Below are 54648 nucleotides of genomic sequence, written 5' to 3'. Positions count from 1 at the left end.
TATTGGATAGAATTCTTTACGTCCGTCCAAGCGAGCGCGAAGTAAGCTATCGCGAGACCCCGCAGCCGTACAACTTCATTGCGCAAATTGCATTCAAGGAAATGACGGCAGCCGGCGCGAAGGATATGGAGCTGCCGGACAGCGGTGCGCTGTACCTGTTCTATGATGACTTATCGCAATGCTGGGGCTTTGATCCAAGAGACTCCGTCGGGTTCAAAGTGATCTACGCACCGGATATTGACGGTGCCGCGACGGCTCAAAAGCCTGATTTCTTTGACGAGGTGCCGTCCTACAAGGAGGTCTTTGTTGAACCGGCGCTTCGTTTTGAACAAAGCCCTGCAGAGGGTGTGCACTTTGAAAAAATGCCAATTTCCGAGGCAGACAAGGAAGCGTACCTACAGTTTGACGAATTGGTTGAAGACCAAACACAACTTGGCTGGCCGTCGTTGCCTGCGCATAAGGTTCGAGGCTGGTCAAATATCGTCCAAAACCCAATGGAAGAAGAATGCGCACTTGTAACCTCCGGCATCTACTGCGGCGATTCTGAAGGCTACGACTCTCCGGAAGCGAAACGGATCATGGCCGAACCAAATGACTGGGTGCAACTGCTTCAAATCGACAGCGATGACAACACCGGCATGATGTGGGGTGATGCGGGAATGTTGTATCTGTGGATCAGGATGTCCGACTTGAAACAACGGAATTTCAGCAACACCTGGCTTATCCTTCAGTGCGGATAGCCGGCATTCAGGCCACTTCGCCGGGCTTCTGCTCCGTCCAGTATCGTCAAGGTTGAAGCATTAAGTCCTTCAAGCCACCCTGGACCTATCGGAACTAAAAAAGGGAGCACTCACGCACCCCCTTCATCTTTCCCCAAATACTCAACCGCACAACATCCCCCGCCAGCACCCCGCCAGCGACGGCGCGCTGCTCATTATTGATACCCGGGCACCGAGCCCGGCAGCACCTGCTCCGCCCCATCCATCTCCGCCAGACAGTCCTCAAACAGCGGCAGCGGCGTTCCCCGCCTCCGCCAGCGGCACCGCCCGCCGGTACAGATGCCATGTGGTGTGCCCCAGAACCGGCAGCGTGACGATCAGGCCCAGAAACGCCGGCACCATCGACAGCAGCATGGCGGCGGAGATGATCGCCGCCCAGCCCAGCATGACCACCGGATTTTCCGCAACCGCGCGGATCGACGTCAGCATGGCAGAAACAAAATTGGTTTCGCGGTCCAGCAGCATCGGCATCGCAACGACGGTCACCGTGAACAGGACAGCCGACAAAAACGCACCCGCACAGGTGCCAATCGCAAGAAAGGCCCAGCCCTGCGGCGTGAAAAAGACCGTGTGCAGGAACCCCTCGAAATCCGAGAAAGACGCGTTTTGCAGGGTGATCGCCAGCCAAAGCCGGACCTGATACATCCACACCCAGAAAATGAACAGGGTGACAAAGGCCATCCAGCCCATTTCCCGGTTGCGCTGGCGAACCATCACGCTGAGGATGTCTGACCAGCCGAAACTCTCGCCCACCTGCATCCGCCGCGACATCTCGTAAAGCCCGGCCGCGGCGAAAGGCGCCACCAGCGGAAAGCCCACAGCGGCGGGAATGATCATCCAGATCTTGCCCAGCCAAACCAGGCACCAGACAAACAGGATGCCGAAAACCGCATAGAACAGGCCAAAGAAGCCGCTCATGACCGGGCGCGCCAGAAAATCGGCAAACCCGGCCTTCAGCGATGCGCTGATATCACCTGCAGTCAGCCTATTGACCTCAAGCACGCTCCGCGGCCGCGGCTTCCGTCTTTCCGGTGACGAGGAACTTCCGGTCTTGGACGTCATGGCACACTCCTTCCAAAGCAGGACCTTGGGCTGGCCCCCGTGCAAACGGGCCAGGCAATGAAACAGACATCCCTCCTGTACATGGAAGTGTGCATCAGCCCCGGCACCAGGGCAAGGGGCGCATGGCGCTGCAACGCGACCACACCGTCAGACGCCCTTTACAGGCCCCCAAAGCCCCAAACCGAAAAAGGGAGCGCGCGCGCCCCCTTCTTCTTTGACCAAATACTCACCTGCACCGCAGCCGCCGCCAGCACCCCGCCCGCTGCGGCGCCATGCTCTCGGGCGGCGCGCCGCTCGGCACTGATAGCCACCTGAGTCAGGTCCCGGGAATGGCTGCGCCGCGATAAGATGCCGGAATTTCAGTCGCCCCGATTTGAGCAAGCAAGTTGATCATATCGATCACGCTGCGGCGTTCGGTAATCATCCCGTCTTTGATGCGCATGATCTGGATTTCATCCACCGCGACGCGTATTCCGCTGGCCGGCACCCCCAGAAACTCTCCGGTATGCGTTCCGCGATAGATCATCTGCGTTGCGACCCTGTCGTCCTCGGCCAGCACCTCTCCCAGCGTGATTTCAACGTCAGAGAACGACGTCGTGAAAATCCGCACGCGTTCTTTCCACGCCTCAGGCCCAACAGGCGGATTGAAGTAAGAATTGTGCAGCACCGCATCAGACGCCACAAACTCATCAAACTTCACCGTGTCTCCCTGCCCAATCGTCATGACTTCGCGATAGTACCGTTCGACAAGCGCCTTATTCTCCTCACACATCCCTCTTCTCCAGACTGTATGTGCAAGAAATACCATAATCCCTGCGGAAAGTCTGCTTCGCCCCGGCAGCCTTCGAAGCCGCTACCGGAAATCGGGCGCACCCATTTGCCTCCAAACGCATGAAAAAAGGGAGCGCAACCGCTCCCCTTCATCTTTCCCAAAATACTCATTTGCGCAACAGCCGCCGCCAGCACCCCGCCAGCGGCGGCGCTACGCCTGCGGCAGTCCGCCGCTCAGTACTGATACCCGGGGGTCGAGGCCGACAGCGCCTGCTCCGCCGCATCCATCTCCGCCGGGATATCCTCAAACAGCGGTGTCGACAGATAGCGCTCGCCGGTATCCGGCAGCACCGCCAGCAGCACCGATCCCTCCGGCGCGCTTTCCGCGACCTTCATCGCCGCCGCCAGGCTGCCGCCGCTGGAAATGCCCGCCAGGATGCCTTCCTCCGCTGCCAGCCGCCGGGACCACTTGATGCTCTCGTCACCGCTCACCGGTTCCAGCGCATCGAAATAGCCCTTGTCCAGCGCCTCCTGCAGCACCAGCGGGATGAAATCCGGGGTCCAGCCCTGGATCGGGTGCGGGTTGAAGGCCGGGTGGGTCGCCGCAGGCTCGCCCTCTGCGTTGCGCTCTTGCGCCGCGCCGGACTGCACCAGCGCCGCATTGGACGGCTCGCTGAGGGTGATCTTCAGGTCCGGCCGCGCGCCCTTCAGCACCCGCCCCAGGCCCGACACCGTGCCGCCGGTGCCGTAGCCCAGCACCACGTGATCCAGCCGCCCGCCCTCGAAATCGCCCAGGATCTCCTGTGCGGTGGTGCTGGCGTGGATGTCGGCGTTGTCCTTGGTCTCGAACTGATGCGCCAGGAACCAGCCGTTGGCCTCCGCCAGTTCCTTGGCCTTCACCACCATGCCAACCGCCTTGTCTTCCTTGCGGGTCAGCACCACCTTGGCGCCCAGCATCCGCATCAGCCGCCGCCGCTCGACTGAGAACCCGTCGTGCATGGTAATGACCAGCGGGTAGCCCTTGGCGGCGCAGACCATCGCCAGCCCGATCCCGGTGTTGCCGCTGGTCGCCTCCACCACGGTCTGGCCCGGCTTCAGCCGCCCTTCGCGCTCCGCCGCCTCGATGATGTTCAGCGCCAGCCGGTCCTTCACCGATCCCGCCGGATTGAACGCCTCGAATTTCACATACATGGTGACATGCGCCGGCGCGATATTGTTCAGCCGGATCACGGGCGTGTTGCCCACCGTCTCCAGGATCGAGCCAAACAGACGCCCGCGGCCTTCAGTTGTATAAATCATGATCTGTCCCCCAAATCGAAACTGCGAAAAAAAGAAGCTGTTGGTCAGGAATATGCGCCCCGCCGCCGCCGGGTTCAAGCCAGCCGGCGGCACCGGACAGCGATTAAGACCAGCCTCCGCCACAACCCGGCATTTGCAGAACCGCAGGCCGCACCGCCTGCACGCAGCAGATCAAAACCCACCCGCAACCCTTTTATTCAAAACAATATTCACGCCAGATAGGACCATCAAAAAAGGGGCGGAACCCGCCCCTTCTTCTTTGCTCAAATACTCAATTTCCCAGTCCGGCAGCCAGACGCCTCACTCCGCAGGAGACCCCGCCGGCACCACCTGGTCCATGTTGATCGACGGCTGGTCGCAACCCGCTTCGCCGACAATCTTCGCAGGCACGCCCGCAACCGTTGTGCAGGGCGGCACTTCTGCCAGCACCACGGACCCGGCTGCAATGCGGCTGCAATGGCCGACCTTGATGTTACCAAGAACCTTGGCGCCGGCGCCGATCAGCACCCCGTCGCCGATCTTCGGATGGCGGTCCTGCTCTTCCTTGCCGGTTCCGCCCAGGGTCACCGAATGCAGCATCGACACATTGTCGCCCACCACTGCGGTTTCGCCAATCACGATGGAATGGGCATGGTCAATCATGATCCCCTTGCCAAGACGCGCGCCGGGGTGGATGTCGATCCCGAAAATCTCCGACGTCCGCATCTGGAAGAAATAGGCCAGATCCTTCTGCCCCTTGTCCCAAAGGTAATGGCTGACACGGTAGGCCTGCACCGCCTGGAACCCCTTGAAGTAGAGGATCGGCTGCAGCAGCCGGTGGCTTGCCGGGTCGCGTTCGTTGATCGCCATCAGGTCGGCGCGCGCTGCCTCCAGGATTTCCGGGCAGGTCTCATAGGCTTCGTCAACGATCTCGCGAAGCACCATCATCGACATTTCATTCGAGCAGAGCTTGGCGGCAATCCGGTAGGACAGCGCCTTTTCCAGCGTCTTGTGGTGCAGGATACAGGCGTGAATCAGCCCGCCCATCAGCGGCTGGGTGGCAACGGCCTCCTCAGCTTCGCGGGTGATGCGGTCCCATACGGGATCCACCGGAGTAACGGCTTGCTGTGTTTTTGCCATGGGTCAACGTCCTTTCTCCGCTCAGACTACCCATCTAAGGTGGTTTGCAGCAAACGCAAACCCGTGATGAGGCATATTTTTGAAATGAATGAGTCCGATCAGGCGGGGCTGAAGCAGCAGATCACCATCCGGCTGGCGGAACTGGCGGCAGAGAATGCTTCGCTTTCGGGTGATGCCCCATCCCGCCCGGAAACAAGCCGCAGGCGCCGGGCGAGCGCCTGCCCGCCCGCACGGGCTGGCGCTTTTGAGAGTGCGGAGCTCTTTGGAAAGTTAGTACGGACGTTGCAGGAATAAACTGCCACACAGAACTGTTGGAGCGCCACCCCGCGGGCAGGCGCTCCCCCTTAGCAGCCAATCTCTCGCATCGCTGCCGGAGGCAATCGGCACCAGCCCAACAGATGGTTTGGCAGGTTTCCGTTTTGGATCAGCCGGCCGGACCCTCCCTGCCGGTTTCCAGCACAGAGGCCAGCTCCCGCAGCACTAGCCTTGTGCAGTCCAGATATGCCGGATCATCCAGAAACGGTTCATCCGCCAGCGCATACCGCCGGGCCGCGGCGCTTAAGCTCCCATCGCCCCAAAGCGGATGCAGACGGCCCAGCATTGCGCAATGCACCGCCGCCTCCGCCGCACCGCCGAAGATGCGGCGGCACAAGGCCAGGCGCGCGCTCTCCGGCACTGCCAGCAAGGCCCGCGCCACTGCGGATACATCGCCGGGCAGCACCGGGCGGATCATCCCAGAACGGCCTCTGCCGCCGGCCCGGCGCCAAACCGGGCTGAGCGCTGCGCCACTTCCAGCACGTCACCGGCCTGCACCCCGTCGGCAGCCTGCGCCGCCGCCGGATAGGCCCAGGAGGGCGTGGCAGAGGTCTCCTCCCGCAGCACAGTGGCACCGCGCATCACCCGGATGCGGTAGCTCTCGATTTCCTCGCCCAGCGGCACCTCGTCCAGCTCCCAGCTGTCGCCTTCGATCCGTGTGCGGCGTATCCAGCCCGCCGACAGGTCCTGCCCCAGCGCACCATTCAGCCGCAGATGCACCGGCGCATAGGGGCGCAGGCCATTGCCCTCAAACGCCTCTTGCAGATGCAGATAGGATGGGTCCTCCAGCGCGCGCCGCGCCGGGCCGATCCGGTAATGGCGCAAGCGGCGGCGCTGTTCGGGCGCCAGCTCCATCTGCACCGGGGTGCCATCCAGCAGCACCACATAAGACCCCGCAGGCCAGACGTCCGGAATCAGCGCATCACTGCCCTGCTGACCGCGCAACCGGCCCCGCAGCAGGTAGGTCTGCGGCGCAATCAGCTCCGCCTCGCGGAACTGGAACAGTTCCCAGTTGCCGGGCGTGCCATCACCGATGGCGGCGGCGTTGGCACCGTTCAGCACCGCCTCCACCGTGCGGCTTTCCAAGCTTCCGGAGATCAGCCTGACCTGCAGGTCCGCGCCCAAGTCCCAGCGCCCGGCCCCGGCAGAAAACAGCGGCGTTTCCGTGACCCCGATCACCTGCCGCGCCGCAATCACCTGTTCCAGAACGTAATTCTCATCCGCTTCGGAGCCGTAAACCGCGACGCTGCCGGGCCAGGCCGCCGCCGTCAGCGCCAGATGCGGCGCGTGCGGCACCTCATCCCCGCGCATCAGCGGCAGGTCCAGGAACAGCGGCAGCACCGGGCCGGGTGCGGCAAAGGCACTGACCCCCGGCAGCTCCTCTGCCACCGCAGCCAGATCATAGGTGCCGGGTTCGATCCTGACCGCCTCCACCATCTGCGCCTCCGCCTGCTCCACCCGGTCGATACGGTAAAGCTGGTCCTTGCCCTCCACTGGCAGCGACACCACATCCCCCGCCCCAAGATGCAGCAGCGAGGGCGGCAGCACGAACCGCGCCGTGTCACGGGAAACCCGCGCTTCCGCCAGCCAGCGGGCGACGGTCTGGCGCGCCTCGGCCCGGGTCATGGCCAGCGGCAGCTCGTTCTGGCTGACGCTATGCGTCGCCTCGTCGGGCAGCACCGCCTCGACCGAGCCCGCAGCATAGTCGCCGCCCCATTCGGTGAACCGCAGCCGCACCCGGCCCGCCAGTTCCGCCTCGCTGGCGCGGGCCAGCTCCAGGCTGCCGTCCATCTCGTCATTGTCGGCCAGATGCTCCAACTTCAGCGCTTCCGTCACGATGCCCTTGCGCATCCGGAACCTCAGCACCCCGTCGCGCTCCACCGCGTCAAACCCGTGCCGCAGCATCAAGGGCTGCAGCACCGCACGCGCGTCCGCCACATCCGGGTTCACAAACCCATGCACCACGCCGGAAAGCCCGGATACATCAATGTCATAAAGCCCCGCCCGGTGGCACACTTCCTCCACCACAGAGGCCAGCGTGCGCTGCCCCGCTCGCCCGTTCAGCCAGTGGCCGCGCAGGTAGTTTTCGCCGTCGTTCCAGATCTCCACCCGCGCCGGAAAGGCCGGAAACGGGCGCGCATCCCAGGCCCAGACATAGGCGTTGGACATATCCAGCATTGGCCCGCCGTATTCCTCGGACACGGGATTGTTGGCCGCCGCGCCCCAATACCCCAGAAACGCGCGCAGGTACTGGATCTGCATCAGATCGTCGCGCAAGCCGTTGGAATAGCGCGGCAGTTTCGATTCTGAGCTTTTGGGGTCCAGAAACTTGTTCGGCTGGTTGGTGCCCTTGTCGATGGCAGCGCAGCCCAGTTCGGTGAACCACACGGGCTTGGATTGCGGCACCCAGTCCGTCGGAACCACCTGCCGCACCCCGCCGATGCGCTCGTGGTGCTCCTGCGTCCACCAGCTGCGGATATCCTTGTAGCGCCACACCCAGGGCTCATCATGCGCGCCATCGGTGATCGGCGTCCGGATCTGCGCCTCGCGCGCCTCGGGGGAATGGTAGTACCAGTCAAACCCCTCGCCGCCCTCCACATTGCTGCTGAGGTAGCCGAGGTCATAGATCGACGGCACACCGGCCCGCGCGTCCAGATGATCATCACCCTCCCGCCAATCGGACAGCGGCATGTAGTTGTCGATGCCGACAAAGTCGATGTTTTCATCCGCCCACAGCGGGTCCAGGTGGAAATACCGGTCGCCCTCCGGCGATTGATAGCCCCAGTATTCCGACCAGTCGGCGGCATAGCCGATCTTGGTCTCCACCCCCAGCAGGCTGCGCACCTCTGCCGCCAGCCCTTTCAATGCCAGCACAGCCGGGAAGCCGCCGGCGCCGCGGATCTGCGTCAGCGCCCTCATCTCGGAGCTGATGCAAAACGCCTCCACCCCGCCCGCCGCCGCACACAGCGCTGCATTGTGCAGGATAAACCGGCTGAGGCTCCATTCGTCAGGCCCGCTGTAGGTGACGGTTCCGTCCCCCACGGTGAAATCCGCCGCCGTCACGGAGCCAAAGAACGCCGCCACCTCCGCATCCGCCGCCGCGGTGCCATCGGGTGAGCCAGGCTGGCCCGGAGCCACCGACAAGGTGATCCGCCCGCGCCACGGCAAATGCGGCTGGCTGGCGCCGCCAGTCCAGGGATCCGACAGCGCGTTGCCCTCTGCCTGATCCATCAGGATGAAGGGGTAAAACATCACCCGAAGGCCGCGACTCTGCATTTCCCTTATCGACTGGATCACCGAAGCATCGGCCGGCGTGCCGCCATAGAGCGGCTCGCCGTCCTCCTTCAGCACCTCCTCAGCACCTGCGCGGGTGACGCCGCTGACCGTCCAGGCCATGTTCCCCTCAGCGTCCTTATGCTCCACCTTGGGTTTCAGCGTGCAGCTGCCGCAGCGCAGGTCATTTCCGAACCACGACACAATCAACGACGCCGCGCCGCAGGACGGCAGTTCCGCCTCCAGCGCATTCAGCGAGGTCTTGAGGTCGCTGAGGCCACTGGGCGTATGCTCATTCGCAGCCCTGGCATCGCCCGGCCCGCCGGAATACTGCACCACATCCGCGGCCAGCGAATATTCCCCGGTGCCGGGCATCAGCGCCACGCCCTGCACGATCTGGCCCAGGTCCTGCGCATAGGTGCTGCTCGCGGGCTGTTCCGGGCGCAAGACATCAAAGGAGAACTGCGGCACCCGGTTGCCGAACCGCCCCAGCTCCAGGTTCTCCATCACCACATAAGCCGTGCCGCGGTAGGCCGGCACCTGCCCCGGCCCCTCGATCGCCTCCATCACCGGGTCCGGCAGCTGATCCGCCGTGCCGCGGTAGACGGTCATGTTCAAATCCTTCGGCGCCACTTCCTCGCCATCAGCCCAAACGCGGGAGACGCTGGCGATCTCCCCCTCGCACAGCGCAATCGCCAGCGAGACCGAATAGCTGTAGCTGGTGACCTGCGGCTGGCTCGGCCGCCCCTTGCCGCCGCCGCCGCCGCTGGTCTGCGAGGTCTCCAGAAAGCGCGAGGACCAGATCACCTGCCCGCCCAGCCGCATCCGGCCATAGACCTGCGCCATGGGCGCGCCTTCGCTGGCCTGGGTCAGGCGGAAGCGGTCGACCTTGCCGGTCTCCACCGGATCAGCGCCGGAGCCCAAGAGCCGTTCGTCAATCAACCGGCCCAGGGTAGCGCCCACCGCACGGCCGATGACGGCAGAGGACAGCCCCGCCACAGTGCCGCCAATTGCGCCGCCAACCGCCGCACCGGCCGCAGAAAGAAGAATGGTTGCCATCAGATCAGCTCCTTTGCCGGGACATGCCGGGGAAGTGAAACCGCGCCACGATACGGCGCTGCCAGGGCGGGCTCAGCGGGCTTTCGACAACCCCGTGGCCGGCATAGGCGTGGATGAAGGACGGTTTGCAGCTAAACACATCCGCCTGGCCGATAGGCCGGGCAGCGCCCGTCCCGCCCCCCGTCAAACCAGAGGTTTGCCTCCGGCAAAACGGGCGGGCGCTTCGCACCCTCCCCGCCGGGCCGGGCGCTGCCCTCAGTTCTGTTACCGAAGCCTGCACCCCCAGATGCTTGGCCACCGATCCCTCCCGCATCCGGAACAGGATCACGTCACCGGGTTCGGCGTCCTGCAACGGCTTCTCCACCAGATGCCGCGCCGCGGCCTGCCACAGCGCCTCAGCCCCCTGGGGTTCGGACCAGTCCATCGTATAGGCGGGCGGCAGCTCCGGCTCGGCGCCTAACAGCTCGCGCCACACCCCCCGGATCAGGCCAAGGCAATCACAGCCCGCGCCCTTGCAGGACGCCTGATGCACATAAGGCGTGCCGATCCAGCCGCGCGCTGCCTCTACCACCCGGCTCATCTGCGGCTGCCCCCGGTGTTCATGCCGGACTGGCGCGGCACCGCCATGATCCAGTCCTCCCCCGGAATATCCGGGAACCCTTGGAAATTCATCAGGTTGTTGAACTTCAGCCGGCAGCTCTCCATGCGCTTGTCGCAGCCGGCCTCCAGCCGCACCGTGTCACCTGCGGACACGGGCGCGCGGATCGGTTCCCACAAGGTGATCCGGCGCCCCGCCGCCGTGGACTGGTCGGATTTCACCGCGGCCCACAGGCCCTGTGCCGCACCGCTCAGCACCGTCAGGCGGCCATCCGCAAACCAGCCCGGCTCAAACCCCGGCAGCGCGTTCCAGCGGAAGTCCTCGCTGCGCTCCACTGTTTCCACCGCCGTTTCAATGGCATAGCCCGGCGTGTTCATATCAAACCCGCACGCGCTGTCGCCCAGCACCGCGGTGCAGGGCGTCTGAAAAATCCGCCCCTGCGGCTGGTTCAGCTGCTCAGTCAGCCCGCGCAGCTCTGCCTCGAATGCACCGCCGACGCGGCGGATCTCGCCGATGGAGCCACGGAACTGCAGCCAGCGCATTGTGACATCCTGCCAGTTGACCAGCCAGCAGCGCACCTCAGCGCCGTCGAACCGGCCTGCCTCGATGTCCTCCTCGCGCACGGCGGCGTCACTCAGCACCCCCAGCGCCTCGGTGTTGTCGACCGACAGGCCGGTGGCCTGCTGCACCGCCCGCGCGGTGAGACCGCTGCCGGGCTGGAAGGAGATGCCATCAAAGGACAGGACGCAGTCGTGGTCGGTGAATCCCAGCACCGCGCCGTCGCGCCGGGTCAGTGCCCAGGCACGGCAGACGGTGGAGATACCGGATTGAAGATGGGCGCGCAAGTCATTGGGAACACTGCTCATACCCGCACCTCCACCACCGGAACTGCAGGTGCCTCGCCGGCCTGGAATGACGCCACGCTGGTCTGGATGCTGGCGGTGTCGAACCGCACCGGCACGTCGAATTCAAAGCCCGCATTGATGCTGAGGCCAAGCTCCGGCGGGTGTGCCAGGGTGATCAGCCCTGTGGCTGTATCCAGCTCATAATCCACGCCTTCGCGCAGTTCGTCCTGCTCGATCCCAACCCGCACGGTGCCCGCCACGGGCTTGGCAATCGGGCGCTGATAGGTGAAGGCCCCGGAGCGGTAGGTCTTGGCCAGCTGGAAACTCACGGTGCTGCCGTCACCCGTTGCGATTTCCTGATCGTCAAACGCCACCCCGGCGCTGGGCCGGGCAGATTTGTAATCGCTCCAATCCTTCCAGCGGAAGCCGTACAGCTGCCCCTGACGCGCCTCGAAAAAGGCAATCAGCACCTCGATATCCTCCAGCGCGCGCAGGCCAAGGCCCGCGTCATAGCGGCGGCGGGAGTGCGCCCAGGGGGTGTTGCGCTCCTCAAAACCGTTGGCCAGCGTCACCACATCGGTGCGCCGTTCCGGCCCGCCGACGGAGCCGAAGCTGAGCGAGGCGGGAAAGCGGACTTCGTGAAAATTCATAAGGTTACCCTCCATCCTTAACGGTTGCGCCCGCCGCGTGACAGCGCGCGGGACAGCTGCGCGGCGATCTGGCTGCGGCTGCGTTCAAAGCCTTTGACGTCGGGGGTGGAGACATTCATCACCACGTTGACCGCGCCGCCGCCCTGGCTGCGCACCCCAAGCGAGCCATCGGCGCCGCGCGTCAGCGGCAGGATCGCCTCCGGCCCGGCCTCGCCCATCAGCCCGGTGGCACCGCGCATCGGAAACGTGGTGGGGCTGGTGACAATGCCGCCCTTGGCAAAAGGCATCACCTTGCCCTGGCTGAAGGCGGCGCCATTGGCGAAGGGAAGGATACTGCCGATGAGGCTGCCGAAACCGTCGGAAATCAGACTGCCCACGTGGTTGGTGACCGGTTTCATCGCCGCGTTATAGGTTGTGCGGATCATTGAGCGCGCGAGCGTGTCCATCGCCTCCGACAGATTGGCGCCGTCAAACACCAGATCGTCAAAAGCGCGGCGCAAGCCCTTGGAAAGGCTGCGGTCCAGGATCTGGGCATCGCGCCCGGTTTCGGAAAAACCTTCCTTCACCCGCCCCAGCACTTCTGCAAAGGCAGCGGCCATTCCAGAGGCCCCGTCCAGGGCTTCTCCCAAAGCTTCGCCCTGCAATTCCAGTTCTGCCATCGAAGATGAGTCAGTCATCTGTTGTCTCCTTGTTCTTCGGGGCGGTGGCGTCCGGGAAGGCCGCCATCAAGGCGGCCAACCGGTCGCGCCCCAGCGGCTGCGGTGCAGCGGCCTCGCCCAGCATCAGCCGCAATTCCGCAGGCGTCAGTTGCCAGAAATCGCGCGGCATCAGTTTCAGCCCCGCCATCCCGGCGCGCATCAGGGCGGGCCAGTCGAGCGCAGTCATGGGCTCTCGGGCACGGCGAAGCTGCGCACCAAGAGTTCCGCCGCCACCCGTGCCGCCTGCATCGGGCCGCCGGTGATGGTGGCGGCGGCGAGGTCTTCGCGGCTGAGATCATGGCCGCCGCCCTGCAGGCCGGCTGCCAAAAGCGCCAGCACGTCGCGGGCGGAAAACCGGCCCTGTTCGAACCGCTGCACCAGATCCACCAGCGTGCCTTCCTCCAGCGCGGCCTCAAGGGCTGCAAGCGCACCGAGTGTGAGCTTCAGCGCGTAAGGGGTTCCATTCACGAGCAATTCCGCCTCGCCTGCGTGCGGGTTCACCATCGTCACACTGCCGCAAAGCTGAGCTGGCCGGCGCTGGCGAGCGACAGCTCATAGGTCGCCTCGCCATTGTGGCTGCCGGCGTATTCCAGCGCTGTGACCTGGAACGGCCCCTGCACAATGCCGAAGTCGGGGATGATCACCTGGAACTCCGGCGTCAGCCCGTCAAAGAACAGCTGCCGGGCGCGTTCGTCCGTCGCTTCATCCCGGAAAATGCCGGAGCCGGAAATGCTGGCGGAACGGACGCCGGCGCCTGCCAGCAGCTCGCGCCAGCCGCCCTGGCTTTCAAGGCTGGTCACATCGACGCTTTCGGCGTTGAAGCTGATCCGCGTGGCGCGCAGGCCGGCGATGGTTTCGAACAGGCCGGCGCCGTTCATGTCCACTTTGACCAAGAGGTCCTTGCCGTTTTGAACTGTCATGGGGTTTCTCCTGTAAAATCAGATGTTAAGCATCGGTTCTTGAGGAACCCGCCTGGGCCGGAGGCCCGGGCAGCGCCCGTCCCGCCCCCCGGCATGCCAAAGGCGTGCTTCCAGCACGACGGCGGGCGCTTCGCTTCCACCCCGGACGGGCCGGACGCTGCCCTCTGTTTCTCGAACATCACACATCATCCACACGGGCGCGGAAGCGCAGGGTGATCTGGCGTCCGCCGGTGCTCAGCCGCTCGGCCTTGGCCCGGTCGAACCACAGGCCGGTCAGCTGCCCGCGCGGCAGCGGCACCGCGGCGCCGACCAGCGCGTCGCAGACGGCGGCGGCGGCAGATTTGGCGGTGGCAAAGCCGGCCATGTCGGTGGTGACGGTGACAAAGAACCGGTGTTCGGCGCCGCCCGCGGTCTTGTCCGAGCGGTCCAGCACCTCTTCGCTGCCAAGCGCTACATAGGTCTGGGGCAAGGGGCCTGCGGGGATGGCGTCATAGATCGCGCTGCCGACCAGTGCGGTCAGGCCCGCATCGCCGGTCAGATGGGTGTAGATGGCGGATTGCAGCCCGCCTGCGATGGCATAGGTCATGTGCTCACCTCCGCAACTGCGAAACAGGTGAGGTAGCGGGCATCCGGTCCGTTTTCCGTAACTGCATCAATACGGTAGAGGCGGCTTTCATCGCGGAACCGCTGGTCGGGGCGCGGGCGGGATGCAAAGCCATCGGGGGAAGCGCGCAGGGTGATGCGGTATTTCTGCAAAGACAGGCTGTTGCTGTTGAGGCGCCCGCTGAGCGGCTTGACCTCAGCCCAGAGGGTGCCGAGCGCCACCCAGGTCTCCGCATAGCCGCCGGCGCCATCGGGGGTGCGCTGGGGGTCTTCCAGCACCAGTTTGCGGGTCAGGTTCGGGGGGCGTTTCATGCGAGGCCCCCCAATGTCAGCCGCAGCGTGCGGTAGCGTTCAATGAGGCTGGTGACGCCAAAGGGCATGCAGCCGCCATGCAGGCCGGTGTCGGCCCGGTATTCGTAGTAATGCGCCGCCAGCAGCATCACCGCCTGGGCCAGATCGGCAGGAAGCCCGCCCCAGTCCGCGGCCATGCCGGCCTGCAGGGAGATCCGCGCCAGACCGCCCGCGGGAATGGCGGGCAGCAGGCTGCCCGCGGGACACAGCGCCGGGCGCTGGCTGTCGCGCTCCAGGCGGTAGGCGGCGGGGTCCAGCACCGTCTCAGCGCCTGCGGCGTCACGGATCATCACCTCTGTCACCATCTGCACCGGGGCGATGGGAAACACCATCCGGGTGCGGTCGCGCCAGTGGCGGATCTCCACTTCAAAATCGCGGGTTATCAGTGCCTTGCCGGTTCTTGCTTCCACGGCTGCCAGGGCGGCGCGCAGGAAGCCAATCAGCACCTCGTCCTGCAGGCTGTCCTCGCCAAAGCCGGTGCCCAGGCGGAGGTGCGCCTTAAACTGGGCCAGCGGCAGGGCGGCCTCGGGCACGGGGGTCACTTCGCTCAGCATCATCATCTCACTCCTGCGGGCCTCCCCCGGTTTCGGCCCGGGTCTGCTGTCCGTTAAAGGTTCGGCCGGCACGCACCGTTCCCTGCCGCTCGGACGGAGGGGGAGCAGCTAGACGGCAGGGAAATATGGGGTGCGTGCCAGCCGGCGGACCGGGCTGCCGGTCCGCCATCAGCGCTGAGCGGTCAGCTCAGGCCGAATTTCATCAGCTTGATCGCGGCAAAGTCGCTGACGTCGCCGCCGACGCGCTTGGTCGCGTAGAACAGCACATGCGGCTTGGCGCTGAAGGGGTCGCGCATGACGCGCAGGTCCGGGCGTTCGGCAATGGTGTAGCCGGCGCGGAAGTCGCCGAAGGCGATGGGGAAGCTGTTGGCGGCCGGGTCCGGCATGTCCTCGGCGATCAGCACCGGGTAGCCCATCAGCCGCGCGGGTTCGCCTGCGGCCAGGCCGTCGGACCACAGGAAGCGGCCATCGGCATCCTTCAATTTCCGCAGCATTCCCGCGGTCTTGGAGTTCAGAATGAAGGTGGCGTTGGCGCGGTATTCCGCCCCCAGCGCATAGACCAGGTCGATGATCGCGTCGCCGTTGCCGATCTCGCCTTCGACGCCGGTGGCCTTGTAGCCGATGTTGCCCCAGGTCCAGCTGTCGTTTTCCTCGACGTTGTAGTTCATGAAACCGGTGGGCTTGTCGTTGCCGTCGCCGTTGATGAAGGCGTCGGCCTCAGACCGCGCGAATTTGTCTGCGATGCGGCCTGCCAGCCAGCCCTCGATATCAAAGGCGCTGTCATCGAGCAGCCGCTGCGACGCCTTGGGCAAGGCGCTAAGTTCATGCAGCGGGATCGAGATGCGGTCGATGGTGCCGGTGGAGGTTTCCGCCGCGGGGCCTGTTTCATTGGCCCAGCCGGCGCCCATTTCGCTGTGGTCGATCAGCACGTCATAAGACGACGCCTCCACATGCACCACGGAGGCCACGGCGCGGATCGAGGCGGAGGCGTTCAGCACCGCCTTGACGGTGTCGGCGGTCTGCGGGTCGACCAGATAGCCGCCGTCGCTGCCCACCGCAGTGGACATGGATTTGCCCTCCAGCTCAAGGCCGCGCAGGCCGTCGTCGTCGCCGTTGCGCAGGTAGGCGTTGAACGCCTTTTGATGGGGCGCGCCCGCGTCCTGGCTCGCTGCCAGATGGGGGCGGTTCTGAGAGATTGTCTTACGGTCCAGCATGGTCACTCGCTCTTCTGCCTGTTTCAGCCTTGATTGCACGTCGTCCTGAAACCCCTTGAATTCATGAAGAAAGCCGGAAATGGCCTGTTTCACTTCATGCGCCAGGGGCGCTGCGTCCCCGGTTTGGGCCGGGAGGTCTTGATTGCTCATGATGGGTGTCCTGTTCTGAGGTCACGGGTGATCTGGCGCAGGCCGTCGGCCAGGGCGCGCAGTGCTTGTGCTTCCGCATCGGCGGAGGATTTGGCTGCCACCCGGGCGGCGGGCAGCATCGGGAAGGTGACCAGCGACACCTCCCACAGCTCCACTTGGCTCAGGTGGCGGGTGCCGTCCGGGGCGCGGGTGGCTTTCTGGGTGCGGTAGCCGATGGACAGGCCGTCAATGGCGCCAGCCTCGATCAAGGCTGCTGCTTCGGCGCCTTTGGGGGTGGCGGTGAGGATGCGGCCCTTGACATACAGACCGCGCTTGTCCTCGCGCACTTCGTCCCAGACGCCGATGGGCTGGGCCGGATCATGCTGCCACAGCATCTTGACCGTGCGGCCCTGATCGCGGAGCGCCTTGAGCGAGGCCGCATAGGCGCCGCGCATCACCACGTCACCGCCCTGGTCGGTCTGGCCGAACAGGCTGGCGTAGCCCTTGATTTCGGTTGCGTCCTTCAGCGAGAGATCCTCGCCGAAGCGTGCGAATTTATGTTCCAGCTGGGGGGATCCCTGCATCATCTGAACCTCGCAAGTCGTTGGATTTACGGCAATTGCACCGTCAGGAAGGATTGGAAGGCCTGCGCCAGGATCACCGCGGCGACGCCGTAGACGGTGAGCCAGAGGCGTTTCTCCAGCCGCTCCATCATCTGTTCGATCCGGTCGAGGCGGCGGTTCACGGCGTCGTGCTGGATCTGGGCCACCCGCTCATGGGCGGACAGGCGCAATCCCGGTGAACAATCAAATGCGTGCATCGGGTGCTCAGTCATCCTGTCCGCCCTCCGTCTGCTCTGTGGGCAGGGTTTCTGTGGGCAACCCCAGCAGACGCCGCTTTTCCTCATGGGAGAGGAAATCCGCGGAGGTGATGCGCCGCCATTGCGCCTCGCGCTCTGCCGCCAAGGCTGGCAACTGGTCGAGGTCGGGCTTCAATGTCAGCGCGTCGCCGGTCCAGGCGGTGAGCCAGCCGGACAGCGCGGCGGTGACCTTGGAGACCAAGGGCAGCACGGTCAGCCGGTAGAAGGCGCGGTTGGCCTCCTGATAGTTGGCATAGGTCGCATCGCCCGGGATGCCGATCAGCATCGGCGGCACCCCGAAGGCCAGCGCAATTTCGCGGGCGGCGGTGTCCTTGGTTTTCTGGAATTCCATGTCGGAGGGCGAGAACCCCATCGGCTTCCAGTCCAATCCGCCCTCCAGCACCATCGGGCGGCCCGCGTTCTGGGCGCCCTGGAAGTTTGTTTGAATTTCTTCGCTTAGATGGCGGAATTGATCGTCGGACATTTGCCCCTGGCCGTCGGAGCCAGTCCAGACCAGCGCGCCGGAGGGGCGGGCTGCGTTATCAAGCAGCGCCTTGGACCAGCGCGAGGCGGCGTTGTGCACATCAATGGCCATCGCCGCCGATTGCAGGGCCGAGAGGCCGTAGTGGTCGTCCTGCGGGTGGAAGCTTTTGATGTGGCAGACCGGGGCGTTGCCGGGCTCGTTGGCGAAGCGGTGCTTGCGCCCGCCGACCACATAGTCGAACCCCGCAGGCCAGCCGTCGGGTCCCGGCACCACGTTCATCCGGTCGGAGCGCAGCACGTGCAGTTCTGCGGGGGTTGCGTCCTCTGCCGTGACCATCTCGATATAGGCGTTGCCGGACAGGAGCAGGTGGCCGTAGAGCGCCTCCAGCAGCTCCGCCTGGGTCTGGGCCGGGTTGGGACGCGCCAGCAGCGCCAGCCAGGGGTGGGTGTCGTAACGCTGGCGGCTGTCCTGCAGCACCAGCGGCACGGCGGCGGCAGCCTCGGCAATGAGGCGGATCACCCGGTGGGTGACCGGATTGCCGGCAAAGCCGCTGCGGGTCAGGGAAACGGTGTCGCGCGGGCTCCAGGCGATGCGGCCGGCGCCGTGCCAGGAGACCACCCGGGCGGTCTGGCTGGCCTTCTGTTCCAGGCCCGGATTATTGGGGCCCGGTTTTTGGGGGTCCGGCGTTTTGCGCCGCAGCAGGTCAAAGACCATGGTCCGCTCCTCAGGTTGTTCCTAGGTGACGCTGCTGGCCCTTGGGGCTGGTGCGCCTTTGCTGAGGAATATTTGTGCCAGAAAGACCTGAAGATTTGGCAAGCGGTGCGTACGGTGGGTACGCAACACCTTGGGTTACAGCACTGTTTTAAAAGATAAAGGCAGCGTTGCGCGCTGCCTCATCCAATCGAATTTCTTTGTCTTGTCTTCGCCTGGCCGAAGGCCGGGCAGCGCCCGTCCGCCCCCCCGGGCGGGCGCTTCGCGTCCACCCGCGGACGGACGCTGCCCTTAGCGTTTTATAACACCCTGACCTGCGGCCTGCGCAGGTTGGCGGCGGGCTGGATGATCAACTCATGCAGCGCCCAGACCAGCGCATCGACCCGGTCGGGAGAGCCGCTGCCGCGGTAGCCCTGCGGGGTCATCTGGCACATCTGGTCCTCGAGCTCTCCCAATCCGGGCAGGTGAAACACCCGGCCCTGCTCATAAAGCGCGGCCACCGGCTCGGCGCGGGCGGATTTGCCCTTTCGCGCATGCAGGGCGCGGAACGGCACCAGCGGGTCGGCCTGGCGCAGCACGGTTTCGACCAGCGCGCCGCCCTGGTTTACCTCTGCCACCACCCGTTCGGCACCAAAGCGGTCGCGGGCGGAGATCACCGCCTGCGCCCAGGTCATCGGCGTGGCCCCCTGCACGGTGCAATCCGCCAGCACATAGGCCTGCCAGTCCTGCGGCGGGCCGTGCGTGACAGCGCCGGCCACCATGATGCCGCAGGCGTCAGACGCCTTGCCCGCGCTGACCGCCGGGTCGACGGCGACCACCACCCGGTCCAGCGGCGGCGCCTCGGCCACCTGGGCCTCCACCAGCGCTGCGGTGGTCCAGAGCGCGCCCTGAATGTCCGAGAGCATCACCCCGTCCAGCTCCTGCCGGCCCAGCCGGGTGCCCGCGTAGCGCGCGCGGACTTCCGTGAGGAAGGAGGCTGCGAGGTTGGCGCGGTTGGCTTCGGTCGGGGCATGGGTGGTGACGGTGCTGGGCGAGGCCAGCAGCCGTTTCAGGACGGCTGCGTTGCGCGGGGTGGTGGTGACGCAGACGCGGGGATCCTGCCCCAGCCGAAGCGCGAATTGCAGCATGTCCCAGCTCTCCTGCCCCTTCTTCCACTTGGCCAGTTCATCCGCCCAGGCGGCGTCGAACTGGGGGCCGCGCAGCGCCTCGGGGTCGTGGGCGGAGAAGGCCTGCGCCTCGGCGCCGTTGGGCCAGATCAGCTTGCGCTCCGACGCCTTCCACTTGGGGCGGCGGTCCTGCGGCGAGCAGGCCAGGATGCCGCTGTCGCCGTGGATCATCACGTCGCGCACCTGGTCATAGGTTTCCGCCACCAGTGCGATGCGCCGGGCGGTGCCGGGATCCTGCGGCCAAGCGCCCTCGGCCAGCGAACGGACCCATTCGGCCCCTGCCCGCGTCTTGCCTGCACCGCGCCCACCCAGGATCACCCAGGCGCGCCAGTCCCCGTCCGGCGGGCGCTGGTGATCCAGCGCCCAGATGTGAAAGAGATGCGGCAGTGCGCAGAGGGTTTTAAGGTCCAGCTCATCCAAGAAGCAGCTCAGGAGCGAGGGCGGCACGCAGGCGAGAAAGTCCGAGCTCGACAGCTGCGCGCGCCGCGACGAGATCGAGTTCGTGCTCGGATTTGAGCATGCGGGCGACGTCGGTGCTTTGTTCTGCAAGGGTCTTCTCCACTTTCTGGCAGTCCCGGATCAGGTCCTCGAGCTTGCGGACCTGGGATTTGGCGCCGGTCATTTCATCGGCACCGGTGGTTTCGAGCTGCTCCCGGAGCTCCTCTGCTTCTTTGCGCAGGCGGTGGATGCTGTCCTGCAGGGACAGCAGGAGATCGGCAGTGTAATGCCCCCGCCGTTTCAGGAGGGCGGCGCCGTCCTGGTCCGGTGTCTGGCCCTGTTCAGAGGGGCCCTGTTCAGAGGGGGCCGGTGCTGCGTGGACCGGTTCTGAGGGGGTCGGTGCCGGGTGGCCCGGCCCTGTGTGGCCCGGTGCCGGGCCATTGGTCTGATCTGTCATGATATGCTCTGCCTCATGCGTTTTTGTCCGCACGAGAGAAAGACAGGACGGCCGCCGGCGGAGGGGTCCGGGGCCGTCCATGTTTCTTCCAGCTGCACCACAACCTATACGCGATTTCAGCGTAAAAGTCAAGGGTTATGGGGAGGGGTGCGTACGGTGGGTACGCAACGGGGGAGGCAAAAAACAATTAGGCACAACCATAAACCTGATCACTCGACACCTACTCCATTCACGCTAAAGCTCCGGATATTGCCACCAAATGAGCATCCTTGGCCTGATCCTCAGAAAACTCATCAATCTTGCTCAAATGCTCGTCGCGGAGTGCAATACAGATATCGAAAAGCGGGTTTATTTCAAATAGCTGAAACCTTTCCCCAGCAATCACCAGAGTAGAAATGAGAGACTTAAAATAGCTGAACGCATTCTCTGTCAGGTAAGGTGTACTTAGATTAGACGTTGCCTTGTGAACTATATTGTTTCTTCTTCTATATATCCGATGCAATTGCCATGAAACTCTCCTCTCATGTTCTCTCATTTTCTTCCTCAACAATGAGGGGCTAGTCGCAAGTTGGTCAAGCTGAGCAGCCCTATCCAGCAACAATTCGCTATCACTAAAAATGGATGTAAACGCCTTCTTAACATCACCACCCGCATGAAAAATACTTATAAACTTCTCAAACCTTGTCTCACCCTCTCCAAATTTGTCAACAAAACTATGAAAGTCTGCCATGTAGTTCTTCGCAAGATCATTATAAAAGCTTTTATATATTTCATACACGTACTGAGTTGTCGCAAGTGGAGCAATGTACTTCGCAAAATGGGTAATTCGAACGGACTTTTCCCCATCCTTCATAGGAGCTGGCAAAATCGCTTCGAATGCGGACCAGATAGATAAAAGTCTAGCGTCACTCTCCGACGTTCTTGACGCAGCGGAAGCGGCTTGCAATGCCCCCGACAGCTTCCTCTCAAAACTTCTGTTTCGCTCACCCCTCTTTGAGAAAGTGAATTTAAACATTTTATCAACAAGCTCTTGATGGTCACCCTTATCTCTAATTGGGCGCCCTTCGTTAATAAAGTCAGAGAGGTGCACCTTGAAGACTGCACCCGTTTCCTTCTCATGTACAAACGCCTTATCTGGATAGTGCCGTTTATTTCCGTCAGGAAAAACAAACAAAAATGAGTTCAGTAGACTCAAGAAAAACTTCACTGTACGCGCCATGCTGAATGGGTCCCACCCGGGAAAGCCTGACAGAATAACATAATTAGAAGAACCATTCCGCATCCCCTCGGGAATAGACCATTTGAAATGAGCCGGCAATTCAGCTGCGCTTGAAAAGCTTTGAGCGCCGATGGTGTCAGACAAATATTCGCATGCCTTTTTAGAGCCAGGAATTAGAATATCAAAGACTTTTTCTCTTTTTGACATAGAGCTGAAAAACTCCCGAGCGCTCTGCAGAGGGTCTTCGCTGATGTCATTTATGGAAAATACTCGTTTTGCGGTTATGTGGATGTTTTCTCGAGACCTCCCCTCACCCACAACGTGAGATACGTACAGGCTTGCACAAGAATGAATTTTCCCCTTCTCTCTCTTACCTGATCCACACATTTCCAACAGGTATCGAATTGCGAATTTTTCATATGAAGGTGCAACAATCTTCGAAAATATCCCCAAGGATGCAGAAATTTTCTCCAAAGTGTCTGATGCCGAAACACACAAAACAGAAAGGGGAACCCCCTTTTCCTGTGTTATTTTCTCAACGACAAGGTCGCTCTTTATCGAACTGGAAAACTCCTCCAACATTGGCTCAAGAGCACTTTTTGAAATAGACTTTAGCCGCACATCCTGCAGAGCAGTCTTAAGTTCCAATGACTTGGCACACATTGACAATGTCTTATGTCGATAGCTCTCGAAGGAGTACCTGTCCGTTAACTCCAGAATAGACTCCGCAAACATTTTAACCATGGCCGCCTCATTTCCGGCGGGCCACGCGTTCCTCAGCCTCTTCAATTCACAACTCCTACTTACCACGCGACGACACGCAGATATTGAAAATATAAGATACCAAAATACCTGGAGACAACAAACTGTTTCACACAAGGGCTCTTCACCAGTATGCCAAATTTGACAAAGGAAACCTAAAGATTGATTACCACCAAGTTAGTGTACTTGCCCTAGAATGAGGAATTTTATTTTCCACCAAAAAAGGGCGCCAACCGGCGCCCTTCCCTGTGTCTGTCCCGCCCCGCAGACCGTTTCCCGGCGCGGGAAACGGCTCGGAAAACGCGTGTTTTCCGGGCCGGAATTCTCGCAGAATTCCGGCGTCCGGTCAGTTGTTTTGCTGCTGGGCCTCGATCTCGCGCCATTTAGCGACGTTGGCGTTGTGCTCGTCCAGCGTCTCGGCGAAGGCGTGGCCGCCGGTGCCGTCAGCGACGAAGAACACGTAGTTGGTGGTCTCCGGGTTCACCGCGGCCTCGAGGCTGGCAAGGCCGGGGTTGGCGATGGGCGTGGGCGGCAGGCCCTCGATCACATAGGTGTTCCAGGGGGTTGGTTTGCGCAGCTCGCTCTGGCGCAGGCCGCGGCCCAAGGTCCCCTCGCCCTTGGTGACGCCGTAGATCACCGTCGGGTCGGTCTGCAGGCGCATGCCGCGGTTGAGGCGGTTGGTGAACACAGAGGCGACCAGGCCGCGTTCCTCGGCGACGCCGGTTTCCTTCTCGATGATCGAGGCGAGGATCAGCATTTCCTCCGGGGTTTTCACCACCGCATCCGCAGAGCGGCTTTCCCAGGCGGCGTTGATGCGCAGCTCTTGGCGTTTCTGCATTTCTGCCAGCACCGCGGCGCGGTCTGTGCCGGGGGTGACCTCATAGCTGTCGGGTGCCAGCAGGCCCTCGGCGGGGCGCTCGCCCGGATCGCCGTCCAGCACATCCATGGCCTTCAGCGCCTCGACCACCTGCCAGCTGGTCACGCCTTCGGCCAGCGCGATGCGGTAGCGGGTGTCGGCGTCCTGGCGGGTCTCGGTGTACTGGGCCGGGACCTCATCCTCGCCGAGGACGAAGTCGGCGATTTCCTCGAACTTGCTGGTCGCCGGGTCCAGTTCGCGCACCAGGGTCTGGGTGCGGGTCACGCCGACGCGGTAGACGATTTCGGTGCCGCAGGTGGAGGCGCCGGAATGGGTGATCTCGTCAACGATGCGCTCCATCGACGACCCGGGCTCCACCAGGAAGCTGCCGGCCTTCAGCTGACCGGTTTTCTCGCTGTATTTGGCGCCGAGGCGGAAGATGGTGCCGGAGGAGACGGCGCCCTGGGTTTCCAGGTCGCGGCTGACGCGGGCCATGTTGGAGCCGCGCTCCACCCGCAGGCAGATGGCGGTGTCGAGCGGGCCCTCGGCAGTATATTGCGACTTGCCCCACAGGATGAGGCCGCCCAGCAGGAACAGGGCGGCGATCAGGACAGTCAGCATGTTAGAGGCGAGGCTGCGCCACATCAGTCAGGTTTCCCGAACAGGACCGATGCGTTGGTGCCGCCGAAGCCGAAGGAGTTCGACAGGGCCACGTTGATCTTGCGCTCGCGCTTGGCGTTGGGGGCCAGGTCGACCGGGGTTTCGACCGCGGGATTGTCGAGGTTGATGGTCGGCGGTGCCACCTGGTCGCGGATCGCCAGGATCGAGAAGATCGCCTCAATCGCGCCGGCGGCACCCAGCAGGTGGCCGGTGGCGGATTTGGTCGAGGACATGGTGACATTGGCGGCGTGATCGCCCAGCAGCCGCTCAACCGCGCCCAGTTCGATGGTGTCGGCCATGGTCGAGGTGCCGTGGGCGTTGATGTAGTCGATGGCGGAAGCGTCCAGGCCTGCGTTGGCCAGAGCGGCCTTCATCGAGCGTTCGCCGCCCTCGCCGTCCTCGGAGGGCGCGGTGATGTGGTAGGCGTCGCCGGAAAGGCCATAGCCCAGCACCTCGGCATAGATCTTGGCGCCGCGGGCCTTGGCGTGCTCGTAGTCTTCCAGCACCACGATGCCAGCGCCCTCGCCCATCACGAACCCGTCGCGGTCGGCGTCATAGGGGCGCGAGGCGGCCTTGGGGTCATCGGCGCGTTTGGTCGACAGCGCCTTGCAGGCGTTGAAACCGGCAATGCCGATCTCGCAGATCGCGGCTTCGGCGCCGCCTGCGATCATCACGTCGGCGTCGCCGGATTTGATCAGCCGGGCCGCGTCGCCGATGGCGTGGGCGCCGGTCGAGCAGGCGGTCACGACGGAGTGGTTCGGGCCCTTGAAGCCGAAACGGATCGAGACCTGGCCGGAAATCAGGTTGATCAGCGCGCCGGGGATGAAGAACGGCGACACCCGGCGGGGGCCCTTCTCCTTGATCATCACCGCGGTGTCGGCGATCGACGACAACCCGCCGATGCCGGAGCCGATCATCACGCCGGTGCGCAGGCGGCTTTCCTCGTCCTCGGGCGTCCAGCCAGCGTCGCGCACGGCCATATCGGCGGCAGCGATGCCATAGAGGATGAAGTCGTCAATCTTCTTCTGTTCTTTCTTGATGACCCAGTCATCCGGATTGAACGTGCCCTCAGAGCCGTCGCCGCGCGGAACTTCGCAGGCGTAGGTGGTGGTGACGCCGCTTGCTTCGGCATCAAACAGGGTGATGGGGCCGGCGCCCGACTGTCCATCCAGCAACCGGGACCAGGTTTCTTCGACTCCGCTGGCCAGCGGGGTGACCAGGCCCAGTCCGGTGACTACTACTCGGCGCATTCCTTGCTCTCCTATGCCTCGGCAATCCGTCCGTTCAAATAGCTTGGAATGGCAACCGGGTGCAAGAGCGGGCTGGCACCCGCCGTGACGTTACGGAAAATGGGCCGTGACGGTGTTTTTGCGCTGCGGGAACGTTTGATTAACGACTCACACTTAGGTTGAATTTATCAAAACGCGAAACTCGGCATCCGTCCTCATCGAATGCCAAAACGGGCTGGAGCTCTGGGCCATTTTGTCTCCAGCCCGTCTTTTTTTCGCTTTTTTCCTTTGCCGGCAGCAAGACCCCGGATTGAGACGGCATTCCCGTTTCAGCATCTGGCGGGAGGGAAACAGGAACTTTCCGGGCTGCAATCCGGGCCTGTTAACCTCAAATTTGCAACTTTGCGCCAAAATCTCCTGCGGAGATACGTGAGGACTACACTGCCATGCGCCAATGGCTTCCGACTGCTGCGGTTCTGCTGACCCTGTCCCTGCTTCCCCTGCGCGCGGAGGCGGCCTGTCCTGTGCATCAGGATCTCTCTGGGCTGAACCGGGCTTCGGCGGGCTTCCTGTCCTACCTCGAGACCGGCGAAGGCGCCTATTACGTGCAGCAATTGAACAGCTGGATCGGTACGAATCCGCCTGCCCCGCTGAAGCAGCGGATGCGGGCTGTCGGCATTCAGCAGGTCGAAGCCGGCACGCTGAAGCTGATGCAGCAATCCACTGTGCTGCTGCAGATCCTCTCCAGCCAGGGCCGCCAGGCGGCGCTGGAAACCGCCCGCCACATGGGGGTTTTCGCGTTGCAGTCGGACTATGGCATCCGGGTTGAGGCACTGCCGTGCGATCAGATCAAGGAAGACGGTTTCGGCAGCAAGCTGGTGGCGATCAACGCCAATGACGCCCGCCAGCGCCAGCAGATCATCAATGCCGCGATTGCCTGGGTGTCCTTCCTGGTGCTGGGCGGCAGCGTTTTGTACTTTCTCGACCGGATCGGCATCCGCAAGATCCGCCGCACCAAACGCTACCCCTGTGCCGTGCCTTGCGTGCTGCAAGCCGGCGGGCGCACGGTGCGGGGCCACCTGGTCGACCTCAGCCGGGCCGGCGCCAAGGTGCACCCGGACACGCAGGTCGATGCCTCAGGCCGGGTGAAGCTGAACTTTGGCGGCTATACGGTGGACGCCCAGGTGCGCTGGAAGACCGCGGATTATGTCGGTGTGCAATTCATCAAGGAATTCAACTTCATGCAGCTGCACCGGCTGCTGGAGGAATTCCCGATGGAAGAAGGCGGCATGCGCGAGGAAGTGCGGCTGGGGCTGTAAACGCCCCCGGCAGCGGCCCTGCCTGAGATCCTGCCAGCGCAGCGGCCAATTCATCCAGAATCACTTTTCAGGCCAGCGGCCTGCAGCCGGGCCCAGAGCCCGGCTGATGCTTTGCATGCGGCGCGGCCTGTGCTCCGTTTGCGTCTCCTGCTGCTGATTTGCGGCATATCCTGTTTCCTCCCGATCCCCTTACCCTGTCACCCACGGGCGCTTTTACGGCGAATTAACTCCCGTATACGGTTGCGTTAATAACTGCCAGCACCCTCCTTGGTAGAGTGACTGAACGGAAACCGCGCGAAACCACCTTTTTGATCTGCAAGGCGAGCCCCGCATGAAACATTGGCCACTGATCCTGGTTGCGCTTGCTGCGCCTGCAGCGGTCTGGTGCAGCGCAGGGCGGGCTGAGGCGTCCAGACCCACCTGCGTTCTGCAATCCGATCTTGTGATTTTCCAGCATGAAGCGCGCCAGTTCCTGGAGTATCTGCGCACCGGGAACGGGCCGCGCGCGGCCCGGCAGCTGGAGCATTGGCTGGAGGATCATCCGGATGTCACACTGCGGATGCAAATGCGGCGGGCCGGCATGGACGCGTATGAGCCGCTGGCGATGCGGCTGATCACCCAGCAGAAAGGGCTGCTTCAGGTGTATAACCGGCATGGGCAAGCCAAGGCGGAAGTCAGCGCGCAGCGGCTTGGCACATCGGCGCTGCTGGAGGAGTTTGCCGCCCGGATCATCCCGCTGCCCTGCGACTATGCGCCGGAGAAGGAAAGATCCGCGGACACAGCGGCCGGGATGGGGCGGATCAGGGGCATTTCACAGGAGACGGCCATTGCCGGATCGCTGTCCGCACTGGTGCTGGGCGGCGGCGGCATGTTTCTGGCGGAGCGGGTCGCCCGGCGCCACCGGCGCAGGCGCCGCCGCTACCCCTGCTCGCTGCCCTGCTCCTTGAAAACCCCTAGCCAGATGCTGCGCGCCAAACTGGTCGACATCAGCCGCATGGGCGCCAAGATCCGGATCTGGCAGCTGCCCGGCACCCCGCTGCCACCGCCAAAGAAAGATGTCATTGCCGTCTTTCCCGGTGTTGGTGAAATCCGGGCCCAGGTGACCTGGCAGAGCGCTGATTATGTTGGGGTGAAATTCCTGAAGCCGATGGCGGCAGAAGAACTGCGCAGCCTTCTCAACTGGTCGAAACAGGCCGAGACCGCGACGGAACTGGCATCGAAAGCCGCGGTCAAACCGGCCTGAGACCAGCCCGGGACCCGCGGCTGGCATCCGTGCAGCACCTCTGGCCGCAGCCAAGCCGGTTACGGCCATAACGAAGGGGCGCCCGCTGGCAGGCGCCCCTGGTCTTGCGTGCCGGATGCCGGCCTTACTGGAATTCGGCGACCGGTTCCGGTTCCGGGCGGGCCACGGCCAGCGCATCCTCCAGCGCGATGGTCTTGCTGAACAGGGCCCGGCCGATCTGGGCACCGGCGATGTTGTGGATGTACTTCAGCCGTGAGATGTCATCAGCGTTGCGCACTACGCCGCTGGCGATCACCGGCAGTTTCACCAGCGAGGCCAGATGCGAGATCAGCCCCATCTGCGCCTCGGTATCGGCAACATCAGCGTCGATATCGGTGATGAGGATGCCTGCAAAGGGCGCGCCCGCAAAAGCCTCAAGATAGGCCTCCGGGGTGAAAGCGCCAGACTTGCGCCAGCCATCGGTCATCACCTGGCCCTGCCAGATGTCCACCGCCAGAACGATCTGGTCGGGGTGGTGTTCGGCCAGTTCGCGCACCAGGTGCGGATCGCGCGCCGCCAGGGTGCCGATCACGACACGCCCTGCGCCCTTGTCGATCCAGTACTCGACCTGCTCGCGCGAGCGCATGCCGCCGCCCAGCTGCACCGGGATACCGGCAGCGCGGATGATGTCGGTGACCAGTTCCTCGTTGCTGTTGTCGCCTTCCAGCGCGTTGAAATCGGTGAGGTGCATCCATTCCGCCCCGGCTGCAGCGAAGCCCTTGGCGGTTTCCACCGGGTCCACGTGCCAGATCTGCGGCTCGTCCAGGCGGCCTTTTTCGAGCGTCACGCAACGGCCATTCTGAATTTGCATCGTGGGGTAGATGATCATAGTGCCAGTCTCCTCATGTCATGCCTCATGGGTTCAGAGTAACACGGATTGAGGTCGGCGATACGCCGTATCCTGACCATTTATAGAACAATTGCGGCGTGGATTTCCGGGCGCGCTGGTAGCGCAAACAAACGCCACAGGCACAAGGGGCCAGAATGCCGCAGCAGCAGATTCGGCGCAGGCACAAGGGGCCAGAATGCCGCAGCAGCAGATTCGGCGCAGGCAGGCGGGCAAAAGAAAACGGCGCCCTCCGTGCAGGAGAGCGCCGTGAAATCCGGTCATCCGGAAGCGTGGCTTAGGACGCTTCGGAGATGAACTTGACCGCGTCGCCGAAGGTCTGGATGGTTTCGGCTGCGTCGTCCGGGATCTCGATGCCGAACTCTTCTTCAAACGCCATCACCAGTTCCACGGTGTCCAGGCTGTCTGCGCCCAGATCGTCGATGAAGGAGGCGTTTTCGGTGACCTTGTCTTCTTCAACACCCAGGTGCTCAACAACGATCTTTTTAACGCGATCTGCGACGTCGCTCATGTCTCTTCCTCGTTTTACAGGGCACTCTGCCCGGTTCTGCCCTGCCCTAGCCGGGCGGCGTGGTTTTGCCCGGAGCGGGCGGTGTGATCCCCGCGGGACGGGGACAGTGCGGCGTTTCCGTTAGGAAATACCAGCGGATATGGGCCGCCTATAGCATAGACCGCAGCCAAGGCAAACGGTTTCGCGCGGTCATCAAGCGGCAGCGCGGTTTGCCTGTGGCCGCTATGAAGCGTGCAGATGGCCTTGTAATCAAGTGGTTGCAAGACCTGCACTGCATCTTTTTTGCTTTTTCACCGGATTTCAATCATTTGGCGCCTCCGGCCAACCCCGGTTGCGGCTCTTGTTCCGGGCTGCAGAGACGGAAAAACCCCGCAGACAGGCTGCGGGGTTCAATAATGATGCGGCGCGGCGGGGCGCTCAGATCATCGCCATGCCGCCGTTCACATGCAGGGTGGTGCCGGTGACATAGCCTGCTTCCTGGCTGGCCAGATACAGCACGGCAGAGGCGATTTCCTTCGAATCTCCCATCCGGCCGGCCGGGATCTGGGTCAGGATCGCGTCTTTCTGGTTGTCGTTCAGCTTGTCGGTCATGGCGGTGGCGATGAAACCCGGTGCAACCGCGTTTACGGTGATGCCGCGGTTGGCGACCTCATAGGCCAGCGATTTGGACATGCCGACCATGCCGGCCTTGGAAGCGGCATAGTTGCCCTGGCCCGGGTTGCCGGTGGCACCCACCACGGAAGAGATATTGATGATGCGGCCCCAGCGTGCCTTCATCATGCCGCGCAGCACCCCGCGGCAAAGTCGCATGGTGGAGGTGAGGTTCACATCCAGCACGCTCTGCCATTCCTCGTCCTTCATGCGCATGAACAGGTTGTCGCGGGTGATGCCTGCGTTGTTCACCAGGATGTCGACCGAGCCCATTGCCTCCGCCGCCTGTTTCGGCAGTGCTTCAACCGACTCCGCGTCCGACAGGTTGCAGGTCAGCACATGGGCGCGCTCGCCCAGCTCAGCCGCCAGCGCCTTGAGCGGCTCCTCGCGGGTGCCGGACAGCGCCACGGTGGCGCCAGCGGCGTGCAGGGCGCGGGCGATGTCGCCGCCGATACCGCCGGAGGCGCCGGTGACCAGCGCATTTTTTCCTGTAAGATCAAACATGTTTCTTGCCCTCTTGGCTTCTTAGTCCCGCAGGACCGGTTGTGTCAGGAGACCGAAGCGCTCTATCTCGGCCTCGGTCATTTCGTGCATTGAGCTGGCGGGGGCCGCGCGGACGGTGAACCAGTAGAAATCGGCGCTGCCCAGCATCCGGGTTGTATAGGCCACATAGGGCGCATGTTCCGGGTGCCAGCGCGGGTATTCGTCGGCTGTCCTGTCACCTTCCCAGGCGTGGACGCCCAGGACGGCGCCTGCCTCCATCGTGCGTTCGGTGCCAGCCAGGAACAGCTCCACCGCGCCGGAATAGATCCGGCTGCTGGCGGTGACATGGGTGCCGAGGCCCAGATCGCGGACCATGTGGCCGATTTTCAGATTGGTCTCGTCATCGTCGGAGCCGGGCATGTCCAGCAGCACCAGCCGCTGCGCATCCGGGTTCCTGGCCATGAAGGCGCGGAACTTGCGCAGCGACTTGCCGTTGACGGTGCCGTTGACCAGAATGTCCTGCCCCTGCAGCTTGAAACTGGCCGCCTGCGCGTGGCTGAGCATCAGCCCGCCCGCCACTGCCACGGCTGCGGCAAGGGTAAGGCTGGATGCCAGAAACGCGAGGCGGCGTTGCATGGATCAGGCCCCGGCGGCGGCCGCGGCGTCCTCGGGCGTGCCGACCTGGCGGCAGGCGAGATTGCGGTCGATCTTGCGGATCATGCCCGAGAGCGCCTTGCCTGCGCCGATTTCCCAGAACTCGGTCACGCCCTTGGCGGCCATCGCCTGCACGCTTTCACGCCAGCGCACGGAGCCGGTGACCTGCTCCACCAGCAATGCGCGGATTTCGTCCGGGCTGGTGACAGCATCGGCGCGCACGTTGGCGATCAGCGGAACTGCGGGGGATTTGATATCAACGCCTGCGAGCGCCTCCGCCATGGCGTCGGCGGCGGGCTGCATCAGGGCGCAATGGAAGGGCGCGGACACCGGCAGCATCACCGCGCGTTTGGCACCCTTTTCCTTGGCAATCTCAGCCGCGCGTTCCACCGCGGCCTTGGCACCGGAAACCACCACCTGGGTGGGGTCGTTGTCGTTGGCGGCCTGGCAGACCTCGCCTTGCGCGGCTTCCTCGGCCACTGCGCGCACCGCGTCGAGGTCGAGGCCCAGGATCGCGGCCATGGCGCCCTCGCCCACCGGCACCGCGCTTTGCATTGCGAGGCCGCGGGTGCGCAGCAGGCGGGCGGTGTCGGCAACCGAAATGGCACCGGCGGCAGCCAGTGCGGAGTATTCGCCCAAGGAGTGGCCGGCCACAAAAGCGGCCTTATCAATGGTGACGCCTTCGGCCTCCAGCGCGCGCATCGCGGCCATGGAGGTGGCCATCAGGGCGGGCTGGGCGTTCTGGGTCAGGGTCAGGGTTTCGATGTCGCCCTCCCAGATCAGCTGGCTCAGGCTTTCGCCGAGTGCGCTGTCCACCTCGTCAAAGATGGCCTTGGCGGCGGGATAGGCCTCAGCCAGCGCCTTGCCCATGCCGATGGTCTGGGCGCCCTGCCCGGGGAACACAAATGCGATCGTCATTGATGACCTCGTCTGTTTTAGCGTTTTGCCTGATGTACCCGCCCTTTCCCTAACGTACAAGCAAAGGTGCAGATTGCGCACGAAACCTGTGCATGGACGGACAGCCCCGTGCGTTGCATCCCAGGTGTGCGTGGTTAGGTTAAGGTCAACCGGACCCAGACCAGGAAATGCGCTTTATGTCCCGCTCCAATACATTTTCGTCTTACGGCTCTGTCGCCAAAAGCTTTCACTGGCTGACTGCCCTCCTGATCTTCTCCGCCTTTCCGCTGGGCTATGTCGCCAATGAACTGGCGCATGAGATCCAGAGCCCCGGGTTTGACGGCAGCCAGGCGGTGATCGAGCGGGCAACGCTCCTGTTCTCCCTGCACAAGACCATCGGCGTGGCGGTGTTCTTCACTGCGCTGCTTCGCATCCTGTGGGCGCTGAGCCAGCCGAAACCCGGCCTGCTGCACCCGGAGCGCAAGGCAGAGGCGCTGGCGGCGGAGGTGGTGCACTGGCTGCTTTACGGCTCGCTGGTGGCGGTGCCGCTCACGGGCTGGATCCATCATGCGGCGACCACCGGCTTTGCGCCGATCTGGTGGCCGTTCGGGCAGAGCCTGCCGTTTGTGCCGAAGTCCGACGCGGTTGCGGGGGTCTTTGGCGGCTTGCACTGGCTGCTGGTGTGGACGCTGGCGGCGGCGCTGGGGCTGCATATTGCCGGCGCGCTGAAGCACCATGTGATCGACCGCGACGCCACCCTGCGGCGGATGCTGCCGGGCAGCGGCACCCTGCCCAGGCCGCCTGCGCAGGCGCACAGCCTGGCACCGATGCTGGCTGCAGTGGTGGTCTGGGGCGGTGTGCTGGGCGGCGGTGCGGCGCTGGGCATTCTGTGCGGCCATGACCACAGCCACGACCATGGCGCAGAAGGCACCGTTGCCCCGGTGGTTACCGCAGCGCCCGAGGGCGCGGGCGGCTGGGCGGTGCAATCCGGCACGCTGGGCATCGCCGTCACTCAGATGGGCAGCGTCATCAATGGCAGTTTTGGAGAGTGGACCGCGGTGATCAATTTCGAGGAGCCTGCCGCCCCCGGCCCGGCGGGCGACGTGGAGGTGACCATTGCAATCCCCTCGCTGGAGCTGGGCTCCGTCGCAAGCCAGGCGATGGGCGCGGATTACTTCGACAGCGCCAATTTCCCCACCGCGCAGTTCACTGCGGAGATCGAGAAGCTGGCAGAGGGCTATCAGGCAGTAGGCACCCTGACCATCAAGGGGGAAACCGTGCCGGCCACCCTGCCCTTTGATCTGGTGCTTGAGGGGGATACGGCCAAGATGAGTGGCGGGCTGACGCTGAACCGGCTGGATTTCGGGGTTGGCAAAAGCCTGCCCGATGAAAGCTCGCTGGCGTTTGCAGTTGATGTGACGGTGGAGCTGGACGCCAAGCGCGCCGAATAACCGGCGGCACAGGGCCGCTCTCCCGCGCCTGGCGGGTGCGCCGGCAATGCCGGCACCCCCCGGCAGCCTTGGGCCTGGCGCCGCGCTGACGCGCGGCGCTGAACGCCCAGCGGCCCGTTTGCCGGGTTTTCAGAACACTTTCTCGAGGATCACAACATCAATACCGGGCAAGGCTGAATCCCGCCCGGAAAACACACTGCGCCCGGTTTCGGCGAAGCCCCATTTTCCGTAGAAGGGAACCGCATTCAAAGTTGCCTCGATGCGCACATGGCCGGTGCCCGCGGTCAGAGCATCATCCAGCGCAAGCTGCATCAGACCGGCACCGGCCCCAAGGCCAGTGTACCCTGCGGCAACGAACAATCGCTTGATCTCTCCCGGAACACCATGGGCAAATGCCACTGGTTTCCGGTCCGCCTCCGCGATCCAGATTTCACCACTGGAACAATCCACGCAGTAATCCTCGGGCACCCGGCCTGCCATCCAGCTGTCCACCACCTCCTGCGGATAAGGATCGGGCGCAAGACGGCTGACTGAGGCGCTCACAATATCAAAGACCGCCTGCGCGTCGCCGCGTTGCGACCGCCGGTAGCTGAGCCTGCCTGCTTGTGTCCTGCTTTCTGCCATTGCCTGTTCCTGTCAGCCGGTTTGTTTGTTGACAGATCAGGTTCTGTCACATGCCGGCTGCGGCAGGCAACACCAAATGGGCGAAACCGCCCGCCAGAAAACAACCAAACATGTGCCTAGTGCCGGTGGTAGTAATAGCCGCCGTGGCGTGAGCGGTGCCGGTGGCCGCCGTGGCGGCGGAAGTGGTGCCGGTTGCGGGTGGCGTGGTGCCGGCGGGCGCCGTGATAGCCGTGGTATTGCCGGGGCTGGTGATAATAGACGCGGCCGCGGTGGCGGTCGCGGTCGTTGTCCAGGCTCTTGACGATGATGCCAAGCGCAATCAGCCCGGCGATGGCACGGGCGGCGTCATTGCCGGAATCATGGGCTGCGGCGGGTGCTGTAAAGGCCAGGTTGGCAGCAAGGGCCAAAGCCGCGCAGGCTGAAGTGAGAAAGCCGAAGCGGAACATGGTGCCTCCTTTCCGAAGTGGCCGGAGAGGCCGCCCACAGTCTGCGCCTGATGCGGTGCAAAGGCCAGTGAACTTGGGTCACGGTTTGGGGAGGTCTTCGCAGTGCGGCGCAAAGGAAAACCGCCGGACCCAAGGGAACCGGCGGCTGTAATTTCAAAGATGCGGCGGCTGGATCAGCCGTCGGCCTTCATCGCCTCGACGGAGATCTTGATGTTGACCTCATCGCTGACGAAGGGGGCGAACTGGCCCAGGTTGTAGTCGGAGCGCAGGATCTGGGTGGTAGCGTCAAAGCCGGCCCAGGGCTTCTTGGCCATCGGGTGTTCGCCGGCCTGGTTCAGCTTGGCGTCCAGCACCACGGATTTGGTCACGCCGTTGAGGTTCAGGTCGCCCGTGATCTTGGCGGTGTTTTCGCCGGTCACTTCGATGGCGGTGGAGGTGAAGCTGATAGTTTCATCCTCGGTGGCGTCAAAGAAGTCCTTGGTCATGAAATGGTCAAAGCGCGCCTGCCAGCCGGTGAACATGCTGCTAAGCGGCATCGAAACCGACACGCTGGAAGCGGCCGGGTCTTCCTGGTCGAACATGATCTCGCCTTCGAAGCCGGAGAACAGGCCGTAGGTGGTCGAATAACCGAGGTGGTTGTAATCGAACAGGATCTGGCTGTGGCCGGCGTCCAGCACGTATTTCTCCGGTGCGGCGGCAGCGCCGGTTGCAGCGGCAGCGGCCAAGGCGGCGGCAAACAGGGTCTTTTTCATGTCAAAGGCTCCGAATTGAAGAATTTCTATGGCAACACATGTGGTTGTTTCCTCCCCGAAAGGAAGACCGCAAAAACCAACATTATCTGTGAGCGCGCGAACACAAAACCCGGCTGCAGGCAGCCGGGCGGCATCTCGCGCAAATGTGAAAGCGGATCAGGTCAGGATGCGCACCGCACCGCTGAGCTGGTCGCGCAGCTGGCTGCGCACCGCGGCGGAGGCCAGCGGCAGTTCGATCATCAGGCTGCCGTCGCCCTCGAACAACTGGACGGAGCTGGCAGTGAGCCGTGCGCCGCCCAAGGTGTCATAGCTGCGCCGCAGGACGGTGCGCGGACGGCCCTGGGCGTCGCGCTTGAGCACCCGCAGTTCGCGGCGCACCGGATCAAAGCAGGCCTCCGGCCGGCCTTCAGGCTCATGCGCGGTCATCAGGACCAGCCCGGCCAGCAGGAAAGCAACGGAGAGGCCGAAGCGGATCAGGTTCATTTCCGCATCCGCGCCAGCCCCCTGCACCAGCCACAGGCCGGTTGAGCTGAGGATCATCGCGGCGCCCAGAAGCTTCAGCGCAACCACCCGCACTTTCCAGTTCGCTTCGAACCTCAAGCGCAGCGGCGATGCACTGGCAATTGCGCCAAGCGCCCGGGCGCTGGACATTGCGGAAATCTGCGGCGGGGTGTGGTCTGTCACTGCCATTTGACTGCCCTTCTGCTGCGGTCCTGTTTCTGCTGCCCTGCTGCGGGTCCCGCGTCTGGGTTTCCGGCGCCGCGGCTTCTCTCCGCGTTAAGGCTTCGTTAACGAGTGAAGACTGGCATTGGGGCAGCAATGGGGCGGGCTTGCGGTTTTGCCGCGGCGGGCCATTGCAGCCAGCGCAAAACGCCCTTTGGACTTGCTCTTTTGGCGCCAGCCTGTATAGGAGGCCCTGCTTCCGCGACATCTTCGATCCGCGCAGCCTCTCGTGACCGGGCAGCGGAAGTGTGACATGCCCCGTCTATGAAATGCGCCTAGACACAAACAGGAGTTCGCATGCCACTCTATGAGCATGTCATGATTGCGCGTCAGGACCTGTCCAACTCGCAAGCTGAAGGCCTCATCGAACATTTCGGTGCTGTTCTGTCCGACAACGGCGGCAAGCTGGTCGAGCAGGAGTACTGGGGCGTCAAGACCATGGCCTACAAGATCAACAAGAACCGCAAGGGCCACTATGCCTTCCTGAAGACCGACGCGCCGTCGTCTGCCGTTCAGGAAATGGAGCGCCTGATGCGTCTGCATGATGACGTGATGCGCGTCCTGACCATCAAGGTCGACGAGCACGCCGAGGGCCCTTCGGTCCAGATGCAGAAGCGCGACGAACGCGGCGATCGCCGTGAGCGCCGCTGATCAACGCTTGAGAAAAGGACGCTAAATCATGGCAGCCAAACCGTTTTTCCGCCGCCGCAAGGTTTGCCCGTTCTCGGGTGAAAATGCGCCGAAGATCGACTACAAAGACACCCGTCTGCTGCAGCGCTACATCTCTGAGCGCGGCAAGATCGTGCCTTCGCGCATCACCGCCGTTTCGGCAAAGAAGCAGCGTGAGCTGGCCCGTGCTATCAAGCGCGCCCGCTTCCTCGCCCTGCTGCCCTACGCCGTGAAGTAAGGAGATAAGCAGATGCAAGTTATCCTTCTTGAGCGCGTTGCAAAGCTGGGCCAGATGGGCGACGTCGTTGACGTGAAGCCCGGATTCGCCCGCAACTTCCTGCTGCCGCAGGGCAAGGCAAAGACCGCTTCCGAAGCCAACATCGCCTCTTTTGAAGCCCAGAAAGCGCAGCTGGAAGCGCGCAACCTGGAGACCAAGAAAGAAGCCGAGGCTCTGGCAGAGAAGCTGGACGGCCAGCAGTTCATCGTGATTCGCTCCGCTTCGGACGCGGGCGCGCTGTACGGCTCCGTCACCCCGCGCGACGCGGCTGATGCTGCAACCCAAGCTGGTTTCTCGGTCGACAAGAAACAGGTCGCCCTGATCGCTCCGATCAAGGACCTTGGCCTGCACTCGGTCTCCGTGAAACTGCACCCGGAAGTCGAAGCAACCATCGAACTGAACGTCGCACGTTCGGCAGAAGAAGCCGAACTGCAGGCATCGGGCAAATCGATCCAGGAGCTGGCCGCCGAAGAGGAAGCCGCTGCAGAGTTCGAGATTTCCGAGCTGTTCGACGACATCGGCTCTGCTGCGTCCGACGACGACGAAGCACCGGCCGAAGCCGCTGGCGAAGAAACCAACTGATCCCATCCGGGACAGTGAGACACGGGAAAGGCCGCCCTTGGGGCGGCCTTTTTCTTTGGCTCAGCGGAGTTTGCAAAGACACGCCAAATTGCACGGAAATCCCCTGCCCCCGAATAACCATCTGTTTGCCGGATTCATCCAGAATAGTCGGCACGTGGAGTGAAAAAGGGGGATGCGCCATGCAGGACGCATTGGAAAGTGAGGAGCTGGCGCTGCGGCGGCGGCTGTTGTTCCGGCTGCTGCGCGGCCAGCGGTTCGACCGGCCGGACTTTAAGACAGAAGCGATTTCAGAACTGGTGCCCAAAGGGCTTATCGGCCCTGGGGACAGCCTGTTCAAGGCGCCGTCAGACGCGATGCAGAAACCTGTCTGAAGGCGTCCCAAGCGGCCTTTGGCTGAGGTATGCAAACCGGTCTGCGCAGGGCGGTCAGGGGCTGCACTGAGGAGCTGCCAAGGGTTGTAGGGACCGCGAAATTTTGGGAAACAGCCGCGGTCCCTTTCTGCCCGAAGTGGTCAGCTGCCCCACAGGCGTGAGGGGCAAACTGCCCTGAGGGTTGGTTCTGCCTCAATGCGCAACCCCAATATGTAGTGGGCGGCCATATTTAACAAATGTCTAATGATTAAAGTTTGACCGACTTCCCGGACACCGGAACGCACGCCGGATTTCAGGCGGTTTCCCCCCGCGGCAATGGCGGTTCCCCGCCACTGGAAGCCCCTGCTGGCACGGGCAGGATTGCAGCCCGCGCCGGGGCGGGTAATCTGCCCATCGTGAGAAACCGCTTTCGGAGGCCGCATGAAGCGCCCGACCCCTTTGATCTTGTTTATTGCTGCCGCGGTGCTGTCCGCCTGCGCCAGCACTGCCTCCCCGCCGGAGGTGTCCAGAGCCGCCCCGCCGCTCTACCCCAATGAGACCCCGGAACTGCGCCAGAAGATCAACTACTGGGCAGACCATTACGAGGTTCCGCGCAGCCTGGTGCACCGGCTGGCGGTCCGCGAAAGCACCCACAGGCCCAAGGCGGTGAACCGCCCCTATTACGGGCTGCTGCAGATCCTTCCCGCGACGGCGCGGTCGATGGGGTTCAAGGGAGAACCCAAGGAACTGCTGGATGCCGATACCAACCTGCAATTTTCGGTGAAATACCTGCGCGGCGCCTGGCTGCTGGCTGATGGCAGCCAGGACATGGCGGTGAAACACTACTCGCGCGGGTATTACTACGAGGCCAAGCGCCGCGGCATGCTGGTGGAAACCGGCCTGCGTCCGGCGCCTTCTGACGGCTGAAGCCTGCCCGTCAGCAGCGCTCCGCAGGGGCGCTGCCTGGCCCAACGGGCCGCGGCGCTGTCCGCAGGACGGCGCCAAGGACGGGCGGGAGCATTTGTTTTCCTGACCAGCACCGCCTGACCGCAAGGCCAAACGCTTCGGCCCGCAGCGAAGCGTCCTTTCCCGCAGAGCCGCCTGCCTGGGGTATCCAGTCCCAATCATCACTGGAGTCCCTTATGAAAATGCCCGAGTTGAAGACCGGCAGATTTATCCCCGAAGACGGTTTGCGGGTCACCGTCCAGGTTCCCGAAACCCACGTGCAGAGGATCGTTGATGCGGTTCTTGCCGTCTCCACCCTGAAATACGGCGACTATGACCGCGTGACCTTTCAGACATCGGCGGGCACACAGAGCTTCCGCTCGCTGGGGAGCGGGCGGAACGCGGCGACGGAGGCTGCCGTTGAGGTGCCTTGCGTGGAACTGTCCTTCTTTCTGGGCCGGGAGGACGCCGGGGCGGCGCAGGTTCTGGAAAGCGTCTATGCGTCCCACCCTTACGAGGAGCCGGTGATCTATGTGGCCCCCAGCCTGCGGACCCTCCATATCCGCGGCATGGATGAAGACAATCCCAACAGGTTCTGGAACAGCGCCCCCGAGGACTGGGTGCCGGACGCGCACCGATAGAAACCGGATCACCGGACGCCCGGCGCCGTCTTATCCTATCCAACGAAAAAGGCCGCCCGATGGGCGGCCTTTCCGTAAGTCGATGCGGAAGGAGGATTATTCCTCTTCCAGCTCCTCAACAGCCTTTTGCAGGTCGTCCTTGGAGATTTCTTTCTCGGTGACTTTGGCCTGGCCGACAATGTGGTCGACAACCTTGTCTTCGAAGATCGGCGCGCGCAGCTGCTGCTGCATCTGGGCGTTCTGCTGGATGAATTCGAAGAACTGGCGTTCCTGGCCCGGGTACTGGCGGGCTTGCGCCATGATCGCCTGGGTCATCTCGGCGTCGGTCACTTCGACCTCGGCTTTCTGGCCCAGCTCGGCCAGCAGCAGGCCCAGACGGACGCGGCGCTCAGCCAGTTTGGTGTGCTCTTCGGTGGTTTCGATTTCACCGTGGTCGTGGCCTTGCACTTCCGGGTTGTCCTCGTGCCACAGCTGGTGCGCGATCTGCTTGGCTTCTGCTTCAACCAGCGACGGCGGCAGGTCGAAGGAGACCAGGGTGTCCAGCTTGTCCAGCAGGCCGCGCTTCAGCACCGCGCGGGCGGCACCGGCGTATTCGGCTTCCAGGCGCTCGGTGATCTGGGCTTTCAGCGCGTCCAGGTCGTCGGCGCCGAATTTCTTGGCCAGCTCGTCGTCGATCTCAGCCGCCTTCGGGGCTTTGACTTCCTTGACGGTGCAGGAGAACACGGCCTCTTTGCCGGCCAGGTGCTCTGCTCCGTATTCCTCGGGGAAGGACACGGTCACGTCTTTTTCTTCACCGGCTTTGGTGCCGACCAGCTGCTCTTCGAAGCCGGGGATGAAGGAGTTGGAGCCCAGGGTCAGCGGGTAGTCGTCGCCTGCGCCGCCTTCAAAGGCTTCGCCGTCGATCTTGCCGACAAAGTCGATTACGACCTGGTCGCCGTCTTCGGCTGCTGCGCCCTCTTCGCGGGCTTCGAATTCCTTGGCGGTTTCGGCCAGGTTGGCCAGCGCCTCGGTGACGGCTTCGTCTTCAGCCTTCACAACCAGCTTTTCCAGCTCGACGCCGGAGAAGTCGACTTCGGGGATTTCCGGCAGTGCCTCGTAGGACATCTCGACGTTGACGTCGTCGCCTTCTTTCCAGTCTTCGTTGGTCATCTTGACGTCGGGCTGCAGCGCCGGACGGTCGCCGCTGTCCTCGAAATGCTTGTTCATGGCGCCGTCGACGGCTTCCTGCATCGCTTCGCCCATCAGGCGCTGGCCGAACTGCTTTTTCAGCAGTGCCATCGGCACCTTGCCTTTGCGGAAACCTTTCATTTCGATTTCCGGCTGGGCTTCGACCAGCTTTTCGTTGACCTTCTCGTCCAGCTCGGCGGCGGTGACGGTGATGGCGTAGCCGCGTTTCAGACCTTCGTTCAGCGTCTCGGTGACCTGCATCCTATTCCCCATAGAGATTCGGGGCCCCTGTGCGAGGTGCCCCCAGACAATTTGCGGTCTTCTATTTCCCCCGGCGCGGCGGCGCAAGGGGGATTGCCCCTTTCCTGCGCAATCGCGCGGATTTCCAGCCGCCCAAAACGAAAAACACGCCCCCAGAGGAGCGTGTTTGTGTTCCTGAAACCGAGAGAGTTGCGGTTCAGAACTTCCAGCGGGCACCAGCCAGGATGACGTTTGCGTCCTGGTAGGTGGTGGCGCTGTTGTCGGCATAGGAATAGTCGCGGTAGGCCAGGTAGGTTTCGACGTTATAGGCGTCGATTTTCTGGACCGCGGCGACACCCCAGGATTCAGCGCTGTCGCCGGTGCTGACCATGTCGGAGCCGTCATAATAGTCGACCGAGAAGGAGGTCGAGCCGGCTGCAATCAGATCTGCCGAATAACCCAGCTTGGCGTAAGCATAGGTGCCTGCGATGTCGCGCTCGCCTGCGGCGATGTTCAGCGACAGGCCGGTGGCCTTGTGCAGCACCGCGAAGGAGCCGGAGATGTCGCGGTAGTCCTGCTCGCCGGTTTCCTCGGTCCAGGAGGCGCCGATGCCGGTGTCGATGGCAAAGGCCGCAGCGTCGTCATTGGCCCAGCGGACTGCCACGTCATAGCTTTCGCGGTCGTTGGCGTCCTTCAGGATGTCGGTGCCCCAGGAGGTCGACAGGGTGAAACCCGCCAGCTCCGGCGAATCGTAGCGGACACGGCCCAGGCGGCTGCCGTCCAGGTCGGTGAAGGCATCGCCGATGTCCACGCCGCTGAGCGCGCCGGCGCCGGTGCGGAAGGCATAGCCGCCCGCGGAGTCGGCAACCGAGTTGGAGGCGCCAAGACCGGTGCCGGAGAAGTCAGCGCCAGTGATGCCGTCAGTTGCCATCGAGCCCTGACCCGCCGAGAAGCGGCCATAGCGCGCGGTGTCGAACTGGAAGTCGACGTGGCGGATGTTGGTGCGGTCCCAGCTCAGGTTGTCGCCGGTCGAGGTTTGGCTGACCCCGTCAGAGGAGCGGAAACCGAAGGCAGTTTCAAAATTGAACCGCAGGGTGTTCTCGCCGTAAGCCTGCTCCAGCCAGAAACCGATGCGGGAGTTGGAGGCGGCGTTGTCGGTCAGGCGGTTGAAGTCCTGTTCGCCATCATCAAACGACTGATAGGCGGGGTTGAACTGGCCGTACCAGCGGAAGCTGCCGCCGGTGTCGTTGGTGTAAGTGGGGCCTGCAAATGCCGGGGCCGCAACTGCGGCTGCGAGGGTGGCTGCGCCGGCGCGGGCTGCAAACTTGGTTTTCATGTCCTGTCTCCTGTTCCGCCGCTTACGGCCGCTGTCCGGCACAAGCCAGCGCAGGAGCCGAGGGAGCCTCTGGGCGCGTGGCATGAATTCCGGGTCAGATGACCGCTGCGGCAATTGTGAAAATCTGCCCGTGGCAAAAAATCACCTGCACCGTAGCGCCGCCACGGGACCGGAGATGTGAAGACGATTACGTTTACAGCCCGCCTCATGCAAAGCAGCTATGCCGCCCGTGCAACCCTGAGGCGGGAATCAGCCGGGCGGGCGGATCCGGAAACCTGCCCGGTCCAGCCCTCAGCAAAGAAACGCTCCGGCTGACCGGAGCGTTTCATTATGGTCCAGATATCTGCCGCTCGTCAGAAACGCCAGCGGGCGCCCAGCACCCAGGTTGTCAGATCCTGGTAAGTCGCGGCGGCATCCTCATACTCATATTCCTGGTAGGTCAGGTAGATGTCGGTGTTGATGCTGTCGACCTTTTGCACCGCACCAATGCCCCAGCCCTTGGTGCTGGAACCGGTGACGTTGAAATCATCGCCGTCGTAATAATGCACCCCAAGCCCGGTCTTGCCCCAGGGCAGCCAGCGGTCGGTCTCATAGCCGATCTTGGCGTAGTAATAGCTGGGATCGCTGGCACCGGCCGCGTCGTTGTCCCGGCTGCCGCCCGCAACAGTAAAACTGATGCCGCTGTCCAGCAGCACCGAGGCCGAGCCGATCACATCCGAGCGTTCCGCCCCGGCGTCATCACGCACCTGATAGGCCAGTGAGGCGGCAAAGTTGGTGGAGCCGAATTCCTGCCCGTAGCGCAGGCCGATGTCGTAATAGTCGGCATCGTCGCCGGACGACAGGATATTCTGCCCCCAGGCGATACCGGCGGTGAACCCGTTCAAATCCGGGGTGTCATAGCGGATCCGGCCGCGGCGGGAGCCATCCAGATTGTCAAAGGCAGAGGCCACGGCAGGCCCGCTCAGAGCGCCTGCGGTGTCGCGGAACAGGAAACCTGCGTTTGCATCAGCTGTATAGGAATAAAGCGCGGTGCCGACATAAGACAGGTCGGTTTCAGCCGCGCCATCGGCCACCATGCTGCCCTGCCCGGCGGAGAACCTGCCCCAGCTGCCTTCGAGCCAGAAGTCCACGTGGCGCAGGTCGGCGCGGGTCCAGCCGCTGTAGTTGGAGCCGAACTGGTTCACTTCGGTCGAGTTCGGAAAGCCCAGCCCGGTCTCGAACCGGAAGCCAAAGGTGTTGGCCCCGATCGGCTGCATCAACCGCAACCCGACGCGGGAGCGGGACAGGTCGTAGTCAAGCACGTTGGTCTCAGTCTGCTGGCCGTCATCAACCGAGATGATGGCCGGATTGAACTGTCCGTAGATTTCAACATAGCCGCCGGAATTGTTGTCATACCGCAGCTCGGCGTAGGCCGGAATCGCGATGGCGCAGACCCCTGCAGCTGCCGTGGAAATTTTCAGAAGACGTGTCATGGCCATCCCCCTTTTTAACAATGTACTGATAAACACTTGGGCCAGCCAAAGGCCGCTGGCCGGCCAGATAGAAGTATAGCACATCGCGGCTGGTTCCAGTGAAATTATTGACCGGAAAGGTTAAACCGGCCAGCAACCGCCACGGCCAGCATCCTGTCTGCCTCTGATGAGATTGAAAGCTGGTGCGGGTGAAGGGACTTGAACCCCCACGCCTTGCGGCGCCAGAACCTAAAACTAACGAACAATCAATGATTTCAGCGCACCTAGCCCGAAAGTTTTACAGGACATTGCCAGAACGAAACGCGAAAGCGTAAAACGGAACAAACCAAGCACGAATCCTACCCTCCCAAATGCGCGCCAAAGACTACCCCCTTCCAACGGTTGAAATCGGCTGCAACTATTGCAGCCGATATGGGCGCTATAGGAAACAGCGGTTTGTGGAGATCGTCGGCGCCGATACTGAGCTGCCCCAGGCGCTTGGGGTTATAGCGGCGGACTGTCCAGAGGATCGCGTTTCACCGGACAACATGCGCGGGAACTGTCGGCAGTTCTACGCTCAAATCTGGTGGATCGCCGGTAGGCGGGAGAGATAGCCTGCCTGGCCACCTTTACTGGAAATTTGCACCTTCAGCTTTACACTGCAGAGATCCCGGAAATCTGGGGTGGGTCAGAGCGGCCCGCTGTATCGCCGACAACGGTGCATATGCCCGGCGGGTCGCTCGCTCCTTTGCTGGACTTAACTTCAACCGGATGACCCCACCCTCGCAAAGACCATCCGAACCATGCTTCTCCTCCATTAAGCGCCTCTCCTTCTTGCGTTCGACATTGAAATCAGCTTCGCAAAGACTTCTGGGAAGGGAAAAATAGATTTGCTCAATTCGATCAATTATTCGCAAGGAGGCTCTGGCAAACACCTTACAATATAGAAAGTTTCCTTCCACTTTAGGCGGTTAGAAATTTCAAGTGAATAGCTCTGACCAATCCACCAAGTGTTGCTAATCTGACGGCAATTTTGGGGTCATATTTTCCTTATTGCTCTAACGGTCGGCAATTTTGGTAATCTGCATTCACGTCAAATAGGAGGTACTAACCATGAAAAATCTTGTGTTCGTGCTGATGTTTGGGATTGCCATGGCAGCATCAGCTCCAGCTCCGGTCGAGGCAGGTCCGATCTGGGAATTTATTCGGATGATTTTTTCTCCGACTTCGACAGGTTGTGATAGCGATCATTCTGATGTTGCTTGGTGCTAGCCACGGCGCACTTGGCCAGCGAGGGCAAACGATTGTTTGCCCTCCCATTCTGGACAATCCAACTAGCTGAGCTATTCCCTTCAATGCTCAGGCACAAACCGCTTCTGAGCGGCGAGAATCTCATCAAGCACTCGAGCCTTCCACACCACCCCTAGCTGAGCACCAAGCTTTCGATCATGGACAACTCGGCCTGAGTATATACCCACGAAATCCCGAACCTCACCCATGATATTGATGAAACGGCCCTTGTCATCAAAGCCCGATTTATTGGTGGAGATAACTGGCGAGCCTGACATCCCGCAATTTGAAGCCGTGTCAACCAGCATCTTCGGAAGACCCTCAACGTCAAAATGAGGCTCAGAGGCGATGCTACCCTTCTTCCAGATCGGCGTCCCCTCAACCCCTAACCCCAGAGGGTAGCCCAGAAGAAACACGTCCGAAGAAACGGCAAGCCGAAGCCGTGAGTGTGAAGCATTTATTGGATGAACTATGAACCCTTCCGGCGGGGTGGAAATTCGACACATCACTACGTCGACAGAACTCCCAAGTGGATGCTCGAGCCATTGCGTTTCAACGCCAAACTCCCAGTCTAAATCAAAGTCGACCGGCATAACGCCTTCAGAACACAACATGTGGAATGTCGTTGAAACCCTATTGGGTCTGGACAACATCTTATTCAAACATTTTCCAGTCAGAGCGTTGCGCCCAGCAACATTGTGCCAGTTTGTAACGAGGTACAACGCCCTTTCAGAGTGCCAAAGGAACCCGGTGGCCTTGCTTAAATGAATATCGTTGAATTTCATCTCTAGCTGAGCGACCGAAATTGTCTCTCTTGCAATTGGAAGCAAATTCACATCCTCCCTACTTGGACTTCCGCCAACCAAAATAAAGAACTGCAGCGAAAGCTGATGCAACAATGGCGGCGGCGGCATAAAAACCGTTGTCAAAGAAGCTCATGACACCGGCCCCTGTCAGAGCGCTGGCTATCGCTAGCCGCACAACCCTATTTCTGTGCATTCCGCTACTCCTTTTTGGACTACCGGCCATGTTGGAGCACCGCCCCCATCAGGTCACGCGCGAACCAACCGCTTAGCACTCAAACCGCCTTGAGTAGGCCTGCAAGGCCGACTTAAAACTCTCGAGCTCCGGCTTACTTGTCGAGTACATTCGAAAGTCAATCGTTGCCACCGTCGAGCGCCCAAACCGAGTAAAATTAATCCACAAGTTCAGCTTCACAAAATTGGGGAACAGATCATGCAGGAACTGTTCAACCGCTTCAGTGCGAAAGTCATGCATCGCCGGAAAGTAGTCGGGCCAATTGACGCCTGGAAATTCCACATTCACCCACTGCCGAAAAGCTTCAGCATCCTGATGAAGGTCACTGAGCGCCTCTTTGGGGGGGGCTATGAAAAAATAGTACGTTTTCCCGTCAGCCTCAGCAGAACGAACATCAAGCTCGCCATCAAAATTTAGAGTTCCGAGTTTAATGACTCTATCATAGCGGTGAAGCCCTCCGTTCCTTTGAGAAGGCTGAACTAGCCTGGAAAACGAAACCTCGCACCCTTCAAGAAGCACTTCAACGTAACCCATTTCTGACAACGAGGATTTCAAGCTTTCCTCAGCAACATCAGAACCTTGCGCAAGCCCGCCCCCCCCTCCGCCAAAAATACTGTACAGAAATAGTGTCAAACACCAGAGACTAAACCCGGCGGCACTCTTTCGCAGGATCATAGGGCCACCGCTCCTTACATGGACTTGCATGCCAAAATCGCTCGCTCACGCGGCACTCCCTGGCCTTGCGACTGCACGACCCGAATGCAGGACTGAAAGTCGCTAAAGTAGATTTCGGCTGCCTTGGCTGCCACGATAGAAGTGCCGATGATCAGCGCCGCTATTACCACTTCCCGCATACCTGCTCCTTAGTTGGACCTGTCAGCACTGCTGCAAAACGGGTTCCTGAAGTACCGGCCAACTCCCCAAAACTTTCTCGGCAGCTGTATTAATGTCGAACTTTACCCCAATCATTGTATCGCTACCCGCCTCGTAGATGATGCGAAAGTAGACGTTACCCAACTCCGGTGAGTTAAGCACAATGAAATGTTCGATGTAGAGGTCTCCGACATTGGCAATTTCGGCAACCTTTCCGCTAGCAAAGTCCTCGGGCAACGTCGCGAAGAAAGGGGCAACTTCCCCAAATTTCGCATCATCCATAGTGCTCATGATCTCGCGAAACGCTGTTAATGCATCGGATCTATTGTCCAAAAAGGACGAGACCAAACCGCAAGATAGCTCTGTCGCGCTAGCACTCAACGCTGGACGTACCAACGAAAAACACAGCATAGCGCCAAGAAAAGTTGCTCTAAAGAAATTGGCGCTAAAAACAATCATACTGCCTAGTCCTCTTCGGCTTGTCGTAGCGCGTGAACTATGCACATCCCATGGATTGAGCCCTGACCATCCGCAAGCATGGCAAGCCTTGCTCCTTTCTCAGTATTTTCCGAAGCAAGATCCTTCTGTCCTTTGGCAGAAAGCCTATCAACCATGCACTCGGCTAAGGCGATATTCTGGTTCTGCGACATGTCCGCTCTGGACAGAAACTTGACATAGTTTTCCCTCGCTTCTCGTTCGGCTGAACCAGCACTAACGGGTAGAGCGCTTATACCGAGGATGCCAATTAAAATAAGAAAACGCATTAAGTAGTCTCTTTCACTTGTGGTTTGAATACAGCTTACATGCAACGAGCGCTGTCTCCTTAGCTGGATTGTTCGGCGGGCCAGCAGCCTACAGGCCTATCTTCTGACGCGCCTTCAAATTTTGCATAGCATCCCAGATTACATAGATCCCGATTCCCGCTAAGGGAATGAAGGGAATCCCGAACAGAACTTGACTCCAACCGGCTTTACTCCCCCAGACATTAAGTGTTTCATTCTTATATGCACGGGCGTGGAAAATGCCGCGCCTTCTACGTCCCGCGATGCTAACCGTGTTTCCCTCATCGATGATCACTGGACCAGGCACACTCAGGGATACAGGTGTATTCCCCAGCTGGAAGATCGCAACATAGGAAGATGTTGTGGTTTCCTTGGTACCAGACACCTCGGTCGAGTGCCGAACTTTGCTGACCACTCCACTTAGAAATTCCATCTGCACTATGAGTTTGCTCCTATCTGGACTCAATCAAACCGATGCACTTCCCGGAAGTGCTCAAGGTCACGAACATAGCGCCGCAATCCCGGCGAAAACAGGAAGGCAACCGCAGCAACAATGTTCGGCCAGAGCCTTTCTTCCTTGGGCGGCAGAACCTTCGCCATCGGCCTTGCTCCTTACTTGGACTTAACTATCCGGTTCCGCCTGCGCCAGTCATTTCCCCAAGCATGACCGCGAGATCCTCCGCCATAGCAGATACTGCAAACCTTACTCCGCAAACTGGGCAAACGAAGTACAGCCAACCACTGTTCTCAAGCAGCCGCTCACGATGCAATTTCGTGACCGCCTCGACGTGACCGCAGGCACACTCAACGTACTCAGGTATGGAAACTGCGACAGCCAGCTCTCAGCGCTCCTTACTTGGATACCTCTTCATCCCAATCCCGCTCATCATGCAGGTGGGCACAGTCCATGCACAGCATCCGAACAGGGAACCCGCGCTCAATTACGGCAACACCCGACAAGAAGCGCTTTTCACAGTTCTGGCAGACCCGCTTATCTTGATCAATGAACGGCAGAACTGGGTCCTGGCTTCGTTTGCAATATGGCATTGCCTAACCTTGCTCCTATCTGGATTTCAGTTTCCGGTGGACGCTCTGGTGCTTGGCATTCGCCATCAGGCCCACGCTCTCATAGAATTCCGTCATGTCGTCGCCCTTCTGATACAGCGCCAGGTCGTTGTCCTTGATCGAGTGGACGTAGACCACAAGGCCCGCCTCAAACAGCCCCTCGACCGTGCTGCGCGCGTGCTTTTCAGAGAACCCGACACACAGCGGATTTGTAAAGAAAACCTGATGCCCAACGTGCTGCAGAAGCTTCATCTTTTCCAGGAAGATGCCGCGCTCAACCAGCTTGCCCGGCCAATTGGTGGTTCGCTTGACGTGGCGCACATCATCGACAAAAAGAGCTGACACATCGACGCCGCCCAGAATGCTTTCATCTACCCCCCAGGCGCGCGCCCTGGCGACTTGCTCCGACCTCGATGGCAACCACGGATGCACGGTCACAATTGCCCACTTTCTGGAAAATCCGCCCTCTTTCTTACCCTCGATCACGGCTGCGCCTTTTCTTACGTATTCACAGTAGCGTGGAGGAAAGACATGCGCGCGTCAATTGAGTTACCCGCCAGTGTCACAACCGGCGAATCAAACACAAGACTCCTCGAGAGATCGGAGGCCTAACCAAGAAGGGGAGTTGGCGGGACCAAGCCGTCGTTCGCTGCAGGCGCAGCCTGGGCAGGACCGAGTGCCTCCCTTGCGCAGATAGCGTTCTTTGCAAAGCTCGAGACATGCGTCTAGTTTTCTTTAGGCTATGAAACGCAAGCAGTGTGGAACATTTATGCCACCCAAGAAATTCCAAGTTAAGAAAAACCATCACCACGTGTGGGCCCGCTACCTTCAGGAATGGTCTGCAGACGGGAAAGATGTCTGGCATACTACGCTGAAAGGAAAAATTTCACTGCACAGCATTAGAGATATTTGCAGAGAGGATTACTTCTACAAATCCAATTTTTTGACCTCCGACCACATGAAAATGATTGAAGGGTTTTCGAAACTTGGTGACGACGACGCTCAAGCCATGCATGCGAAGTATCTAAGTGATTTCGTTTTCATACAACAACTTGAAAAGCTTTACCGTAATCACAGCGTAAGCGATGCTCAAGTGGAGAGGATGTTTGAGACGTTCAGGTGCAACACCATTGAAAACTATCATGGCGCACACGAAAGGGAAGCTGCACCGATAGTATCTCAGCTGTTGGAGGGTGACTTCACACCACTCCACAACGACAAAGACCTGATAATGTTTCTAAATTTCTTAGGGCATCAACTTACAAGGACAAAAACATTCAAAGACCGGGTTTTGGAAGCGGTTCCCAAAACTGGTTTGGGGGGCTTAGATCAAGACCGATTCAAGACGGTCTTAGAGGAGTGTTGGTTTTTCATCAGTTATATGTACGGCATGAACATAGGGAGGAATCTCTATTTCGGAAGGCAAAGGACAATTTTTTGCATTCTTGAAAATAGTGAAGATGAGCCATTCATTACCTCAGATTCACCCGTGATCAATCTTTGCAATACTGAGGATCGAAAGAACTTGCCAGACGTAGACCAGTTGGACCTCTATTACCCGTTGTCGCCGGAACGCGCGATAGTCGCTTGCAGATCTGGCGCCTTTCCCCCAGGCATAACGAAAGTTTCAAAAGAAACAGTAGAGGATGTAAACCTCACAATGGCGCAACATGCTCGTGCGCATATCATCGGAAGCGAAGAAGAGGTGATAAAGAGATATCACAGGGAAATAGACGGCATCTCTTGAACCAAAGTGATCGAGTGGTAATGCCCGCTTCGGGCTGTGACCGGCGCGCTGCGCCAGCGAAGGGCTGCATCCAGGGCAATGACCGCAGAGGGCTCATCCGGTCGCCTGATCTCGCCGCAGAGTAAGGCAGGGGTGAGCCCAAAGTGCAATCAGGAAGCTTGTGAAGAGACGGCAACGGCCAGCCAAATTGGGTATGCAACAAATGCCGCGAAACAAATCCTTTTTGACCCTAGGTAGTATTCGGCAGAAATAACGACCAAGGAGCAGCCCCCCCAGACGAGGGTGAAGATCAATGGAAACTCGAAACTTCCGAGCAAACCCTTGAAACCGGCTGCTGAGACAATAATCCCTGAAAATGCGACTATTCTTACACCGTTTCGCCAGATTGGATGCTTAGGTCTATCTTCAGTTCCATATATCCATACGGCTAAAAACGTCACGACAAATTCAAGTGCTTCTGCCATGCACAGCATCCTCATTTAGGTGCGGGCGGTTTCACTATAGGAGGGTGAATAAGGCGAGAGCGGAGAAATGCCAAGGTCAGCAAAGGTCGGCGCTCAGCTGTCTTTCCCTGGCGGACCTTGCAATGACCGCTTAGCGCCGTTCACGGCCTGCTGCAGGCGCGAACGTCTGCAACGTGGTCAGTTACCGCTATGGGCTCAACACGACCTAGCAGGCTCGCAGTTCAGCAAACGCCAGGCAGCCGGGACGCGTGTTCACTTCGCCGCTCCTACAGCGTAGTCACCTTGCATGTCCGCACATAGGTGCTGCGACCTCTCAGTGACAGCCGACCGACGTTTCGCATTGAACTGACACGATGGAGCTATAAAGTGCCTTTGATTCCAACGCCTTCCTGAAGTGAGGTAAAATGGCTAAACATCAAAAAAGAGCGCAAAAGCCTCGCAAGCCGATGATCCCAGTTCCTAAGACCGAGCTTGAGAAAGAGTTCGAAGTCCAAATCAATTTCTTGAGAAAGTCGATCACTGAATTCGACGCGGGAGATTACTCTGAGTTTCGACGCCTTGCATCGACACTTCGAGTATTACTCCATCGCACAAAGATGTGCGTACCAGCGGTGGATCATATTGGTCTCGATGATAACGATTACATAAGTTACGCGACCCCGTTAAACGAGAGAAACCTGTTGACGGAACATAGTCTAGCTATGATGCAAATGAGCAGAAACGGCACAGTGTTCTTGCCCGCGTTAGATCAAACCCCAACTACGCCACGACGTTTGTCATTGGACGAATGGAAGGAGGAGCCAGTTCTTCGCGACGACAAACGCGAGGTTTTCAACCGTTGGGAACTGGTCTTGATTGTAGCGAATAAACTAGGTAGCCACATCGACCACGAAGTCGACGAAAAATATCATCGGTTGGTCAACGAGAATTCCATTGGATGGATGCAAGAAGGACCGAAGGGTGAATCTCCTGTGTTAGACTTGGAGAAAGTTTATATTCGCCACATCGCTTGGGAAGCTCTGATCAGTTTAGAAGCCAAGTGGATTAAAATATTGGGAAACCGCGGCTGTACTTGCGAAAGTGGAAAAAAAGCCCGGTATTGTTGTATGAAGTCCTAAGATCAGCAACCATTTTTAGGTGAGATCATGCACCCGGAACCTCGCATTCAGCTCGGGCTGATTTCGAGAGTCAGGACCTACGAAGTGTGAACTTGGTGGTTGGACCCGTTTCCGACTGTCTCTCACTTTAACAGCTGGGCATCCAGAAACCGCCGCCCCTGAAACGACAAAAGCCTCGGCGCTAACCGGGGCTTTTTGCTTTGGCGCTTCCGGCCTAGATCCCCCAGCCGCTCCGCAGGTAGCTTACATTCCGCTCACCCGCAGAAAGGCAACCCAATGACCACGGAACAGAAACAGCGCTTTGACGATCTGCCGCCATCAACTCAGGCAGGCATCCTCTGCAATGATCCGCGGTTTCAGACCTTCGCAGCCCAACGCTGCGGCTATCCGGATAAGCAGCTGACCCAGGGCGGCGCGGCGGAATACGTCCGCCAGGTCTGCAAAGTCAGCAGCCGTTGTGAGCTTCTGCACGACAAACCCGCCGCCGACCGCTTTCAGGCTCTGCGCACGGAATTCGACGCATGGACCGGCAAGCAAGCAGCCCCCTTCCGGTGATTGGAATACTCATGCAAACCGCAACAGATGCCGCCGCCCGTGTAGCTGGCACAGATACACAGAACGGATCAAAGAAGGCCCGCAAGCCGCTGGCAAAGGTTGAGCTTTTCGGCCTCAAGGCGCTGTGGCTGCACTTCGCGGATGAAATGGACCTGCGCCGCCTCGCCAAGCTTCACGTCCGCATCCGGGTGAAAGAACGCGCCTTGCACGATCTGAAAGAAGAACGCCGCCAGATCATGCGCAAATGCACCCGCCGGATGCAGCGCGCGCAAGGCAAGAACTGAACCAGGAGACTGATTCCGTGGCAGCAGCAAACCAAATCCTAGCGCGAGAAAGCACGGCAGCTAAGATGCTGGATATGCCGCTCAAGGAATTCCGCTCCCTGGTGGCAGCGGGAAGCCTGCCCAGGCCGGTCAAGATCGGCGGCAAGGTGGAGCGCTGGTCTGTGAAACAGCTTGAGGCAATCAGCTCAGGCGCCATGCTGAGTGAAGATTTCGAATGGTAAAGAAGAACTCAAAACCCTACCTGGCCCGGATCGCTCGCGGCGGAAAGGACTACTGGTATTTTCGCAAGGGCAAGACCCTGATCCGTCTGCCCGACGACCCGGACAGCGAGGAATTTGACCGTGAATACTGGGCCATCAGGTCCGGCCAGCACAAGGCGACGGTTAAAACCACCTTTGAAGCACTGATCACCAGCTACTACCAAACGCCACGCTTCAAGGGGTTGAAGCCAGGTACAAAGGCGGAATATCGCCGCACGCTGGAGCTGCTCCGCGAAAAGAATGGCCCGAAGGACTTCACCAAACTACGCCGCAAACACGTTATCGCAGCGCGGGACAAGTATTCAGACCAATGGCGCAAGGCGAATGCCATGGTCGAACAGCTTTCGATTCTGGCCCGCCACGCCATTGATCTGGAATGGATCACCGCCAACCCCGCCCAGGGCGTCGAAAAGCTGAAGGGCGGAAGCTATGAAGCCTGGCCGGAGCCAAAGCTGGCCGCATATGAGCGCTATTGCGAACAGTACGGGCTGACGATTGAACGCGCGATTTATGAGCTGTGCATCGGCACCGGGCAGCGCATTGGTGATGTGGTCGCCATGGAATGGGCGCACTTCCAGGGCGGCTTTATGGACGTTGTGCAGGAGAAAACCGGCGCCCGGCTTTCGATCTTCTGCCCAGAGCGCCTGCAGGCCTTCCTGGAGCGTTTGCCACGCAACGGAAAACACATCCTGGCAAAGAACCTGACGCAGCACATCAGCAAACGGCGCGCGCAAAGCCTTGTGGCCGTAGTCCGCAAGAAGATCGAGGCCGAGGGCTTTGTTATCCACGGCTGGCGCTACACCGCCGCGAAAGAGCTGGCAGAGGCAGGCTGCTCAGACACGGAAATCCAGTCCGTGACCGGCCACAAATCGCTGGAAATGGTGAAGAAGTACCGACAGCAAGCCAGGCAAAAACAGCTCTCAAAGACAGCACAGCTTCGCCGGAACAGAACAAAAACAGAATAAGAACAGATTCCAGAGTGTAAAACAAAGTGTAAAACACTCTGGACCAAGGGCACAGCGCCGCCCCGCACCAATCCAAATTTCCATTTAAAATCAATGTGGTGCGGGTGAAGGGACTCGAACCCCCACGCCAAAGGCGCCAGAACCTAAATCTGGTGCGTCTACCAATTCCGCCACACCCGCACTTGCGCCGGGCAAGCCCGCCGCGTGACGCGCTGAATAGCAAAGCTTGGCGGGGGATGCGAGGGGAAATCGTGCCTGAAATGCCATTGTGCAAAACGGCAACAATCCGTCCGGAATATCGCAACAATCGGCGGGTTTTCGCGCAAAAGGGCTGGGCGCGGAATCCGCTTGTGCGGTAGTTTGGGAAAAAAGTCTGAGGCAGACACAGCGAGCAACAATATGAAACCTTTTGGAAATGCGGCCCTGCGCGCGCAATTGGCGATGCGTGTCCAGGCACAGCCCCGGCGGCTGTATCAAGGCAGCCAGAACATCAGCCTTTTGCGCGGCACCATCGTGCTGACCCGCGAGGGCGAGCGCGCGGCTGAGGAGCTCAAATCCGGGGACAGCCTGATCACCCGCACGCAAGGAATGGCGCAGGTGGAAGGGGTGCGGACCCGCCGCGCAATGCTGCAGGCGGTGTGTTTTGCAGCCGGTTCGCTGGGCGACATGCGCGCCGACAGCGATCTGGTGGTGCCCTGGGATCAGCGCATCCTGGTGCGCGACTGGCGCGCCAAGGCGATGTTCGGCCAGCCGCAGGCGGTGGTGCCCGCCTATGAGCTGGTGGATGGCGAATTTATCCGCGACCTGGGCCTGCAGATGATGGATCTGA

General features: G+C 61.2%; 63 protein-coding genes and 1 tRNA gene (2 of these 64 cut by a window edge). 18 read left to right on the top strand and 46 right to left on the bottom strand.

Annotated features, from left to right (window positions below; all coding sequences use genetic code 11):
* On the top strand, positions 1-740 hold the 3' portion of the coding sequence (locus RA25_RS03080; RefSeq protein WP_275041659.1) for a YwqG family protein. The gene continues 148 nt to the left of window position 1, outside the view; the window shows 740 of its 888 coding nt (coding positions 149-888); its start codon lies off the left edge, out of view; its stop codon occupies positions 738-740.
* 261 nt (positions 741-1001) lie between these two features.
* Here the strand turns inward: RA25_RS03080 and RA25_RS03075 are convergent, their stop codons facing one another.
* The 25 genes from RA25_RS03075 to fabF form a co-directional block, all read right to left on the bottom strand.
* Positions 1002-1781 carry a DUF2189 domain-containing protein gene (locus RA25_RS03075; RefSeq protein WP_241477350.1) on the bottom strand — a complete coding sequence of 260 codons (780 nt, stop codon included), beginning with the start codon at positions 1779-1781 and terminating at the stop codon, positions 1002-1004.
* A gap of 376 nt (positions 1782-2157) precedes the next feature.
* Complete coding sequence (locus RA25_RS03070) at positions 2158-2613, bottom strand: ester cyclase (RefSeq protein WP_019296876.1); 456 nt, start codon at positions 2611-2613, stop codon at positions 2158-2160.
* 233 nt (positions 2614-2846) lie between these two features.
* Positions 2847-3911 (bottom strand): cysteine synthase A, encoded by a 1065-nt coding sequence (gene cysK, locus RA25_RS03065; protein WP_039170327.1) that lies wholly within the window; start codon positions 3909-3911, stop codon positions 2847-2849.
* A 300-nt stretch (positions 3912-4211) separates the two neighbouring features.
* Positions 4212-5030: a serine O-acetyltransferase gene (gene cysE / locus RA25_RS03060; RefSeq protein ID WP_019296878.1), complete on the bottom strand. Its 819-nt coding sequence runs from the start codon at positions 5028-5030 to the stop codon at positions 4212-4214.
* 424 nt (positions 5031-5454) lie between these two features.
* The gene (locus RA25_RS03050) at positions 5455-5763 is read right to left on the bottom strand and encodes a DUF7742 family protein (RefSeq protein ID WP_039170061.1); all 309 of its coding nucleotides are present in this window, start codon (positions 5761-5763) and stop codon (positions 5455-5457) included.
* Positions 5760-9677, bottom strand: coding sequence for a baseplate multidomain protein megatron (locus RA25_RS03045; RefSeq protein WP_039170057.1), 3918 nt, complete (start codon positions 9675-9677; stop codon positions 5760-5762). Before RA25_RS03045 ends, RA25_RS03050 begins: the two co-directional genes overlap by 4 nt.
* Before the next feature lie 4 nt (positions 9678-9681).
* Positions 9682-10257: an NlpC/P60 family protein gene (locus RA25_RS03040; RefSeq protein WP_039170054.1), complete on the bottom strand. Its 576-nt coding sequence runs from the start codon at positions 10255-10257 to the stop codon at positions 9682-9684.
* Complete coding sequence (locus tag RA25_RS03035; protein WP_039170051.1) at positions 10254-11141, bottom strand: DUF2163 domain-containing protein; 888 nt, start codon at positions 11139-11141, stop codon at positions 10254-10256. The genes RA25_RS03040 and RA25_RS03035 overlap by 4 nt, the downstream gene beginning before the upstream one ends.
* A complete protein-coding gene (locus tag RA25_RS03030; RefSeq protein WP_039170049.1) occupies positions 11138-11770 on the bottom strand; it encodes a DUF2460 domain-containing protein in 633 nt (210 codons plus the stop codon). Before RA25_RS03030 ends, RA25_RS03035 begins: the two co-directional genes overlap by 4 nt.
* 17 nt (positions 11771-11787) lie before the next feature.
* A complete protein-coding gene (locus RA25_RS03025) occupies positions 11788-12447 on the bottom strand; it encodes a phage tail tape measure protein (protein WP_039170044.1) in 660 nt (219 codons plus the stop codon).
* Positions 12440-12655 (bottom strand): rcc01693 family protein, encoded by a 216-nt coding sequence (locus tag RA25_RS03020; protein WP_039170038.1) that lies wholly within the window; start codon positions 12653-12655, stop codon positions 12440-12442. Before RA25_RS03020 ends, RA25_RS03025 begins: the two co-directional genes overlap by 8 nt.
* Entirely contained in the window at positions 12652-12972 is a 321-nt protein-coding gene (locus tag RA25_RS03015; protein WP_039170036.1) for a gene transfer agent family protein, read from the bottom strand. The genes RA25_RS03020 and RA25_RS03015 overlap by 4 nt, the downstream gene beginning before the upstream one ends.
* Before the next feature lie 2 nt (positions 12973-12974).
* Positions 12975-13388, bottom strand: coding sequence for a phage major tail protein, TP901-1 family (locus tag RA25_RS03010; RefSeq protein WP_039170035.1), 414 nt, complete (start codon positions 13386-13388; stop codon positions 12975-12977).
* 178 nt (positions 13389-13566) lie between these two features.
* On the bottom strand, positions 13567-13974 hold the full coding sequence (locus RA25_RS03005; protein ID WP_039170034.1) for a DUF3168 domain-containing protein: 408 nt from the start codon (positions 13972-13974) through the stop codon (positions 13567-13569).
* Entirely contained in the window at positions 13971-14303 is a 333-nt protein-coding gene (locus RA25_RS03000) for a head-tail adaptor protein (protein WP_039170033.1), read from the bottom strand. The genes RA25_RS03005 and RA25_RS03000 overlap by 4 nt, the downstream gene beginning before the upstream one ends.
* Positions 14300-14899 (bottom strand): head-tail connector protein, encoded by a 600-nt coding sequence (locus RA25_RS02995; protein WP_039170325.1) that lies wholly within the window; start codon positions 14897-14899, stop codon positions 14300-14302. The genes RA25_RS03000 and RA25_RS02995 overlap by 4 nt, the downstream gene beginning before the upstream one ends.
* A gap of 179 nt (positions 14900-15078) precedes the next feature.
* Complete coding sequence (locus RA25_RS02990; RefSeq protein ID WP_039170026.1) at positions 15079-16260, bottom strand: phage major capsid protein; 1182 nt, start codon at positions 16258-16260, stop codon at positions 15079-15081.
* The gene (locus RA25_RS02985) at positions 16257-16823 is read right to left on the bottom strand and encodes an HK97 family phage prohead protease (RefSeq protein WP_446720361.1); all 567 of its coding nucleotides are present in this window, start codon (positions 16821-16823) and stop codon (positions 16257-16259) included. Before RA25_RS02985 ends, RA25_RS02990 begins: the two co-directional genes overlap by 4 nt.
* 26 nt (positions 16824-16849) lie before the next feature.
* The gene (locus RA25_RS02980; protein ID WP_019298454.1) at positions 16850-17074 is read right to left on the bottom strand and encodes a GTA head formation protein, RCAP_rcc01685 family; all 225 of its coding nucleotides are present in this window, start codon (positions 17072-17074) and stop codon (positions 16850-16852) included.
* Entirely contained in the window at positions 17067-18296 is a 1230-nt protein-coding gene (locus tag RA25_RS02975; protein WP_039170020.1) for a phage portal protein, read from the bottom strand. The genes RA25_RS02980 and RA25_RS02975 overlap by 8 nt, the downstream gene beginning before the upstream one ends.
* A 296-nt stretch (positions 18297-18592) precedes the next feature.
* Entirely contained in the window at positions 18593-19879 is a 1287-nt protein-coding gene (locus RA25_RS02970) for a DNA-packaging protein (RefSeq protein WP_039170017.1), read from the bottom strand.
* Complete coding sequence (locus RA25_RS02965; RefSeq protein WP_241477349.1) at positions 19872-20354, bottom strand: hypothetical protein; 483 nt, start codon at positions 20352-20354, stop codon at positions 19872-19874. The genes RA25_RS02970 and RA25_RS02965 overlap by 8 nt, the downstream gene beginning before the upstream one ends.
* A 229-nt stretch (positions 20355-20583) precedes the next feature.
* A complete protein-coding gene (locus RA25_RS22600; RefSeq protein ID WP_152612153.1) occupies positions 20584-22362 on the bottom strand; it encodes a hypothetical protein in 1779 nt (592 codons plus the stop codon).
* A 319-nt stretch (positions 22363-22681) separates the two neighbouring features.
* A complete protein-coding gene (mltG, locus tag RA25_RS02955; RefSeq protein WP_039170012.1) occupies positions 22682-23836 on the bottom strand; it encodes an endolytic transglycosylase MltG in 1155 nt (384 codons plus the stop codon).
* Entirely contained in the window at positions 23836-25101 is a 1266-nt protein-coding gene (gene fabF / locus RA25_RS02950) for a beta-ketoacyl-ACP synthase II (RefSeq protein WP_039170011.1), read from the bottom strand. The genes mltG and fabF overlap by 1 nt, the downstream gene beginning before the upstream one ends.
* A 425-nt stretch (positions 25102-25526) precedes the next feature.
* On the opposite strand from fabF, the gene RA25_RS02945 reads away from it, so the two are divergent.
* Positions 25527-26399, top strand: a complete 873-nt coding sequence (locus RA25_RS02945) for a PilZ domain-containing protein (protein ID WP_039170008.1) — start codon at positions 25527-25529, stop codon at positions 26397-26399.
* Positions 26400-26730: 331 nt separating this feature from the next.
* Positions 26731-27642, top strand: coding sequence for a PilZ domain-containing protein (locus tag RA25_RS02940; protein WP_039170007.1), 912 nt, complete (start codon positions 26731-26733; stop codon positions 27640-27642).
* Between the two features lie 124 nt (positions 27643-27766).
* Here the strand turns inward: RA25_RS02940 and RA25_RS02935 are convergent, their stop codons facing one another.
* The 5 genes from RA25_RS02935 to fabD form a co-directional block, all read right to left on the bottom strand.
* On the bottom strand, positions 27767-28510 hold the full coding sequence (locus tag RA25_RS02935) for a 1-(5-phosphoribosyl)-5-[(5-phosphoribosylamino)methylideneamino]imidazole-4-carboxamide isomerase (RefSeq protein ID WP_019295540.1): 744 nt from the start codon (positions 28508-28510) through the stop codon (positions 27767-27769).
* Positions 28511-28805: 295 nt separating this feature from the next.
* A complete protein-coding gene (locus RA25_RS02930) occupies positions 28806-29039 on the bottom strand; it encodes an acyl carrier protein (RefSeq protein ID WP_005982462.1) in 234 nt (77 codons plus the stop codon).
* 417 nt (positions 29040-29456) lie between these two features.
* Positions 29457-30194 (bottom strand): 3-oxoacyl-ACP reductase FabG, encoded by a 738-nt coding sequence (gene fabG, locus RA25_RS02925; RefSeq protein ID WP_019295539.1) that lies wholly within the window; start codon positions 30192-30194, stop codon positions 29457-29459.
* A gap of 21 nt (positions 30195-30215) precedes the next feature.
* Positions 30216-30809, bottom strand: a complete 594-nt coding sequence (locus tag RA25_RS02920) for a COG3904 family protein (RefSeq protein ID WP_052254139.1) — start codon at positions 30807-30809, stop codon at positions 30216-30218.
* 3 nt (positions 30810-30812) lie between these two features.
* Positions 30813-31745, bottom strand: a complete 933-nt coding sequence (gene fabD / locus RA25_RS02915) for an ACP S-malonyltransferase (RefSeq protein WP_019295537.1) — start codon at positions 31743-31745, stop codon at positions 30813-30815.
* A 176-nt stretch (positions 31746-31921) separates the two neighbouring features.
* On the opposite strand from fabD, the gene RA25_RS02910 reads away from it, so the two are divergent.
* A complete protein-coding gene (locus RA25_RS02910) occupies positions 31922-33175 on the top strand; it encodes a cytochrome b/b6 domain-containing protein (RefSeq protein WP_039170005.1) in 1254 nt (417 codons plus the stop codon).
* Positions 33176-33304: 129 nt separating this feature from the next.
* On the opposite strand, the gene RA25_RS02905 is transcribed toward RA25_RS02910, so the two are convergent.
* The 4 genes from RA25_RS02905 to RA25_RS02890 all read right to left on the bottom strand — a co-directional run bounded on the left by RA25_RS02905 (position 33305) and on the right by RA25_RS02890 (position 35687).
* Positions 33305-33799, bottom strand: a complete 495-nt coding sequence (locus tag RA25_RS02905; RefSeq protein ID WP_039146237.1) for a GNAT family N-acetyltransferase — start codon at positions 33797-33799, stop codon at positions 33305-33307.
* A 116-nt stretch (positions 33800-33915) separates the two neighbouring features.
* Complete coding sequence (locus RA25_RS02900; protein ID WP_019295535.1) at positions 33916-34245, bottom strand: hypothetical protein; 330 nt, start codon at positions 34243-34245, stop codon at positions 33916-33918.
* Positions 34246-34418: 173 nt separating this feature from the next.
* Complete coding sequence (locus tag RA25_RS02895) at positions 34419-34997, bottom strand: YceI family protein (RefSeq protein ID WP_039170002.1); 579 nt, start codon at positions 34995-34997, stop codon at positions 34419-34421.
* A gap of 156 nt (positions 34998-35153) precedes the next feature.
* Positions 35154-35687 carry a hypothetical protein gene (locus RA25_RS02890; protein ID WP_019295533.1) on the bottom strand — a complete coding sequence of 178 codons (534 nt, stop codon included), beginning with the start codon at positions 35685-35687 and terminating at the stop codon, positions 35154-35156.
* A gap of 330 nt (positions 35688-36017) precedes the next feature.
* Between RA25_RS02890 and rpsF the strand changes: the two genes are divergently transcribed.
* The 6 genes from rpsF (at position 36018) to RA25_RS02860 (ending at position 39184) form a co-directional block, all read left to right on the top strand.
* Positions 36018-36371, top strand: a complete 354-nt coding sequence (gene rpsF, locus RA25_RS02885; protein WP_039170000.1) for a 30S ribosomal protein S6 — start codon at positions 36018-36020, stop codon at positions 36369-36371.
* Positions 36372-36399: 28 nt separating this feature from the next.
* Positions 36400-36627, top strand: a complete 228-nt coding sequence (rpsR, locus tag RA25_RS02880; protein ID WP_005608650.1) for a 30S ribosomal protein S18 — start codon at positions 36400-36402, stop codon at positions 36625-36627.
* Between the two features lie 12 nt (positions 36628-36639).
* On the top strand, positions 36640-37248 hold the full coding sequence (gene rplI, locus RA25_RS02875) for a 50S ribosomal protein L9 (RefSeq protein WP_039169997.1): 609 nt from the start codon (positions 36640-36642) through the stop codon (positions 37246-37248).
* A gap of 179 nt (positions 37249-37427) precedes the next feature.
* The gene (locus RA25_RS02870) at positions 37428-37619 is read left to right on the top strand and encodes a hypothetical protein (protein WP_019295530.1); all 192 of its coding nucleotides are present in this window, start codon (positions 37428-37430) and stop codon (positions 37617-37619) included.
* A gap of 420 nt (positions 37620-38039) precedes the next feature.
* Complete coding sequence (locus RA25_RS02865; protein WP_039169995.1) at positions 38040-38525, top strand: lytic transglycosylase domain-containing protein; 486 nt, start codon at positions 38040-38042, stop codon at positions 38523-38525.
* Between the two features lie 221 nt (positions 38526-38746).
* On the top strand, positions 38747-39184 hold the full coding sequence (locus RA25_RS02860) for a hypothetical protein (RefSeq protein WP_052254149.1): 438 nt from the start codon (positions 38747-38749) through the stop codon (positions 39182-39184).
* Between the two features lie 96 nt (positions 39185-39280).
* On the opposite strand, the gene tig is transcribed toward RA25_RS02860, so the two are convergent.
* The 3 genes from tig to RA25_RS02845 all read right to left on the bottom strand — a co-directional run bounded on the left by tig (position 39281) and on the right by RA25_RS02845 (position 43399).
* Positions 39281-40612, bottom strand: a complete 1332-nt coding sequence (gene tig, locus RA25_RS02855; RefSeq protein ID WP_039169991.1) for a trigger factor — start codon at positions 40610-40612, stop codon at positions 39281-39283.
* Positions 40613-40808: 196 nt separating this feature from the next.
* The gene (locus tag RA25_RS02850) at positions 40809-41927 is read right to left on the bottom strand and encodes a hypothetical protein (protein ID WP_039146252.1); all 1119 of its coding nucleotides are present in this window, start codon (positions 41925-41927) and stop codon (positions 40809-40811) included.
* A 353-nt stretch (positions 41928-42280) separates the two neighbouring features.
* A complete protein-coding gene (locus tag RA25_RS02845) occupies positions 42281-43399 on the bottom strand; it encodes a porin (protein ID WP_241477348.1) in 1119 nt (372 codons plus the stop codon).
* 1092 nt (positions 43400-44491) lie between these two features.
* On the opposite strand from RA25_RS02845, the gene RA25_RS22935 reads away from it, so the two are divergent.
* Positions 44492-44650, top strand: a complete 159-nt coding sequence (locus tag RA25_RS22935; RefSeq protein WP_193747958.1) for a hypothetical protein — start codon at positions 44492-44494, stop codon at positions 44648-44650.
* Between the two features lie 80 nt (positions 44651-44730).
* On the opposite strand, the gene RA25_RS22305 is transcribed toward RA25_RS22935, so the two are convergent.
* From RA25_RS22305 to RA25_RS02810, 7 genes are all read right to left on the bottom strand, one after another.
* The gene (locus RA25_RS22305) at positions 44731-45453 is read right to left on the bottom strand and encodes a S1 family peptidase (protein WP_019295524.1); all 723 of its coding nucleotides are present in this window, start codon (positions 45451-45453) and stop codon (positions 44731-44733) included.
* Positions 45454-45739: 286 nt separating this feature from the next.
* Positions 45740-46339 (bottom strand): hypothetical protein, encoded by a 600-nt coding sequence (locus tag RA25_RS02830; RefSeq protein WP_206539680.1) that lies wholly within the window; start codon positions 46337-46339, stop codon positions 45740-45742.
* A 243-nt stretch (positions 46340-46582) separates the two neighbouring features.
* Positions 46583-47038 carry a hypothetical protein gene (locus RA25_RS22595; protein ID WP_152612151.1) on the bottom strand — a complete coding sequence of 152 codons (456 nt, stop codon included), beginning with the start codon at positions 47036-47038 and terminating at the stop codon, positions 46583-46585.
* A 5-nt stretch (positions 47039-47043) separates the two neighbouring features.
* Positions 47044-47343 carry a hypothetical protein gene (locus RA25_RS22590; protein ID WP_152612150.1) on the bottom strand — a complete coding sequence of 100 codons (300 nt, stop codon included), beginning with the start codon at positions 47341-47343 and terminating at the stop codon, positions 47044-47046.
* Between the two features lie 88 nt (positions 47344-47431).
* Entirely contained in the window at positions 47432-47800 is a 369-nt protein-coding gene (locus RA25_RS22585) for a hypothetical protein (RefSeq protein ID WP_152612149.1), read from the bottom strand.
* Between the two features lie 23 nt (positions 47801-47823).
* Complete coding sequence (locus RA25_RS22930; protein ID WP_193747957.1) at positions 47824-47961, bottom strand: hypothetical protein; 138 nt, start codon at positions 47959-47961, stop codon at positions 47824-47826.
* 462 nt (positions 47962-48423) lie between these two features.
* Positions 48424-48846 (bottom strand): hypothetical protein, encoded by a 423-nt coding sequence (locus tag RA25_RS02810; RefSeq protein ID WP_206539679.1) that lies wholly within the window; start codon positions 48844-48846, stop codon positions 48424-48426.
* A 322-nt stretch (positions 48847-49168) separates the two neighbouring features.
* Here RA25_RS02810 and RA25_RS02805 point away from each other — a divergent pair, with 322 nt between their 5' ends.
* The gene (locus RA25_RS02805) at positions 49169-50173 is read left to right on the top strand and encodes a DUF4238 domain-containing protein (RefSeq protein WP_082023024.1); all 1005 of its coding nucleotides are present in this window, start codon (positions 49169-49171) and stop codon (positions 50171-50173) included.
* A gap of 149 nt (positions 50174-50322) precedes the next feature.
* On the opposite strand, the gene RA25_RS22580 is transcribed toward RA25_RS02805, so the two are convergent.
* Positions 50323-50637 (bottom strand): hypothetical protein, encoded by a 315-nt coding sequence (locus tag RA25_RS22580; protein ID WP_152612147.1) that lies wholly within the window; start codon positions 50635-50637, stop codon positions 50323-50325.
* A gap of 404 nt (positions 50638-51041) precedes the next feature.
* On the opposite strand from RA25_RS22580, the gene RA25_RS02800 reads away from it, so the two are divergent.
* The 5 genes from RA25_RS02800 to RA25_RS02780 all read left to right on the top strand — a co-directional run bounded on the left by RA25_RS02800 (position 51042) and on the right by RA25_RS02780 (position 53819).
* Positions 51042-51755: a hypothetical protein gene (locus tag RA25_RS02800; RefSeq protein WP_152612146.1), complete on the top strand. Its 714-nt coding sequence runs from the start codon at positions 51042-51044 to the stop codon at positions 51753-51755.
* A 276-nt stretch (positions 51756-52031) separates the two neighbouring features.
* Positions 52032-52310 carry a hypothetical protein gene (locus RA25_RS02795; protein WP_039169960.1) on the top strand — a complete coding sequence of 93 codons (279 nt, stop codon included), beginning with the start codon at positions 52032-52034 and terminating at the stop codon, positions 52308-52310.
* An 11-nt stretch (positions 52311-52321) separates the two neighbouring features.
* Positions 52322-52594 (top strand): hypothetical protein, encoded by a 273-nt coding sequence (locus tag RA25_RS02790; RefSeq protein ID WP_039169956.1) that lies wholly within the window; start codon positions 52322-52324, stop codon positions 52592-52594.
* A 17-nt stretch (positions 52595-52611) separates the two neighbouring features.
* Positions 52612-52815: a helix-turn-helix transcriptional regulator gene (locus RA25_RS22300; RefSeq protein WP_039146569.1), complete on the top strand. Its 204-nt coding sequence runs from the start codon at positions 52612-52614 to the stop codon at positions 52813-52815.
* Positions 52809-53819, top strand: coding sequence for a site-specific integrase (locus RA25_RS02780; RefSeq protein WP_039169953.1), 1011 nt, complete (start codon positions 52809-52811; stop codon positions 53817-53819). Before RA25_RS22300 ends, RA25_RS02780 begins: the two co-directional genes overlap by 7 nt.
* Before the next feature lie 96 nt (positions 53820-53915).
* On the opposite strand, the gene RA25_RS02775 is transcribed toward RA25_RS02780, so the two are convergent.
* Positions 53916-53999: transfer RNA gene (locus tag RA25_RS02775), tRNA-Leu, on the bottom strand.
* A gap of 219 nt (positions 54000-54218) precedes the next feature.
* Here RA25_RS02775 and RA25_RS02770 point away from each other — a divergent pair.
* Positions 54219-54648 carry the 5' portion of a Hint domain-containing protein gene (locus RA25_RS02770; protein WP_039169950.1) on the top strand. It continues 98 nt past the right edge of the window, so the window shows 430 of its 528 coding nt (coding positions 1-430); the start codon lies at positions 54219-54221; its stop codon lies off the right edge, out of view.

Origin of the sequence: Leisingera sp. ANG-S5 (assembly GCF_000813925.1) — a bacterium.
Classification (GTDB): Bacteria; Pseudomonadota; Alphaproteobacteria; order Rhodobacterales; family Rhodobacteraceae; genus Leisingera.
This window is presented reverse-complemented; position numbering and strand designations above follow the sequence as displayed.

Bases quoted from the DNA above. Each gene is read 5' to 3' on its own strand.
- RA25_RS22305 (WP_019295524.1), bottom strand. From the start codon at position 45,453: ATGAAATTCAACGATATTCATTTAAGCAAGGCCACCGGGTTCCTTTGG.
- RA25_RS02865 (WP_039169995.1), top strand. From the start codon at position 38,040: ATGAAGCGCCCGACCCCTTTGATCTTGTTTATTGCTGCCGCGGTGCTG.
- cysK (WP_039170327.1), bottom strand. From the start codon at position 3,911: ATGATTTATACAACTGAAGGCCGCGGGCGTCTGTTTGGCTCGATCCTG.
- RA25_RS22595 (WP_152612151.1), bottom strand. From the start codon at position 47,038: ATGATTGTTTTTAGCGCCAATTTCTTTAGAGCAACTTTTCTTGGCGCT.
- RA25_RS22930 (WP_193747957.1), bottom strand. From the start codon at position 47,961: ATGGCGAAGGTTCTGCCGCCCAAGGAAGAAAGGCTCTGGCCGAACATT.
- RA25_RS02870 (WP_019295530.1), top strand. From the start codon at position 37,428: ATGCAGGACGCATTGGAAAGTGAGGAGCTGGCGCTGCGGCGGCGGCTG.
- RA25_RS03040 (WP_039170054.1), bottom strand. From the start codon at position 10,257: ATGAGCCGGGTGGTAGAGGCAGCGCGCGGCTGGATCGGCACGCCTTAT.
- RA25_RS02990 (WP_039170026.1), bottom strand. From the start codon at position 16,260: ATGAGCAATCAAGACCTCCCGGCCCAAACCGGGGACGCAGCGCCCCTG.
- fabF (WP_039170011.1), bottom strand. From the start codon at position 25,101: ATGCGCCGAGTAGTAGTCACCGGACTGGGCCTGGTCACCCCGCTGGCC.
- RA25_RS03045 (WP_039170057.1), bottom strand. From the start codon at position 9,677: ATGGCAACCATTCTTCTTTCTGCGGCCGGTGCGGCGGTTGGCGGCGCA.
- RA25_RS02805 (WP_082023024.1), top strand. From the start codon at position 49,169: ATGAAACGCAAGCAGTGTGGAACATTTATGCCACCCAAGAAATTCCAA.
- RA25_RS02795 (WP_039169960.1), top strand. From the start codon at position 52,032: ATGACCACGGAACAGAAACAGCGCTTTGACGATCTGCCGCCATCAACT.
- RA25_RS02975 (WP_039170020.1), bottom strand. From the start codon at position 18,296: ATGGTCTTTGACCTGCTGCGGCGCAAAACGCCGGACCCCCAAAAACCG.
- rplI (WP_039169997.1), top strand. From the start codon at position 36,640: ATGCAAGTTATCCTTCTTGAGCGCGTTGCAAAGCTGGGCCAGATGGGC.
- mltG (WP_039170012.1), bottom strand. From the start codon at position 23,836: ATGTGGCGCAGCCTCGCCTCTAACATGCTGACTGTCCTGATCGCCGCC.
- RA25_RS02995 (WP_039170325.1), bottom strand. From the start codon at position 14,899: ATGATGCTGAGCGAAGTGACCCCCGTGCCCGAGGCCGCCCTGCCGCTG.
- rpsR (WP_005608650.1), top strand. From the start codon at position 36,400: ATGGCAGCCAAACCGTTTTTCCGCCGCCGCAAGGTTTGCCCGTTCTCG.
- RA25_RS22935 (WP_193747958.1), top strand. From the start codon at position 44,492: ATGAAAAATCTTGTGTTCGTGCTGATGTTTGGGATTGCCATGGCAGCA.
- RA25_RS02895 (WP_039170002.1), bottom strand. From the start codon at position 34,997: ATGAAAAAGACCCTGTTTGCCGCCGCCTTGGCCGCTGCCGCTGCAACC.
- RA25_RS02800 (WP_152612146.1), top strand. From the start codon at position 51,042: ATGGCTAAACATCAAAAAAGAGCGCAAAAGCCTCGCAAGCCGATGATC.
- RA25_RS22580 (WP_152612147.1), bottom strand. From the start codon at position 50,637: ATGGCAGAAGCACTTGAATTTGTCGTGACGTTTTTAGCCGTATGGATA.
- RA25_RS03035 (WP_039170051.1), bottom strand. From the start codon at position 11,141: ATGAGCAGTGTTCCCAATGACTTGCGCGCCCATCTTCAATCCGGTATC.
- tig (WP_039169991.1), bottom strand. From the start codon at position 40,612: ATGCAGGTCACCGAGACGCTGAACGAAGGTCTGAAACGCGGCTACGCC.
- RA25_RS03050 (WP_039170061.1), bottom strand. From the start codon at position 5,763: ATGATCCGCCCGGTGCTGCCCGGCGATGTATCCGCAGTGGCGCGGGCC.
- fabD (WP_019295537.1), bottom strand. From the start codon at position 31,745: ATGACGATCGCATTTGTGTTCCCCGGGCAGGGCGCCCAGACCATCGGC.
- RA25_RS03015 (WP_039170036.1), bottom strand. From the start codon at position 12,972: ATGGTGAACCCGCACGCAGGCGAGGCGGAATTGCTCGTGAATGGAACC.
- cysE (WP_019296878.1), bottom strand. From the start codon at position 5,030: ATGGCAAAAACACAGCAAGCCGTTACTCCGGTGGATCCCGTATGGGAC.
- rpsF (WP_039170000.1), top strand. From the start codon at position 36,018: ATGCCACTCTATGAGCATGTCATGATTGCGCGTCAGGACCTGTCCAAC.
- RA25_RS02845 (WP_241477348.1), bottom strand. From the start codon at position 43,399: ATGACACGTCTTCTGAAAATTTCCACGGCAGCTGCAGGGGTCTGCGCC.
- RA25_RS02790 (WP_039169956.1), top strand. From the start codon at position 52,322: ATGCAAACCGCAACAGATGCCGCCGCCCGTGTAGCTGGCACAGATACA.
- RA25_RS02985 (WP_446720361.1), bottom strand. From the start codon at position 16,823: ATGCAGGGATCCCCCCAGCTGGAACATAAATTCGCACGCTTCGGCGAG.
- RA25_RS03000 (WP_039170033.1), bottom strand. From the start codon at position 14,303: ATGAAACGCCCCCCGAACCTGACCCGCAAACTGGTGCTGGAAGACCCC.
- RA25_RS02965 (WP_241477349.1), bottom strand. From the start codon at position 20,354: ATGACAGATCAGACCAATGGCCCGGCACCGGGCCACACAGGGCCGGGC.
- RA25_RS02980 (WP_019298454.1), bottom strand. From the start codon at position 17,074: ATGACTGAGCACCCGATGCACGCATTTGATTGTTCACCGGGATTGCGC.
- RA25_RS02910 (WP_039170005.1), top strand. From the start codon at position 31,922: ATGTCCCGCTCCAATACATTTTCGTCTTACGGCTCTGTCGCCAAAAGC.
- RA25_RS02850 (WP_039146252.1), bottom strand. From the start codon at position 41,927: ATGAAAACCAAGTTTGCAGCCCGCGCCGGCGCAGCCACCCTCGCAGCC.
- RA25_RS03005 (WP_039170034.1), bottom strand. From the start codon at position 13,974: ATGACCTATGCCATCGCAGGCGGGCTGCAATCCGCCATCTACACCCAT.
- RA25_RS02900 (WP_019295535.1), bottom strand. From the start codon at position 34,245: ATGTTCCGCTTCGGCTTTCTCACTTCAGCCTGCGCGGCTTTGGCCCTT.
- RA25_RS02940 (WP_039170007.1), top strand. From the start codon at position 26,731: ATGAAACATTGGCCACTGATCCTGGTTGCGCTTGCTGCGCCTGCAGCG.
- fabG (WP_019295539.1), bottom strand. From the start codon at position 30,194: ATGTTTGATCTTACAGGAAAAAATGCGCTGGTCACCGGCGCCTCCGGC.
- RA25_RS02860 (WP_052254149.1), top strand. From the start codon at position 38,747: ATGCCCGAGTTGAAGACCGGCAGATTTATCCCCGAAGACGGTTTGCGG.
- RA25_RS03070 (WP_019296876.1), bottom strand. From the start codon at position 2,613: ATGTGTGAGGAGAATAAGGCGCTTGTCGAACGGTACTATCGCGAAGTC.
- RA25_RS03020 (WP_039170038.1), bottom strand. From the start codon at position 12,655: ATGACTGCGCTCGACTGGCCCGCCCTGATGCGCGCCGGGATGGCGGGG.
- RA25_RS02930 (WP_005982462.1), bottom strand. From the start codon at position 29,039: ATGAGCGACGTCGCAGATCGCGTTAAAAAGATCGTTGTTGAGCACCTG.
- RA25_RS02935 (WP_019295540.1), bottom strand. From the start codon at position 28,510: ATGATCATCTACCCCACGATGCAAATTCAGAATGGCCGTTGCGTGACG.
- RA25_RS02780 (WP_039169953.1), top strand. From the start codon at position 52,809: ATGGTAAAGAAGAACTCAAAACCCTACCTGGCCCGGATCGCTCGCGGC.
- RA25_RS02920 (WP_052254139.1), bottom strand. From the start codon at position 30,809: ATGCAACGCCGCCTCGCGTTTCTGGCATCCAGCCTTACCCTTGCCGCA.
- RA25_RS02890 (WP_019295533.1), bottom strand. From the start codon at position 35,687: ATGGCAGTGACAGACCACACCCCGCCGCAGATTTCCGCAATGTCCAGC.
- RA25_RS02945 (WP_039170008.1), top strand. From the start codon at position 25,527: ATGCGCCAATGGCTTCCGACTGCTGCGGTTCTGCTGACCCTGTCCCTG.
- RA25_RS03030 (WP_039170049.1), bottom strand. From the start codon at position 11,770: ATGAATTTTCACGAAGTCCGCTTTCCCGCCTCGCTCAGCTTCGGCTCC.
- RA25_RS02905 (WP_039146237.1), bottom strand. From the start codon at position 33,799: ATGGCAGAAAGCAGGACACAAGCAGGCAGGCTCAGCTACCGGCGGTCG.
- RA25_RS03025 (WP_039170044.1), bottom strand. From the start codon at position 12,447: ATGACTGACTCATCTTCGATGGCAGAACTGGAATTGCAGGGCGAAGCT.
- RA25_RS03010 (WP_039170035.1), bottom strand. From the start codon at position 13,388: ATGACAGTTCAAAACGGCAAGGACCTCTTGGTCAAAGTGGACATGAAC.
- RA25_RS22590 (WP_152612150.1), bottom strand. From the start codon at position 47,343: ATGCGTTTTCTTATTTTAATTGGCATCCTCGGTATAAGCGCTCTACCC.